The sequence below is a fragment of the Xanthomonas sp. WHRI 1810A genome, from assembly GCF_040202885.1.
GTDB lineage: Bacteria > Pseudomonadota > Gammaproteobacteria > Pseudomonadales > Pseudomonadaceae > Aquipseudomonas.
Genome location: NZ_JBEGED010000028.1, coordinates 1 through 51,732, shown reverse-complemented (window position 1 = coordinate 51,732; position 51,732 = coordinate 1). Strand labels below are relative to the sequence as shown.

Genomic DNA, 51,732 nt, shown 5'->3' with positions numbered 1-51,732 from the left:
CACGGAGCGTCGCCGGAGTGAGGGAACCCGACGAAGTCGGGCCAAACCGGGAGCAGGGCCTTTTTGGTTACTTTTTTCTGGGCCGGCAATCCGGGCTCTTGAAAAAAGTGACCCGCTGTAAGAGCGGAACCGATATCAGCCACACCGCTAATAATGGATATGCACACGATCTAAGGGGTGTCAGACAAACCGCATCGGTCGAGCGCGACCCCGGAGCCTTCGTGCCTCGGCAGCTCCTACAGGGAATCGCGTGATCCGCCGTCATCACGAGCAAGCTCCCTCCCACAGCCACCCCTGCAGCGCAGCGATCATCAACGGCCAGCCATCCCCATCCCCCACATCCAGAACCCCATCGCCATCAACCCCCACGCCAGCACCGGATGAAACACCAGCCGCCAGGCCAGGGCGCGAGGATCGAAGCCGACGCCGTGAACGTAACCACCGCCCACCCCCCACATCACCAGCATCAACAGGTTGTGGCTGTAATGCCCCTGCGCATCCAGCATCGACGCCGGGTGGATCAACAGCACCAGACTCAGCGGGATCGCCATCAACAACGACACGCCCCGCGCAAACCCCTGCCAGCGCGGCACCGCCAGGGCCTCAGTCGTCATGGTGCCCCTCCTCGCCCAGGCTGTTGGAGGCCTCCAGCCACAACGCATTGATAATCCCGAAGCTGCAAGCCAGCAACACGCCGAGAATCCAGGCGAAATACCACATAACGTTCTCCTCAATACAAACCGTGGGGGTTGCTGTCGATGTGCGTGGTGGTGACCGTGCCCCACATTTTGGCGTAGCACCACAGCGTGTAGCACAGGATCAGCGGGATAAAGATCGTCGCCGCCACCAGCATGATGATCAGGGTCTTGTGGCTGGACACCGCGTCCCACACGGTCAGGCTGGACGCTGCATCAAGGCTCGACGGCATCACGAACGGGAACAGCGCAAAGCCTGCGGTACACAGGGTGCCGATGATTGCCAGGCTGCTGCCCAGAAACGCCAGCCGGCCCGACCGCCCCAACGTGCCGAGCAACGCCAGCAGACCGCCGGACACTCCCAGCAACGGCGCGATCAGCGTCAGCGGGTAGCGCGTGTAATTGCCCATCCAGCCGTGGTTGCCGGCGACCACGGTTTTGCCCAAGGGATTGAGCGCGCTACCGGCATCGAACGCCGACGTAATGACCAGACCCTGGATACCACCCACCGCCAGCCACACCCCGGCCCCGACAAAACTCAGCACAAACACCAGCCCCATCCCTAACGCGGCGGTGCGTGAACGTCGGCCGACGGCGCCGTCGGTGCGCATCATCAGCCAGGTGCCGCCATGCAGGCCGAGCATGCTCAGGCTGACCACCCCCGCCAGCAGGCCGAACGGGCTGAGCAGTTGCCAGAACGTGCCGTGATAACTGGAGCGCAGGGTGTCGTCGAACTGGAAGGGCACGCCGAGCAGCAAATTGCCGAACGCCACGCCGAAGACCAGCGACGGCACCAGTCCGCCGACGAACAACCCCCAGTCCCAACTCTGGCGCCAGCGGGTGTTGGCCAGTTTGCTGCGGTAATCGAAACCCACCGGCCGCACGAACAGCGCGAACAGCACCAGCAGCAGCGCCCAATAGAAGCCGGAAAACGCCGCCGCATAGACCAGCGGCCAGGCGGCGAACAACGCGCCACCGGCGGTGATGAGCCACACCTGATTGCCTTCCCAGTGGGGCGCGATGGTGTTGATCACCACCCGCCGCTCATTGTCGCTGCGGCCCACGAACGGCATCAGCATCGCGGCGCCCAGGTCAAAGCCGTCGGTCAGGGCGAAACCGATCAACAGCACACCCACCAGCACCCACCAGATCAGTTTCAGGCTCTCGTAATCAAACATGCTCGTTGCTCCTCAAGCCAGGATGGGGGACGGGATGCGCGCAGGTTCAGCCTCGCGCTCAAAGTGATAACGCCCGGTGTGCAGACTGCTCGGGCCCTGGCGGGTGAACTTAATCATCAGGTACATCTCGATCACCAGCAGCACGGTGTAGAACGCCACCAGCGCCAGCAACGAACCCCAGACATCGGCGCTGGACAGGCTCGACGCCGACAGATGCACGGGCAGCACTTCGCCGATGGACCACGGCTGACGGCCATGCTCGGCGACGTACCAGCCAGTCTGTGTGGCAATCCACGGCAACGGCAGGCTGTACAGCGCCCACTTGAGCAGCCAGGGTTTGCGGGTTTCGTTCTTGCGCGCCGAGGCCCAGAACGCGCAGATAAACAGCAGCAGCATGAGCATCCCGCTCAGGACCATCAGGCGGAAGGTCCAGAAAATCGACGCCACCCCCGGGATCGAATCCAGCGCCGCCTGCTTGATCTGCTGATCGTTGGCGTCCACCACGGTGTCGGTGTATTTCTTGAGCAGCAGCCCGTAACCCAAGTCTTTTTTCACGGCATTGAACGCAGCCAGGGTTTGCGGGCTTTTGTCCCCGCCGCGCAACTGGCCCAGCAGTCCGTAGGCCACCATGCCGTTACGGATGCGCCCCTGATGCTCGGCCACCAGGTCCTTGATCCCGGTGACCTGTTTGTCCACCGAGCGGGTGGCGATGATGCCCATCGCGTACGGGATCTTCACCGCGTAGTCGGTTCGCTGTTCGGCCTGATTGGGCAGGCCGAACAGGGTGAACGCCGCCGGCGCCGGTTCTGTTTCCCACTCGGCTTCGATGGCCGCGAGCTTGGTTTTCTGCACGTCGCCGATTTCGTAGCCGGACTCGTCACCGAGGATGATCACCGACAGGATCGAGGCCATGCCGAACGCCGAGGCGATGGCGAACGAGCGCCGGGCGAAGGCGACGTCCCGGCCCTTGAGCAGGTACCAGCTGGAAATCGCCAGCACGAAAATCGCCCCGGTGACGTAGCCCGAGGCCACGGTGTGCACGAACTTGACCTGCGCCACCGGGTTGAAGATCAGGTCGCTGAAGCTGGTCAGCTCCATGCGCATGGTGACGAAGTTGAATTCGGCGCCCACCGGGTTCTGCATCCAGCCGTTGGCGATCAGGATCCACAGCGCTGACAGGTTCGAGCCCAGCGCCACCAGCCAGGTCACGCTCAAATGCTGGACCTTCGACAAGCGCTCCCAGCCAAAAAAGAACAGGCCGATGAAGGTGGATTCGAGGAAGAACGCCATCATCCCTTCGATGGCCAGCGGCGCGCCGAAGATGTCGCCTACGTAATGGCTGTAATACGCCCAGTTGGTACCGAATTGAAACTCCATGGTCAGGCCGGTGGTCACACCTAGCGCGAAGTTGATGCCGAACAATTTGCCCCAGAACTGGGTCATGTCCTTGTAGACCTGCTTGCCGGTCATGACATAGACCGACTCCATGATCGCCAGCAGGAACGTCATCCCCAGCGTCAGCGGGATGAACAGAAAGTGGTACAGCGCGGTCATGGCGAATTGCAGCCGAGATAAGTCGACGACTGATTCCGAAATCATTTTGGGACCTTCTCAGAAGGAACGGGAGGTGTGCCCAGCAGGTGCTGGCCGACTTGAGCGCCGTCATCCTTGACGGCCACCGGAGCGTCGAACCAGACGCTGCGGATTCCCATGAGCAACACTAGCTTGATCAGCAGAATCACTGCGATTTCCCGGGCCAACGGTTTTTTCAGGAAATCGAAATGAGCGGGCATGTTCAATACTCGGCGGGAATGCCGGTATTTTTCCTACAGACCGGGTGCCGCCCCTTGATCCAGATCAAAGAACCGGCGCCGGGACAGGCGACAAAACACCACAGACGCGCACCGTCACCGGGCGGTGCTTCCATTCAATCGAACGCCGCAATCCGCCGACGAGCTGTCATACGAGTGGCTCAAGCCCGCGAGGGCCAGGCCGATAATGCAAGTGTGAGAAGCCGTCCGTCGTTAGTTGCCAACCCTGTCCGGGACGGCGCGGCGCGCGATTGCAGTCAATGAGATCGCTGTCCATGACACCGCCGCTGTCGCTTCGCCCCCTCGTCCGAGCCCTGCTCAGCATTGCGTTGCTGTGCCTGCTCGTGGCCCCGGCGCAGGCCGACGACGCGCCGTCGGCGATTCGCATCGTCACCGAGGAGTTGCCGCCCTACAACATGACCGTGGACGGCAAGCTCACCGGCATGAGCACCGAGGTGGTCCAGGCGATCCTCAAGCGGATCCACGTGCAGGCCACCGTCCAGTCCATGCCGTGGGCACGGGCTTATGACCTGGCGCTCAACGACGAAAACGTCCTGATTTATTCCATCACCCGCACGCCCGAGCGCGAGTCGCTGTTCAAGTGGGTCGGCCCCCTGGGGTTCTCGCGCTGGTACCTGTTCTCCTACGTCAATCATCCGGTGCAGTTGCAGCAGCTGGAGGACGCCAAGCGCTTCCAGACGGCGACCGTCAATGAGGACGTCGGCGAGCAGTACCTGGTGGGCAAGCAGTTCACCGTCGGCGTTCAGCTGCAGAGCAGCGTTCGGTACGAGCTCAATTACCAGAAGCTGCGGCTGGGGCACGTCGACCTGTGGATTTCCGATGAGCTCAATGCACGCTACCTGGCGCGAATGGCTGGCGACGACCCGGCCCGGGTGCTGATCCCGTCCCTGAGGCTGCCGGAGCTGGAGGACAGCGGCGGCTTCAGTATCGCGTTCAGCAGGCGAACGCCGGATGCAACCGTCCAGCTGTTTCAGCAGGGCCTTCAGGCGATCCATGACGACGGCACCTATGACGCCATTGTCCGGAAGTGGAACTGAGCATGCCCGTAGAGTCCGAAAAGCCGTCCGCCCCGATGACGGACACCCCGCTGCACAAGCGCTCACTGGGCCGCCGGCTGGTGGTCGCCACTTTGGCGTTCTGCCTGCTGTTTACCGTGGCGACGGTCGCCGTGCGCACCTGGTTTGCCTGGGACAGCAACGTCGCGATGATGACCGCCGAGCTGTCGCTGATCGATCAGGTGTTCCAGGGCACGCTGTCCAAGGCGGTCTGGGAAATGGACAGCGAAGCCCTTCAGGCCCAGGTCGACAGCGTGGCCCAGGCCGCGCCGGTGGGGCATGTGGCACTGACCATCATCCGCCCGGGCCGCGTACCGGAAGTCATTGAGCGGATCCGCCCTGGCCATGTCTATGAGGGGCGTGCGCCGATGTTGCAACGCGAACTGACGGTTGCGCCCTACCCCGGCGCCCATGAAAACGTCGGGGCGTTACGCATCGAGGGCGATGAAAGCCTGCTGTGGAAACGGCTCTGGCGGGAAGTGGCAATCATCGTGCTGACCCAGATCATTCAGTCGCTGGCCCTGGCCGGCTTGATCATGGGCATGTTCAACCGCTCGGTGACCCTGCACGTTCGGCACATCGCCCGGCACCTGAGCCAGCTGACACCGCAGAACCTCAGGCAGCACCTGACGCTGGAACGCCACTGCAACCACGGCGATGAACTGACCCTGCTCGAAGCCGGGGTCAACGATCTGCAGGACAAACTGGCCACGCACCTGGACCGTCAGGCGCTGGACGAAGTCACGCTGTCGGCCAGCCGCGACCACCTGGCCGAGCTGGTGGAGCAGCGCACGGCGGAGTTGCAGGCGGCCAACACCCGGCTGGAAACCCTGTCGCGCTTCGACCCGCTGACGGGCCTGGCCAACCGCAGGCACTTCGATGAGCTCAAGGAGCTGGAATTCAACCGGGCCCTGCGCCACCAGCAACCCCTGTCGGTGCTGATGTGCGACATCGACCACTTCAAACTCTATAACGACACCCACGGTCACGCGGCGGGCGATCAATGTCTGCGCGAGGTGGCGGCGCTCATGAGCGGCTTGTTCACCCGTTCCGGCGAGCTGGTGGCGCGCCTGGGCGGTGAGGAGTTCGCGGTCCTGCTGCCCGGCTTCGATGAACCCCAGGCCCACGCCGCCGCCGAGCACCTGCGCCAGGTGCTGGCCCGTCGGCAACTGCCCCACGGCGCGTCGCCGGTGTCGTCGTCGGTCACGATGAGCATTGGCATCGCCGAGCTGAACACGGCCACCATGGCTCGCTTCGACCAACTGTTGCAGAGCGCCGACAAAGCCTTGTACCGGGCCAAGCGCCAAGGCCGAAACCGGAGCGTCAGCTGACATGCGCACTTTCCCGAGGCACCCGATGACCCGTTCCGTGAGTCTTTTATGCGCGTCATGGCTGGCGGTGACCTGCACGCTCAGCCAGGCGCAACCACTGCAGGTGGTGACCGAGGATTCCTCCTACAGCTTCTTGAAAAATGGCAAGGTGGCCGGCGCTGCCAGCGACATCGTCGAACAGACCCTGGCCCTGGCGGGGATCACCGATTACCGGATGACCCTTTACCCGTGGGCCCGGGCCTACGACATGGCACGGCTGGAGGGTAACGTGCTGATCTACCCGATGCTGCGCAGCGCCGAACGCGAAGCGCTGTTCACCTGGGTCGGCGAGCTGGATCAGGTGACCCACAGTTTCTACAAGCTGCGCGAACGCACGGAGGTGCAGGTCGCGGCCCTGTCGGACGTGAAGGGCTACAGCGTCGGCGTGGTGCGCGGTGATTCGCGGCAGGAGTACCTCGAAAACAAAGGCTTTACCAGGATCGTGGTGTCACCCAACAACCTGGACAACCTGCGCAAGCTGATCAGCCGGCAAGTCGACCTGGTGCCTTTGCCGGAACGCGAAGCACGGGAACAGTGCGATGACCTGCACATCGCGTTCGCTGATCTGGAGGCGGTCTACACCCTGGACGCATTGTCCAAAGGCCTTTACATCGCCGTCAGCAAAAAGACCCCGGACGAGATCGTCGAGCGCATCCGCCAGGCGTTTGCCACCCTCAAGGCCAACGGCAGCGTGGACAAGGCGATGGCAGAACAGCCCCGCTGACGCTATTGCCGCATTGTAGGAGCCAACTTGTTGGCGAAGCGGCGGGTGGGGTGTGTCAGTGAATGCGCTTCGCGGGCAAGCGCGCTCCTACAGGGTGTGTGGCGTATGCAGGTTAATCATGGGCCTGGGACAACGGGCGGGCGACTTCTTCCAGGGATTTACGCTCGGAGGCCACGCCCCAGATGGCCTGGACCGACGCGGCGATGAGCATCAGCGCGCAGCCAATCAGGTAGCCAATGAACACGTTGCCGCGATCATGGCTGTCGATCAGTTCGCCGAACAGGGTCGGGCCGATAATCCCGCCCAGGCCGGTGCCGAACGCGTAGAACACGGCAATGGCCAGCGCGCGGATTTCCAGGGGAAAGGTCTCGGCCACGGTCAGGTACGCCGAACTGGCGGCGGCAGAGGCGAAGAAAAAGATTACCATCCAGGCAATCGCCTGCTGGGTCACCGTCAGTAATTCCTGCTGAAACAAGTAGCCGCTGATGGCCAGCAGCACACCGGAAATGGCGTAGGTCAGGCTGATCATCACCCGCCGGCCCACCACGTCGAACAACCGCCCCAGCAACAGCGGGCCGCAGAAATTGCCCAGCGCCAGCGGCAGGACGTACCAGCCAATGTGCGCGGACGGCACGTCGTAGAACTCGGTCAGCACCAGGGCGTAGGTGAAGAAGATCGCGTTGTAGAAAAAGGCCTGGGCGGTGAGCAAGGTCATGCCTACCAGCGCGCGCTGGCGGTAGGCGACAAACAGGGTCTGGAAGATTTCACCCAGCGGCGTGTGATCCCGGGCATGCAGGCGCAGGGGTTTGCCGGTGGGCGCTGGCAATTCATGGCCCTGATCGCGGAAGCGCTGTTCGATGTTCTCGACGATCTGCTTCGCCTCCTCCGTCTGGCCGTGGATCAGCAGCCAGCGCGGGCTTTCCGGCAGCCACAGGCGCATCACCAGAATCAGCAAACCCAACACCGCGCCGATGCCGAAACACAGGCGCCAGCCAAGGTCGCCGCCGATCCAGCCGGGGTCCAGCAGCACAATCGAGCCCACCGCCCCGATGGCCGCACCGATCCAGAACGTGCCGTTGATGGTCAGGTCGACCCAGCCGCGAAAACGCGCCGGGGTGAACTCCTGGATCGTCGAGTTGATGGCCGTGTATTCGCCGCCGATGCCCATGCCGGTGAGGAAGCGAAACAGCATGAAGCTCCACAGGCTGAAGGAAAACGCCGTGGCCGCGGTGGCGCTGACGTAGAGGATCAGGGTGATGAAGAACAGCTTGCGCCGCCCGAGACGGTCAGTCAGCCAGCCGAAGAACAGCGCGCCGAGCACCGCACCGAGGATGTAGGCGCCGCCGGCCAGGCCAATGTCGCTGTTGGTCAGGCGCAGCACGGGGCTGTCTTTCAGCGCCCCGGACACCGAGCCTGCCAGGGTCACTTCGAGCCCGTCGAGCAACCAGGTGATGCCCAAGGCAATCACCAGCAGGGTGTGAAACCGCCCCCAGGGCAATCGATCCAGCCGCGACGGCAGATCGGTTTCGAACACCTCGCCGCGAACATCGGCCTGCTCGGAAATGCTCGTGGTCGCCATGCCTTGATCCTCACCTGTGGCCGGAGGCGGCCTTTGGGTTGTGAGTTCCTCGGCGCTGGGGAGTTCAGAGCAGCTCTTGTGCGAGGGAGCTTGCTCGCGATGACGATGGCAAGGCAGATACATCTGCTTCGAATGTATTGGCCCCTCGCGAGCAAGCTCCCTCCCACAAGAGAAAAGGTGATCGGAGGCTCAACTCACCCAAAAATACATCAACGTCAGGTTGGCCGCCGAGATCAAGCCGAACAAACCCCAGGCCAGAACCTTGGTGGTGGTGCTGTTGGCAAACGGGCCCATCAGTTGTTTGTCGCTGGTGAAACGAATCAACGGCCACAGCGCGAACGGCAGTTGCAGGCTGAGGACCACCTGACTGAGCACCAACATCTTGCCCACCGCGCCGTCCCCGAACCAGATCACCCCGATGAACGCCGGGATCAACGCCAGGCCCCGGGTGATCAGCCGACGCTGCCAGCAGGGAATCTTCGCGTTGAGGAAACCTTCGAGCACCACCTGCCCGGCGATGGTGCCGGTAAAGGTCGAGCTTTGCCCGGCCGCCAGAAGCGCGACGCCGAACAACACACTGGCCAGGGTCCCGCCCACCAGCGGGTCCAGCAGGTGATAGGCGTCCTGGATTTCCACCACGCCGGTGTGCCCGGTGCCGTGAAAGGCCGCCGCTGCAAGGATCAGGATCGCCGCGTTGATGATCAGCGCCAGGCTCAGCGAGGCAATGGTGTCGACCCGGGCGTAGCGGATCGCGCTGGCTTTGTTCGCCTCGGTCTTGCCGTTGACCCGGGTCTGCACCACCGACGAGTGCAGGTACAGGTTATGGGGCATGACCGTGGCGCCGAGAATGCCGATGGCGATGTACAGCGGCTCCTGGTTACTGAGCACGTCCCACGACGGTTTCAGCCCGGCGAACACGTCAGGCCAGAACGGTTTGATCAGCATCAGCTCGATGAAAAAGCAGGTGGCGATGGTGGCGATCAAGCCGAGGATGATGGCTTCCAGACGGCGGAAATTGGCGCCCTGCAGCGCCAGCACGATGACCGTGTCGAAGGCGGTCAACGCCACGCCGGTGGTGATGGACACCCCCAGCAGCAGGTGAAACGCCAGCGCGGCGCCCAGCACTTCCGCCAGGTCAGTCGCCAGAATCGACAGCTCCGCCAGGATCCATTGCCCCTTGGCCACGTTGGGGCTGTAGCGCTGCGCCGACAACTGTGCAAGGTCCCGGCCGGTGGCGATGCCCAGCCGTGAACAGAGGTTTTGCAAGACCATGCCGGACAGGCTGGCCAGCACCACCACAAACAGCAGCGAGTAGCCAAAGCGCGAGCCGGCCTCGATCGCCGTGGCCCAGTTGCCCGGGTCCATGTAGCCGATGGAGATCAGCAGGCCGGGGCCGACAAACAGCATCATCTTGCGGGCGAACGAGGCGTTGGCCGGGATCGATACCGTGTCGGTCACCGCAGAGGGGCAAAACGGCGCGGTGGCGGTGGTAGGCAGTTTGTACTTCACGGGAATCCGGGGGTGGTGACGATGAGTCGGGGAGCTTAAACGCGCAGAAATGTTTTGTCTCGATTCGTTACTATGCGGTTCCTACGGATCTGGAATCTGCTCATGTCTGCCTCTGCTCAAACGGCCGCGAAGACGGCTAATGGCCCCGACGGGATTGACCCGCTGCGGGCTGCGCACATTTCCGCGCGCATTGATCGCCTGCCCGCTGTTGCCACACTCTGGAAACTGGTCGCGCTGCTGTCCATCGGTGGCTTTTTCGAGCTGTATGACCTGTTCCAGACCGCCTACATCAGCCCCGGCCTGATCCGCGATGGCCTGTTCGCCACCGGCAACCAGGGCGTGTTCGGGTTCTCCGACCAGGCGGCCTTCGCGTCGGCGACGTTCCTGGGGCTGTTTCTCGGCGCCAGCTGCCTGAGCCCCATCGCCGACCGCTACGGCCGGCGGGCGATTTTCACCTTCGCGCTGATCTGGTACACCGTCGCCACCGTGCTGATGGGGCTTCAGACCTCGGCGCTGGGCATCATCTGCATGCGCTTTCTGGTGGGCATCGGTCTGGGCATCGAACTGGTGACCATCGACGCCTACCTCTCGGAGCTGGTGCCCAAACGCATGCGCAGCTCGGCGTTTGCGTTTGCCTTCTTCGTGCAGTTTTTGTCGGTGCCGGCGGTGGCGCTGATGTCCTGGTGGCTGGTGCCGCAAGACCCGTTCGGCATTGCCGGCTGGCGGTTTGTGGTGCTGGCAAGCGCCGTGTTCGCGCTGTTCATCTGGTGGCTGCGCTCACGTTTGCCCGAATCGCCGCGCTGGCTGGCGCAACACGGCCGCTTCGAAGAAGCCGAGCGCATCATGGACGACCTCGAAGCCCGTTGCGTGGACGACCTGCAACGCAAGGAACCCGGCAAAATCCTCGACGAACCGGAAACCCATAACGTGGCGGTGGAAGGCAAAGGCCGGTTCGCCGACATCTGGCAGCCGCCGTATCGGCGTCGGGCGCTGATGCTGATTGTCTTCCACGTGTTCCAGGCCATCGGTTTCTTTGGCTTCGGCAACTGGCTGCCAGCGTTGCTGTCCGGCCAGGGCGTCAGCGTCACTCACAGCCTGGGCTACGCGTTCATCATCACCCTCGCCTACCCGCTGGGCCCGCTGTTGTTCGTCAAGTTCGCCAACCGGTTCGAGAACAAGTGGCAGATTGTCGGATCAGCCCTGGGCGCCATGATTTTCGGCACCCTGTTCGCCCAGCAGACGACCCCGGTGGGCCTGGTGTTCTGCGGGGTGATGATCACCTTTTGCAACGCCTGGCTGAGCTTCAGTTATCACTCGTACCAGAGCGAGCTGTTCCCCACCAACATCCGCGCCCGGGCGGTGGGTTTCTGCTATTCGTTCAGCCGGTTGTCGACGGTGTTCAGCAGCCTGTTGATCGGCTTCTTCCTCGACCACTTCGGCACGCCGGGGGTGCTGACGTTCATTGTGGTGAGCATGCTGATCGTGATGATCACCATCGCCACCTTCGGGCCGAGAACGCGGAACCTGGCGCTGGAAGATATTGCGCATTGAGGTAAAGGCGAGTTCGCACGTCTGATGATCGTTCCCACGCTCGTGGTAACAGCTGTTTGGACGCTCCGCGTCCTGTGACGCAGAGCGTCACGCAAGGCATTCCCACGCAGAGCGTGGGAACGATCAATGAGCCTAGGTGGGAGGGAGCTTGCTCGCGAAAGCGGTGGTGCGTCTGGTCATCCTTCTCAGCGAATCCCCAACCGCTTGGCCAGTCTGCTCAGGTTGGCGCGGTCGACGCCGAGCTCGCGGGCGACGTCTGCCCATTTGCCGTGGTGACGTTCCAGGGCTTCGCTGATCAGGATCGACTGGAAGGCATCCACTGCGTCTTTCAAGCCTTCGCCCGGTTGGACGGTGGGGGCATCGCCGGCGATGGCGAGGGTCGGTGCGGGGCTGGCGGTTGAGTCATCAAGGCCCAGCGCGGCAGCCTCGATGGTGAGGATGCTCGGGCGCTCCCGGTGACCGGACAACGCCTTCAACACCCCACGGCTAATCAAATGTTCAAGCTCGCGCACGTTGCCGGGCCATGAATACCCCACCAGCAACTTCTGCGCCTCGGGGCTGATCCGCAAACTGCGCAGCCCTATGCGCGCGCGGTTTTCTTCCAGAAAATAACCGGCCAGCAACAGCACATCACGGCCCCTCTCCCGCAGCGGCGGCACCCGCAGCGGGTACACGCTCAAGCGGTGGTAGAGGTCGGCACGAAAGCGCCCTTCCTTCACTTCTTGCGCCAGGTTGCGGTTGGTGGCGGCGATGATCCGCACGTCCACATGGTGCTCCTGATCAGAACCCACCCGCTGCAACTGTCCGCTCTGCAGCACACGCAGCAGCTTGGACTGCACCGCCAGCGGCAATTCGCCGACCTCGTCGAGGAAGATCGTGCCGCCGTCCGCCAGTTCGAACTTGCCGCTGCGGCCACTGACCGCGCCGGAAAACGCACCCTTCACGTGGCCGAACAATTCGCTTTCCACCAGCGACTCCGGCAAAGCCGCGCAGTTGAGGCTGATCAGCGGTTTGTGCGCCCGAGGGGAATTCAAATGGAGGGCTTCGGCGACCAGTTCCTTGCCGACCCCGGTCTCGCCGGTGATCAGCACGCTCAGCGGACTGTTGCCCACCAGCTCAATCTCTTGCATCAGCTGCTTGTGCACCGCGCTCTGGCCGATCAATTCCCGGGGGCCCCGCCCGCCGGCGGCGCGTTTGTAGGCTTCAGCCAACTGGCGCTGATCTTCAACGCTGCGCGACAGCTGATTGATCCGCTCACTGGCCGTGACCGTCGCCGCCGCCAGGCTGGCGAACGCTTGCAGGTTGTCCAGGTCCAGGCTGCCGAAGCGTGACGCATCGAGGGAATCGAGGGTGATCACCCCCCACGGCGTGTCCTGCACGTACAGCGGACAGCCCAGGCAATCGTGCACTTCCAGATGCCCGTGAAGGCCGTCCACCAGTCCGTCGTAGGGGTCCGGCAACTCGCTGTCGGCGCAGAAACGGGTCGGCCCCTGCTGTTCAAGAATGATCTTGAGCCGGGGATGCTCGTCGACCTTGAATCGCCGCCCCAGGGTGTCCGGGCTCAACCCCTCCACCGAAACCGGCACCAACACGTCGCCTTCAAGCTTGAGCAGCGCCACCGCATCGCACGGCAGCAATTGACGCAGGGACCGCAATAGCCGCCGGTAGCGTTCCTCGTCCGGCAGTTCGCGGGACAGGTCGGCCACCAGCGGCACCAACGCCAGGAGCAAGGGATTTGTCATAACAGCCTCAACGTCGGAGGGACCCAGCAGCAGGGGTATGAAATCGCGGTCATTATGACAGCAACCGTGCAGACGCAACCCACCCATCACGCCCCCCTGCTCGCCAAATAACGGGCATGGCCGCTTCGCCAAAAAAACGCCGCGAAGTTGTTTCTTCTTTGCTACGGCACCTGAGCAAAGTGCAACTTTAAACGCTCGGTTATTTCTGACGTCAGGCCCCCGTCGTTGTCAGCGACCCTGTTTAATATAAATGGAGTCCGCGAAAAACTGATCGTGGTTATAGTCGAGCCGACCCCCAAGGAGCACTCACTATGGCCAGAATTCAGGGACGAGTTCTTGAAACTTACCCGCCGCTGGTAGTTGATCTGGACGGCACTTTATTGCGTTCGGACTTGCTGATGGAAACAGCGATGGCGTTTATCAGAAGCCAGCCGCTCAAGGTCTACAAGTTGCTCGGCTGGTTGTTTCAAGGCAAGGCCGCGCTCAAGGAAGGCCTGGCGCTGGAGACCCAGATAGACGTCTCGGTGCTGCCCTACGACCCGCAGGTCATCGAGATGATCAAGGCAGAAAAGGCCAACGGCCGGATGATCGTCCTGGCCACCGCCAGCCATGTCAGCCTGGCGGAAAAGATTGCCGAACACCTTGATCTGTTCGATCTGGTATTGGCCTCTAATACCAACCGAAACTTGTCCGGCGATAACAAGCGCGACCTGTTAGTGGCCCACTACGGCGAGGGCGGCTTTGACTACCTGGGCAACTCCAAAGATGACGTGCCCATCTGGAAAGTGTCACGCCAGGCCTGGCTGATTAACCCTCATTCGGGTGTAGAACAACGTATTAAAGCGGTGCGCGAGATCGAGCCGGTGGTGCGTTCCAACACCGCCAGCCTGCGGGACTGGCGCAAAGCATTGCGCCTGCACCAGTGGCTGAAAAATGCCCTGGTCTTCGTGCCCCTGCTGGCCTCCCACCGCATCAGCCAGTTCGAACTGGTGCGCGACGGGGTGCTGGCGTTCCTTTTTTTCGGCCTGTGCGCCTCCAGCGTCTACATCCTCAACGACCTGCTGGACCTGTGCGACGACCGCCACCACAAGAGCAAATGCAACCGCCCGTTCGCCAGCGGCAAGCTGTCGATCAAGGCGGGACTGTTGCTGGTGCCAACGTTGCTGGCGGTGTCGTTCGGCGGCGCGCTGATGCTGTTGCCGTGGCAGTTCTCGGCGGTGATGGCCGCGTATTACTGCCTGACGCTGGGGTACTCGCTGAGCCTCAAACGCATGATGGCGGTGGACGTGATTGTGCTGGCGATGCTCTACACCGCCCGCATCATCGCCGGCGTCGCGGCGTTCAACCTGACGCTGACGTTCTGGATCCTGGCCTTCTCGATGTTCATGTTCCTGAGCCTGGCCATGGTCAAGCGCTACGCCGAACTGCGGGACGCCCGGGCCCGGGAGGTCAACACCATGGCCCGGGGGCGCGGCTACTACCCGGGCGACCTGGACATGATCGCGTCCCTGGGCGCGTCGTCCGGTTACCTGGCGGTCATGGTCCTGGCGCTGTACATCCAGGACGCCGCCACCACCGCGCTATACGGCACCCCGCACGTCATCTGGCTGGCGTGCCCGCTGTTGCTGTTCTGGGTGACGCGGGTGTGGATGCTCACCCATCGCGGCATGATGAACGATGACCCGGTGGTGTTCGCCATCCGCGACCGCTCCAGCCAGCTGATCGGCGCGGCGTTCATGATGATGTTCTGGATCGCCGCATGAGCGCGCCGTTGTATTCCTGGGGACGCTTCCCCCACACCCCGCAGCGCGGGCACCGTTGCGAGTGGCTGCAGGATCTGCCCGCCCATCTGGAGCGGGTGATCGACCGCTATCAGAGCAGCCTGCCGTTCGGCAACGGTCGCAGCTACGGCGACAGTTGCCTGGCCAGCAGCGATGAAGTGCTGCACATGAACGCACTGGACCGGGTGATCAGCGCCGACTGGCTGGCGGGGACGCTGCGGGTGGAAGCCGGCATCTCCCTGGCGGCGGTGCTGGCGGTGGCGATTCCCCAGGGCTGGTTCCTGCCGGTCACGCCCGGCACCCAGTTCGCGACCATCGGCGGCGCCATCGCCAACGATGTCCACGGCAAGAACCATCACGTGCGTGGCACCTTCGGCCGGCACGTGCGCAGCTTCGGCCTGCTGCGTCAGGGCCAGGCGCCGATGACCTGTTCAGCGACCGTCAACGTCCCGCTGTTCGCCGCGACCATTGGCGGCCTGGGCCTGACCGGGGTGATCGAATGGGCCGACATCCAGTTGATGCCGATCCGCGCCAGCCAGATCGACTTCACCGTGCAGCGCTTTGCCAATCTGGCGGAGTTCTTCGCCCTGTCCGCCGAACTGGACGCGCAGCATGAATACAGCGTCGCCTGGGTCGATTGCCTGGCCAAGGGCGCAGACAGCGGGCGCGGCGTGTTCATCGTCGGCGACCACGCCCAATACGGTTCGCTGGAGGTCGGCCAGCGCTCGAAGTTGAGCGTGCCGCTGACACCGCCGGTGTCCTTGATCAACCACCTGTCGTTGAGCGCGTTCAACAACGCTTATTGGCGCCTGCACCCCGCCCAACGCACCGGCAAACGCAGTCGCTACGAGCCTTTTTTCTACCCGCTGGACCGCGTGCTGCACTGGAACCGGATCTACGGCCGGCGCGGTTTTCAGCAGTACCAGTGCGTCATCCCCGACGCCAGTGCCGAGGTCGCCATGGGCGAACTGCTGGCCGCGATTGCCGACTCAGGCCAGGGCTCGTTTCTGGCCGTGCTCAAGCGCTGCGGCGACTTGCCGTCCCCCGGCCTGTTGTCGTTCCCGCTGCCCGGTACATCCCTGGCGCTGGATTTTCCTCAGAGCGAAACCCTGGAAAACGTTGTGTTCCCGCGGCTGGACGAGATTGTCCGGGCCGCCGGTGGCCGCTTGTACCCGGCCAAGGACGCTCACATGAGTGGCGCCGATTTTCGTCAGGCCTACCCCGCCTGGGAGCAATTGGAAGCGCTGCGCGATCCCGCCCTGATGTCCCGTTTCTGGAGACGCGTGGTGTTATGAAAGAGGTATCAAACCCGTTATGAAAAGAGTCCTGATCATCGGCGCTACCTCGGCCATCGCCAGTGCCTGCGCCCGTTTGTGGGCCACGCAAGGCAGTGATTTCTTCCTGGTGGCGCGCAACGTCGACAAGCTGCAACAGACCGCCGCCGACCTCAAGGGGCGTGGCGCGCGGCACGTTACTCTGCATGAAATGGACGCCAATGACGTGGCGGCGCACCCGCTGATGCTCAGCCGCTGCCTGACCGCGCTGGGCCAGATCGACATCGCCCTGATCGCCCACGGTACTCTGCCCGACCAGAAAGCCTGCGAAACCGACGTCGGCCTGGCGCTGCGCGAGTTTGCCAATAACGGCACCTCGGTCATTGCTCTGTTGACGGTGCTGGCGGTGCAATTCGAGACCCAGCGCTGCGGCAGCCTGGCGATCATTTCGTCGGTGGCGGCCGATCGCGGGCGGCCCTCCAATTACTTGTACGGCAGCGCCAAGGCGGCGGTCTCGACCTACTGCGAAGGCTTGCAGGCCAGGCTGTTCAAAGTCGGCGTGCACGTGACCACCATCAAACCGGGCTTTGTCGAAACGCCGATGACCAAGGGCCTGAACCTGCCGGCGGCCTTGCTGGCGCAACCGGCGCAGGTGGCACAACGCATCGTCACCGGGATCGCCAACAAGGTGCCGACCCTGTACGCCCCCGGTTTCTGGGCGCTGATCATGTGGGTCATCCGCTCGATTCCCCAGCCCGTGTTCAAGAGGCTCAACCTGTGAGCGAGTCCCTGCAACTCTCGGGCTGGCGCTTCCGCGCGGTGCTGCTGTCGGTAGTCGGCTCGGCGCTCGGCTATCTGGGCTTCTCGCTGTGGGGCGGCTGGCACGCGGTGGGCCTGGCGGTGGGTGAAGTCGGCCTGGTGGGGATCGTCATCGCGCTGCTCATGTCGTCGGTCAATTACGGCCTGCGTTTCGTGCGCTGGCAGGTGTACCTGAAGGTGCTAGGCCATCCGATGCCGTGGCGCCCGAGCCTGAACATTTACCTGGCCGGTTTTGCCCTGACCACCACCCCCGGCAAAGCCGGTGAAGCGCTGCGCGGTGTGCTGCTCAAGCGCTGGGGCGTGCCGTACCCGAAAAGCTTCGCGGCGTTTTTCAGCGAGCGGCTGTCGGACCTGTTCGCGGTGGTGCTGCTGACCCTGTTCGGCCTGTCGCTGTACCCCGAAGCGCTGCCGATGATCGTGGTCGGCGTCAGTCTGGTGCTGGTCGGTCTGCTGGTGCTGTCCCAGCGTCGCTTGCTGGAGCGACTGATGCTGATACTGCCCAACCGCGGCGGCAAGGTCGTCGGCCTGCTGCAGCACTTGATGCAGGTATTGCTGCAGGCCCAGCGCTGCCATCGCCTGGGCCTGATGCTGGGCCTGACCGCGCTCAGCGTGATCGCCTGGAGTGCCGAGGCCCTGGCCTTCCACTGGATTCTGCAGTGGATGGGCGCCGACATTCCCCTGACCTTCGCCGTCTTCGTCTACGCCCTGGCGATGCTGGCCGGCGCGGTGAGTTTCATGCCCGGCGGCCTGGGCGGCGCAGAAGCAGTGATGGTCGGGCTGCTGGTGTGGAAAGGCATGTCCAGCGCCGACGCCATCGCCGCCACCGTGCTGATTCGCCTGGCCACCCTGTGGTTTGCCGTGGCCATCGGCGCGGTCATGTTGCTCAGGCTCAGGGGCGAGACCCCGCTGCACAGTCAACCGGTTCAATAGCGTCACGCTCGCACTTTCACGCACGGAAAAGGGACAGGAGTAGCAGTCATGCTTGCAGGCACACGAGATCGGTCATCGACCCTCATTCCGCGGCTCTTGGTGATTGGCGCCATCGTCTGGAGTTTTGTGGCTTCCAGCGGGCCGATTCAATGGATGGACAATGGCGTGTTCCTCGCCGACGCCTCACAAGGCCGGTACTTCAGTGAATCCCTGGGGCCGCTGGATCATCCGCTCTATCAGTTTTTCATCACAGCGGTGTTCGACCTGTTCGGCCCGCAGTTGCTGAGCCTGCTCAACTCGTTCCTGCTGATCCCCCTGGCGTGGGTCATCTTCCGCCTGGGCACCAGCGTCGGTGCCAGCCGTCGCCAGGCATTGCTGGCCATTGGCGTGGCGGTGTTGTCCCACGCGGTGTTCTGGGTCTCGACCAAAGCCGAGGTGTACCTGCTGCACACGCTGCTGGTGATGGCCGCGTACATGGTGCATTTCGACACCCGTTTCAGGCTGCGCACCCTGCAGCGGCTGTTCATCATCGGGGCGTTCACCGGCCTGGCGGCGGCGATCCATCAACTGACGTTCATCGTGCTGCTGCCGCTGTACGCGCAACTGGTGTGGCAATACCGCTGGCGCGCGCTGATGACCCTTCCCGGTGCGGCCCTGGGGTTTGCCGTGACCTTTCCGGCGATCCTTCAGGACATGGAAGCCGGGCGCAGCCTGCTGGAGATCGGTCATCGCTACCTGATCGGCATCCCTGACCGCACGGCCGAGCTGACGTGGGAAGGTTCGCTGTTTCGCTTCGACGACATGTGGCACGAGAAAAACTCGGTGGTGCTGCTGATGCTGTCTCTGATCGGCCCTCAGCTCCTGGGGCTGGTGCTGTTTCCCAAGCGTTCGGCGCTGCGACTGTTGTGGGCGGCGGCGATGCTCAATTTTGTGTTCGCGGTGTCGTACAACGTCACCGACCGCTTCACGTTTTTTCTGCCGGGGGTCGTGCTGCTGAGTCTGCTGGGGGTGATCCGCTTGCAGGCGGTGCTGTCCTGGCTCGGTGCCGTCCGGTTGATGCCGGCCTCGGTGCTGTGTTCGCCGGTGGCGATCCTGCTGGTGTATTCGGTGTACGCCCACCACATCATCGAACTGCCCACCCACACCGAAAAACTGCCGTTTCGCGATGACATTCACTACTTCATGGTGCCCTACCTGCCGGATCGTTCCGCCGAAGCCTTCGTGCGCAGTTACGAACAAGCCGCACCGGAAGGCGCCCTGATCATCTCCGACTGGACCCCCAACGGCGCCCTGCGCTCGGCCCAGGCCAGCGGCCACCTGAAAAACCGCACCTTCGAGCTGTGCGAAGAAGTCCAGGACATCAGCGCCTACCTGCAAGGCCCGGGCGCCTACCTGGCCCGCACCAGTTACTGCGGCGTGATTGCCAATCGGTATCAGCTGGATGTATTGCCGGTGGGGTTCGCGGTGAAGGTGAAGGAGCAGTTGTAGCGAGAACGGAATTGCAGCGCGAAGCCCCGCTTTTGTAGGCTGCCGAGCCCGTGCGACGCTGCGATTGCGGTATATCAGACACACCGCATCGCAGCCTCGCACGGGCTCGTCAGCTCCTACAGGGATCGGGGGTGATCTCGGGTTTGGCGAAGAGGACCGTTACGAGGCACGCATTCGTTTACGGCTTTGCCGGTGAGGCGCTGTCTTGCCTGTACGTGTGGTCAGGGTCGATGACCAGACGCTCGACCTGGGCAGCCAACTCAGCGCTGTGATAAAGGTCTAGGCACTTCAACAAATCGAAACGAACGCCCTTCACTTCCGACTCCACAATCGGATTGTGATAATCCCTGGTCAGGTAATCATCCACTAATTCACGGATAGCAAACGGGGCTTGCTCCAAATCATAAGAGCTCCAGTCCCTCAACGCGCTCACACTACTTCCGGCGTCCTTGACGACATCCGCGTCATGTTTGTAAGCAGTGGTGATACATGTTGCCAGCGCCATATCCTTGTAGTTTTGCGCGTAGGTACGTGCCCCTGCCTGCGGGGAATTGCCCCAATCACCCTTCGCTTCGCAAACCGAAACACAGGAAAACGCCACTGTAATGCCCAATGCAATTATTGACAGGTAAATCACGGCAGACTCCAGAAGTATGCGCGATCGGTACGATAACTTGCCTCTGGCTCGTTGAAGTAGCACTGATCGTAGCAAATGCGGCCATCAAACAACGTTGCATGGCCTTGGGCATCCGACCAGCCTGACACTTCGAACAGGATCACGCCCTTTTTGTCTGCGAACTTTCCACCGTCTGGAGGGGGGTAGCTGACGACCTCAGGTTTGCCCCACTGCCTTTGTAAAAAATCGATGAGATTTTTCACCCGGAAGAAATATTGACGTTTGTCCGCTCCTGAGACTGTCTGGCCAAGGACGGGCGGAATAACCAAACCAGCCTGATTCAATATGTAGCTCATGCGAACGGCACAGGTGTTAGTCCAGCGCTGGTTAGGGACGGGGTTATTAATATTCACTGCGACATAGCCGCCGATCATGCGTGAAACCCTGGCGCTGGAGTCGGCAGGGTCGTAAATCCGCCGAGAGGCTGCCCAGGCGATAGCAAAAGAAGGTCGTGTCATCTGTCTTCCCTGATAACGAGTTCTGAAAGCGGGCGACCCTATCAGCATTTAGGACAGATCCACGGCGCTAGGAAAAATCAGGATCCGTCCTATGCCGAATGTGGAATTACTCCTACATGAATGCGACTGACGCAGAGCCTGAGGACGGTCATCTATCGGGTGCGGACGCAAAACCCGTGGGAGCGGACCTGTCCGCAGCTGCTGGGACTGCTGCTGTTTCCCAAGCGTTCGGCCTTGCGCCTGCTGTGAGCGGCGGCGATGCTCAACTTCGTGTTTGCGGTGTCGTACAACGTGACTGATTGCTTCACGTTTTTCCTTCCCGGGGGTCGTGCTGCTGAGTCTGCTGGGGGTGATCCGCTTGCAGGCGGTGCTGTCTCGACTCGGTGCTATTGCGGCGTGATTGCCAATCGGTATCAGCTCGATGCGTTGCCGGTGGGGTATGCGGTGAAGGCGAAGGAGCAGTTGTAGGAAGATATTGATAACGCGCTGAACGCTGTGAATGATCGTGCCCACGCTCCGCGTGGGTATGCAGCCCCGGACGCTCCGCGTCCTTGACGCGGAGCGTCATTCGCAGCGCTACCACGCAGAGCGTGGGAGCGATCAACACGCAATGTATGGGGCCCATTATCGAATCGCGAGCAAGCTCCCTCCCACAACAACTGCGCCAGGCGGTGACTTCAGATGCCCTGAGCGAATCCAGCCTTGGGCCGCTCAGCTTTTCTTCAGCGCCTCTTCCTTGTGCATCGCCAGATGCCCGGTCTTGTCGCTTTTGACTTCGTACTGCGGGTGTTCTTTGGACGCATGGCGCTGCTTGCCCATGAACTCGACATCGCTGGTGTGGATTCTGGTCACCTTGCCTGTGATGTGGCCGACTTCGGAGTTCCAGGTGACGTGGTCGCCGACTTTGAAGGGGTGGGTCATGGGTGCTCCGTTTTAATGTCGGGACAGATTTTTTGAAGCGGCATCGCACTCACGGCTGCCACTGCGTCTTGCGCCCATCAAGCTTGCGATCCAGAAAGCTCGCCGCGCTGATCAGTGCCAGGTGGCTCAAGGCCTGGGGTGTATTGCCCAGGTGATGACCGTGGGCGTCGAACTCTTCGGCGTACAGCCCCAGCGGATTGGCGTAGCGCAGCAACTGTTCGAACTCCAGGTGCGCCTGCTCCACCCTGCCCGCCCGGGCCAGGCATTCGACGTACCAGAACGAACACGCCACAAACGCGCCCTCGTCGCCCATCAACCCGTCGTCGTACACATCGTCGTTGCGGTAGCGGTAAACCATGCCGTCACGCACCAGCGTGCGTTCGATGGCGTCCAGGGTCGACAGCCAGCGCGGATCGCTGGCGCCGACAAAGCGCACCAGCGGCATCAGCAACATAGAGGCGTCGAGGTTTTTGCTTTCGGTGTGCTGCACGAAATGGCCGCGCTCTTCGTCCCAGAAATTCGTCCAGATGTCGTCGTGAATCGCCTGGCGCTCTTTGTCCCAGCGAGCAAAGGGCGCCGGCAGCGAACGCTTGGCGGACAAGCGCAAGGCCCGATCCAGTGCCACCCAGCACATCAGCCGCGAGTGCAGGAAATGCTTGTCGTCGCCGCGCATTTCCCAGATGCCCACGTCCTTGCTGCGCCAGCTCTCGCACAATTCGTTGGTCAGCCGGGTGACGTGTTTCCAGCCTTCGTGGGAAATGGCTTCGCCGTATTTATTGGACAGGTACACCGCGTCCAGCAGCTCGCCGTAGATGTCCAGCTGGGTCTGTTTGTACGCCTCGTTACCGATACGCACCGGCGTGGCGCCGCCGTGACCGGCGAGGTGATCCAGGTGTTCTTCGGGCAGTTCTTCCTGGCCGTCGAGGGAATACAGAATCCCGAGCTTGTTGGCGTCTTCACAGCAGTCGCCCATGCGTTCACGGACCCAGTGCATGAAATCATTGGCTTCGTCGGTGTAGCCCAGGCGCATGAAGGCGTAGACGGTGAACGACGCATCGCGGATCCAGGTGTAGCGGTAGTCCCAGTTGCGCTCGCCGCCGGACTCTTCCGGCAGACCAAATGTCGCGGCCGCGATGATGCCGCCGTGCCTGCGCGAGGTCAGCAGCTTGAGCGCCAATGCAGAGCGGTTGACCATTTCACGCCATCGCCCGCGGTATTCCGACTGCCGGCTCCAGCCACGCCAGTACTTCAGGGTGTCTTTGAGGTAGCGATCACACTGGCTGGCGCGGACTGACTCATCGTCGGCACCGCCGAGAACGAACTCGATCATCGCGTCCTGCTCCATCTGGAACTCGGCCGCCGCAGCGTGCTCATCCAGACGCAGCGCCGTGGTCGCCGACAGGCGCATCGTCGGCTGGCCGGGTGCTTCGAACAACACGTCCTCGCCGTCCATGCGGGCGGTGGTGTCGGCGCGGCTGTAGTCATGGCGAACGCGGCAGACCATGCGCACAGTACAACGCCCATGGCGCACGTGAATCCGGCGCGACAGGCGCGGCAGGTCGTCCACATTGTTGGCAATCGGCATCAGGTCAGTGACCTCGACCACTGCGTCTTCGGCGATCCAGCGGGTCATCAGCACGTTGGTTTCGGGCAGGTACAGCTGCTGGCGGCGCGCGTCGGGCAGGTCCGGCGACAATTGGAAAATCCCGGCATCGGGGGTGTCGAGCAACGCGGTGAAAATCGACGGACTGTCGAAGTCCGGCCAGCAGCAGAAGTCGATGCTGCCGGTGTCCGCCACCAAGGCGGCGCTGCGCATGTCGCCGATGATGCCGTGATTCTCGATCGGGTTCTGCAGTTCGTCACGGGGTGACATCTGGTGCTGTTGCTCGTGCTCAACCATTGTTTCGGAACTCCGGATACAGGCTCATGCCACCATCGATGAACAGCGTAGTGCCATGCACGTAATCGGAGGCGTCGGAGGCCAGCCAGACCACAGCGTTGGCAACGTCTTCGGCTTCGCCCACTCGCCCGTACGGGATCAATTCAAGAAGCTTTTTCTCGGCATCGCCTTCGGTGGCCTTGGTGTTGATGGCGGTGCGAATGGCGCCCGGTGCGATGCTGTTGACGCGAATACGCTGCTCGCCGACTTCCTGGGCAATGCTGCGCATCAACAGGTCGATACCGCCCTTGGACGCGGCGTAATTGACGTGTCCGGCCCAAGGAATCAGCTGGTGCACCGAACTCATGTGGATCACCTTGCCCAGCGCCCGGGAAATGTCCGGACGGATCTGTTGTTTGCCAAACTGACGCAGGGCGGCACGCACGCAGAGAAACTGCCCGGTAAGGTTGACCTCGATCACCGTGTTCCAGTCATCCAGGGTCATGTCGGCAATCGCGGCATCTTTCTGCAGCCCGGAATTGGCCAGCAGGATGTCCAGCCGGCCAAAGGCTTCAAGGGTCTGGACGAACAGTTTTTCGACGTCGGCTTCTTTGGACACATCGGCGCCCACGGCAATCGCCTGGCCGCCCTGATCGCGGATCTGCTGCGCGAGTTTTTCCGCAGGCTCGGCGTGGGAGTTGTAGTTGATCACCACCGCCGCCCCGGCGTCGGCCAGGCCCTTGGCCGATGCTGCCCCCAGCCCTGAACTGCCGCCGGTGACCAACGCCACCTGGCCCTTTAATGAAATGAGCATGAATCGAGCCTCCTGTGAGCGTTTTAATGCTGACCGAAGGCTGTCGATGTAAGTTCAGTGCCGGTCATTGTAGGAGCTGACGAGCCGCCGAAGGCTGCGATTGCGGTGTGTCAGATGTACCAGATCGCAGCCTTCGGCAGCTCGTCAGCTCCTACAGGGTCAGCGTCGGGCCCATGAAATCTCGGTCATCTCCACCACCGCGCTAGACGCCAACCAACCGCGCTCCATAAACTGTCCCCCATCATTTCGTAACAACGGGTGACCAGATGTGGGGTATGGGGACGGTGACCGATGAATCGAAATGAACTGCGCAAGGCCGACATCAACCTGATGGTGGTGTTCGAGACCTTGATGCTGGAGCGTAACGTGACCCGCGCCGCGGAAAAGCTGTTCCTCGGCCAGCCCACCATCAGTGCCGCGCTCAACCGGCTGCGGGCGCTGTTCAATGACCCGTTGTTCATCCGCGTCGGTCATCGCATGGAACCCACGGCCCGGGCCCATGAGCTGATTCATCACCTGTCACCGGCGCTGGATGCCATGTCGGTGGCCCTGAGCCTGAGCCGGGATTTCGACCCGGCCAGCAGCGACATGACCTTCCGCCTCGGGGTCTCCGACGACGTCGAATACAGCCTGCTGCCGCCGCTGCTGCGCGCCATCCGCGAGGAAGCACCCGGCATCGTGGTGGTGATCAAGCAGGTCAACTACTGGAATATCTCGGAGTTGCTGATGTCCGGCGAGGTCACCGTCGGCGTGTGCCTGACCCGCGACTTGCCGGCCAATGCCAAGCGCAAGCAGCTGCGCAACATGCAGCCGATGGTGGTGCAGGCGCGCAAGCCGTCCCAGCCCATGACCCTGGACGAATACTGCTCACGCCCGCATGTGGTGGTGTCGTACGTGGCCAACATCAGCACGTTTGCGGATGAGTGGCTGGAGGCCATCGGCCGCAAGCGGCACACGGTGCTGTCGGTGCCGCAGTACAGCACCCTGCCCGCCTTGATGGCCGATACCGATCTGCTGTGCAACCTGCCGGATCACCTGACCACGGCCATGACCAACGCCGGCCTGCTGTACGGCGAACCGCTGCCGTTCGTATCGCCCATGCTGGACCTGTCCATGGTCTGGCTCAGCGTCATGGACACCGACCCGGCTGAGCGCTGGCTGCGCAAGAAGCTGGAGCTGTTCATGGGGGACCCGCACGCGATCCCCGCGATCAACCCGCCGGCTTGAACCAAAGGCTCAGCCGAAACGACCGGTGATGTAGTCCTCAGTCTGGGTCTTGGACGGCTTGGTGAAGATGGTGTCGGTGTCGCCGTGTTCGATCAGTTCACCCATGAACATGAACGCGGTGTAGTCCGAGCAACGTGCCGCCTGTTGCATGTTGTGGGTCACGATGATCACCGTGAACTGCTCTTTGAGCTCGGTGATCAACTGCTCGATACGGCCGGTGGAGATCGGGTCCAGGGCTGAGGTCGGTTCGTCCAGCAGCAGCACTTGCGGGCGCAGCGCGATGGTGCGTGCAATGCACAGACGCTGTTGCTGACCACCGGACAGGCTCTGCGCGCTCTGCTTGAGCTTGTCTTTGACTTCGTCCCACAACGCCGCACCGCGCAATGCCTGCTCCACACGCTCTTCCATCTCGCGACGCGACAGCTTCTCGTGGTGACGCACGGCGTAGGCGATGTTCTCGAAAATTGACATCGGAAACGGCACCGGCTTCTGGAACACCATGCCCACGTTGCTGCGCAGGCGGTTCATCGAATAGCTCGGGGCCAGGATGTTTTCGCCGTTGAGGAGCACTTCGCCGCGCGCTTCCTGCTTGGGGTACATCGAATAGATCCGGTTGAACACCCGCAGCAGCGTTGACTTGCCGCAGCCCGAGGGACCGATGATCGCAGTGATGCGCTTCTCGGGGATGTTCATGTCGATGGACTTGAGCGACTTGTTGTCGCCATAGAAAAACTCGAGGCCGCGCACCTGGATCTTGGTTTTTTCATCGGCAAGGGAAAGGTTATTCATCAGGACGACCTATTACGCAAAAGAATTAAACGGGAGCTCAGGCTCAGGACCAGAACGAACATCGTCAGGATCAGCGCGCCGGCCCAGGCCAGAGAGTGCCAGTCATCGAACGGGCTCATGGCGTACTGGAAGATCACCACGGGAACGCTGGCGATTGGTTTGAGGATGTCACTGCTCCAGAACTGGTTGCCGAAGGCGGTGAACAGCAGCGGCGCGGTTTCGCCGGTGATACGCGCCAGCGCCAGCAACACACCGGTGACCACGCCGGCCTTGGCCGCGCGCAGCACGATTTGCAGGGTCAGCTTCCATTGCGGCACGCCCAGGGCCAGCGCGGCTTCACGCATGGTGGACGGTTGCAGCTGGAGCATTTCATCGGTGGTGCGCACCACCACCGGGATCACCAGCAGCGCCAGGGCAAGGGCACCGGCCAGGGCAGAGAAACCGACCTGGTGGTTGGTCACGGCGCTCAGCGGCAGGATCACCGCGGTGTAGACGAACAGGCCCAGCACGATCGACGGCGCCGAGAGCAGGATGTCGTTGATGAAACGCACGGCATTGCCAAGCTTGGTGTGACGGGCGAACTCGGCCAGCCAGATGCCGGCCATCAAGCCGATGGGCGTGCCGATCAGCAAGCCAATGCCGGACATCAGGAAGCTGCCGTAAAAGGCGTTGGCCAGACCGCCTTCGGAACCGGGCGGTGGGGTCATTTCAGTGAACAGCCGCGTGTTCAGCGCCTGAAAGCCGTTGACCACGGTGGTCAGCAGAATCCACACCAGCCACAACAGCCCGAACGCGGTCGCGCCGCAGCTCAACACCATGGCGATCATGTTTTTTATGCTGCGAACCCGGTACAGGTTCTCGTTTTCGACCTTGCTCATACTCCCTCCTTGCGCGACAGCCGAGACAACATCAGACGCGCCAGCGCCAGCACGATGAACGTCACCACAAAAAGCAGGAAGCCCAGGGCAATCAGTGCCGAACGGTGCAGGTCGGTGTAGGCCTCACTGAACTCGTTGGCAATCACCGAGGCAATCGAGCTGCTGGGCATCATCAAAGATGCAGAGAACTGGTGCGCGTTGCCGAGGACGAAGGTCACGGCCATGGTCTCGCCCAAGGCACGGCCCAAACCCAGGAAAATCCCGCCGACCACCGCCGAGCGGGTGTAGGGCAGGACGATGTCCCAGACCACTTCCCAGGTCGTGCCGCCCAGTGCGTAGGCGGACTCTTTGAGCGCCACCGGCACGCTGCGAAACACTTCCTGCATCACCGAGGTAATGAACGGCGTGATCATGATCGCCAGCACGATGCCGGCGGTCAGCATGCCGATCCCCAGCGGCGGGCCCTGGAAGATCGGGCCAATCAGCGGCAAGGCGCCGAGGTTGTCGTTGATCCAGGGCGCCATGTTTTCCGCCATGAACGGGCCGAACACAAACAGGCCCCACATGCCGTAGATGATCGAAGGAATGCCCGCCAGCAGCTCGACCGCAGAGGCGATCGGCATGCGCAACCACGGTGGCGCGACTTCAGTCAGGAAGATCGCGATGCCGAAGCTCACCGGAACGGCGATCAGCAGCGCGAGAAAGGAGGTCACCAGGGTGCCGTAGATCGGGACCAACGCGCCAAATTTGCCGTTGACCACGTCCCATTCGGAACTGGTGAGAAATTCGAAACCAAAGGTCTTGAACGCCAGGGCACCGCCCCACAGCGTCGAGCCGGCAATACTTGCCAGCAAAACCAGCACCAACAAAGCCGCGCCCAGCATCGTGCGCCGGAACCAGGCGTCATGACGATGATCGCGGGCTGCGCGTTTTTCGCTCTCGGATTCGACATCCGGAATGACAGCGGACATGTATTGGGTGTTTTCAGTCATGGTAGGTCCACTCGCAAAGAAACCCTGTCACCGAGCAGCGATGACAGGGGTAAGACTCAGAAGCGTTGAGTTACTTGGTGAACTCGGTTTTCCAGTAGTCTTCGATCTTGCTGACCAGCGATTTCGGCAGTGCTACATATTCCAGGGCTTCAGCCTGGGACTGACCTTTTTCCAGGGACCATTTGAAGAAATCGAAAGCAGCAGCGCTTTTCTCGGCGTTCTTCGGTTGCTTGTACATGATGATCCAGGTGGTCGCGGTGATCGGCCATGCAGCGTCGCCCGGGGCGTTGGTCATGATCAGGTTGAAGTCTTTGGCGCTGGCCCAATCGGCGGTGTCAGCGGCAGCAGCAAAGGCTTTGGCATCAGGCGTGATGAACTTGCCTGCGGCGTTTTTCAGCTGGGAGTAAGAGATTTTGTTCTGAGTAGCGTAGGAGTACTCAACGTAACCGATCGAACCTTTGATCTGTTTTACGTAGGCAGCCACACCTTCGTTACCCTTGCCGCCCACGCCCACTGGCCATTGAACAGCTGAACCGGTACCTGGACCGGATTTCCACGCGTCGCTGACTTTGGCCAGGTAGCTGGTGAAGTTGAACGAAGTACCCGAACCGTCCGAACGGTGAACCACGGTGATCGCGGTAGCCGGCAGCTTGAGGTCAGGGTTGAGGGCGACCAGTTTCGGGTCGTTCCAGGTTTTGACAGTGCCCTGGAAGATGTCAGCCAGCGTCTGGCCGTCGAGCTTCAGTTTGCCGGATTCGATGCCTTCCACGTTGTAGATCGGCACGATACCGCCGATGACGCTTGGGAACTGACCCAGGCCGCCGGCTTTGAGGTCTTCAGCGGACATCGGGGCGTCGGAAGCGCCGAAGTCTACAGTCGCTGCCTTGATCTGAGCGATACCGCCGCCCGAACCGATCGACTGGTAGTTGACGCGGTTGTCAGCGGTCTTGCTGTATTCCTGCGACCACTTGGAGATCACCGGGAACACAAAACTTGAACCTGCACCAGTGACGTCAACAGCGTGTGCCATCCCGCTCAAGCACATTGAAGCCAGAAGGAGTGACAGGCGTTTTTTAGTCAGCAGAATCACGGCAGTACCTCAACAAGAGAATTGGGTGTGTGTGGTCACTCTTCATGACCCGAGGCAGATTTAAAACTGGAAACATTTCAGTCTGATGACAGTCTCTCGACAGCAGCCGATTTTCGCGCCGATATGTAGGCCTTCTCTTACAGCCTGTTAACGCAAAACCCCCGGTTTCATTGACGAAAACGGGGGTTGTCTAGTTTTGGCGAATTTTGGTGTCAATGGGCCACGTTTGATCCTTCAGGCGCCATTTGGACCTGTTGGAGCGAGGCTTGCCCGCGAAGTTGACGACTCGGTGGGCCTGATACACCAAGGCGCTCCCTTCGCGGGCAAGCCTCGCTCCAACGCCATCCGACGCCAACCATGGGCATGTTTCTACTTCGCGACCGCTTCTTTCGGCTCATGTGTTGCAAAGTTTTGCGGCGCCGGCTTAAGGTCGGCCACGAAGGGTTTTTCCGGCTTCATGGTGAAGGTCAGCAGCACCCCGCACGCCATGATGCCGATGGACACCAGGAACGTGATGTTCCAGTTGCCGGTCTGGTCGATCAGGTAACCGGCCAGCACAGGGCTGACGATGGCGGCGGTGAAACCGGTGCCGCTCATGATGCCGCTGGCCGTGCCGGAGCGGTCGTAGGCGATGTCCATCGGGATCGCCCACATCGGGCCGATGGTCATTTCGTTGAAGAACATCGCAGCGCCCAGGCACAACAACGCGTACATCGGCTCGTGCAGGACCAGCACCGGAATCAGCGACAGACCGGTCAGCGCCATGCAGGTCGCCACCATGTAGCTGCGGGCGACGCGCAGGTTGCCGGTACGCCGCAGCAGGCGATCACTGATCATGCCGCCCACCAGATCCCCCACTACCCCGGCAAAGAACACGCCGGAGGTGAAGATCACCGCGCTTTTGATGTTCAGGTTGAAGTTGTGCATGAAGTAAAGCGGCATCCAGCTGAGCATCAGCCAGAGAATCCAGTTGTAGCAGAAGTACACGCTGGACACCGGCAGCATGCGTTTGTACAGCCGCGCCCAGGTGCCAGGCACATCCTTGGGATGAATCTTCGGGGCCGGCAGCGTGCTCAGTTCGGCTTCAGTGATGCGCGGATGATCGGCGGGCTTTTCGGTGTAGGTCACCACCCACAGCACCAGCCAGCCAAAACTCAAGGCGCCCAACAGATAGAACGCAAAGCGCCAGTCGTAGGCGCTCATCATGGCCATCACCAGCACCGGCGCAACCGCATTACCCAGCCGCGCGGCCGAGTGGGTGATGCCCTGGGCCATGCCGCGCTTGTCCTTGGGAATCCACGAGGCCATGGCGCTGGTGGCCGCCGGGAAGGTGGCACCCTCCCCCAGGCCCAGCAGCAGACGCGCCAGAATCAACGACACGAAACCGCCGGCCATGCCGGTCAAGGCCGTGGCGATGGACCAGATGAAGGCGCAGGCGATCAGCGTGCGTTTGGCGCCGTAACGGTCACTGACCCAGCCGCCGATGAACTGAAAGATCACGTAGGGATAGGCGAACGCCGAAAAGATAAAACCCAATTGCGTGTTGCTCAGGCCCAGTTCGGTGCTGAACTGGCTGGCGGCCGTACTGATGTTGACCCGGTCGACGTAGGTAATGAAGTACATCAGGCACAGCATCACCAGCACGGTGGTGGTGGCCTTGAGTTTGAGCCGTTTCATGGTTGCGATCCTCAGTGTCTTTTTTGTAGTTGTTCACTAATGCGCTCGTGTGTGGCGGGGGTTACAGGTCCAGAATCGCGCCCTCGCGTCGCAGGTCGGCAATCTGTTGCGCGTCAAAGCCGTACTCTTCGAGGATCTCCACCGTGTGTTCGCCCAGCAGCGGCGACGGCCGGCTGACCTGCTTCGGGGTTTCGGAGAAACGGATCGGCAAGGCAATGCTGCGGGCGGTGCCGGTCACCGGGTGGTGAGTCTCGACGACCATCTCGCGCTCGAGGATCTGCGGGTGCTCCACCGCCTGGGAAATGTCCAGCACCGCACCCACCGGCAAGCCCGCCGCGTCCAGCCGTTTGACCCAGTTGTCGGTGGTGTCGTGGGACAGGCATTCGGTGATGAGCGCGACCAGTGCCTCGCGGTTGTTCATGCGCTGTACGTTGCTGGCAAAGCGTGGGTCGTCGCTGATGTGCGGCGCCTCCAGCACCTGCAGCAGGCGCTCGTAGTTACCCTGGTTGGCCGCGCCGATATTGATCCAGCCGTCCTGGGTGCGGAACGCCTGATACGGGGTGCTGGTGGAGTTGGCCGAGCCCAGCTTCGGCAGGATCACCCCTTCGGCGAAGTAGTTGGCGGCCGGCCAGTACATCTGCTGAAACCCGGCTTCCAGCAACGAGGTGTCGACCACCTGGCCCTGCCCGGTCTTCTGTTTATGGGCGTAGGCCGCCGCGATCCCCAGCGCCGCGAGAATCCCGGCGTTGATGTCGGCAATCGGCGAACCGGCCTTGATCGGGTCCTGTCCTGGCTCACCGGTGGCGCTCATCATCCCCGACAAGCCCTGAGCGATCAGGTCGAAACCGCCTTTGTCCGCGTAGGGCCCGGTGCGGCCATAACCGGACACCGAGCAATAAATCAGGCCGGGGTTGAGCAGCTTCAGGCTGTCGTAGCCCAGACCGAGTTTCTCCATGGTGCCTTTGCGGTAGTTCTCGGTGACCACGTCCGCGTCGGCCAGCATGCGCCGCAACACATCCTTGCCACCCTCGGTCTTGAGGTTGAGGGCGATGTCGCGTTTGTTGCGGTTGAGGATCATGAACGACGCGGATTCGCCGTGTTCGAGCACCGGCGCGAAGCGACGGCAATCGTCGCCACCGTCCATTTTCTCGACCTTGATCACGTCGGCGCCCATGTCTGCCAGCATCATCCCGCAGATGGGGCCGGACATGATGTGGGACAGCTCGATGACTTTCATGCCTTGCAGTGGACCGGCCATGTTATTTGCCTCCAAAAACAGGGGTGCGTTTGGCCAGGAAGGCCTGGTATCCGGTCTGGAAATCCTCGGTCCCGAAACAGTCGAACGCCTCGTCGTATTCCTCGGCGGTCAACGGCGTCGGGTCGGTGCTGCGCTGCACGAACTTCTTGTGCCAGCGCGCCACCAGCGGCGCCCCTGCAGCAATGCCCCGCGCACTCTCCAGCGCCTGCTGCTCAACGTCGGTGTCAGGGACCACCCGGCTGACGATCCTTTTTTGCAGCGCTTCCGCCGCACCAAACACTCGCCCTTCCAGCAACATTTCCAGGGTCACGTCGGGACCGGCAATGCGCATCAGCCCGGCCATTTCATCGTGGGACATGGCCAGCCCCAGCTTGTTGACCGGCACGCCGAAGCGGCTGGATTCGCCGCAAATGCGGATGTCACACAGGGACGCGATACCCAGCCCGCCGCCCACGCAGATACCGTGGATCATCGCCACCAGCGGGTGCCGGCAACGAGCGATCGCCCGCAGTGCGCCGTGCATCACCGGGCCGTACACCCGGGCCTGCTCGACATTGCTGCGATGGCTTTCAAATTCGGAAATGTCATTGCCAGGGCCGAAGGCGCGGGTGCCGGCACCGCGAATGACGACGCAGCGAATCGTGTCGTCGGCGTCCAGCCCACTGATGGTCTCGTCGAGCAGCTGCCACATGGGCAGGGTCGTGGCATTGAGTTTTTCGAGACGGTTGAGGATGACGGTGACGATCGCACCGTCGCGCTCCACCAGCACCGGGGGCGCAGCGGCGGGACGCTGGACAGGGTCTTTTTCCAGAGCGTTGACGTGGGTATTCATAAGGGACCTTTATTGTTATCGAAACGGGTATTTGGGATACCGTTTCGTTGATTTGGTATCCCAAATATAGACACCGCGTGTAATGGCGCAAGGGGTTTCTTTCAGATTTATGTCGCTGCTGACGAATGACATCCCCTGATTGCTTCCCCGAAAACAGGGAAAACCGAGGGTAAGCGGCGGATTTGAGGGGGCGCGTAGATAATTTGGCCGATCGGCCGGATAATCGTGCAGGTGCACAGGCGCTGTAGCCGCCTGAACCACAAAAAGGATCTGGGATACCTATGGAGAAAGAACCGATGTCAGACAGCAGTGCTTCCGCGAACATCAACGAAGCCGCTTATGCGGCCCTGCGCGAGCGTATCGTCAGTGGCGAGTTGCAGCCCGGCGCGCCATTGTCAGAGCGCGCGTTGTGCGAAGCGCTGGAAGTGTCCCGCACGCCGCTGCGCGAAGCCATCAAGATGCTGGCCCGCGAAGGCCTCGTGGAGATCTCCGCCACGCGCCGTGCAAAGGTCGCGAGCGTGTCGCTGGCCGAAGCGGCGAACATGCTGACCTTGCTTGCCGCCCTGGAGGGACTGTCCGGAGAGCAGGCCTGCCAGAAGATTTCCGGCTCCGACATCGCCGAGCTGGAAACCCTGCAAGCCGCCATGCGCCTGAGTTACGAGCAGAACGACCTGGCGGGGTACTTCGAGTTGAATCAGGCCATCCACCTGAAAATCCTGGCGGTGGCGGACAACCGGGTGCTCTCGGAGATGTTCAACAACCTCAATGCCCGCCTGCGCCATGTGCGTAGACGCCTGACGCCGACGCCGGGGCGCTGGCTGCAGGCGGTCACCGAACACGAACAAATGCTGGTCTATCTGAAAAAAGGCGACAGCAAGAAATTGCGGACACTGATGGAAGATCACCTGCGCAATAAGGTCGATGTGTTTCTGGCCACAATGCTTGAGCATGGCATCGTCAGCGTGCAGCGCTCGGCCTAGCCGCCGGGGTGACAACCCCACGGGGCATGACCGTCTGTCGGGTCAAAGGGCACCTCTTCATGGGCCCGAATGACCAATATGTATCTACGACAACAATGGAGTCACCCCATGATTAAGCAAAAATTGACTGCCCTGACGCTTGCCGGTCTGCTCGCTGCAGCTGCGGGCTCTGCATTTGCTGGCTCCACTGGCCCGACTGACCCAGTTGACAACAACAGCGCGCCTAAAACCAGCACCCGCAGCCTCGGCCAAAACGCAGACGGCACTACACCAGGGAATACGTCTACCCCTGGCACCAAAGGCATGAATAACAGCGGCACCGGCACGCCTCCGCCGTCCGGCGGCATGACCAATGGCAGCGGCATGGGCGGTAATGGTGGCGGCGGCGAAGGCGGCGCCGGCGCTGGCGGTTCAGGCGGCGGTAGCAAGTAAGCAACACCCGCTACAGCCACAACGGGCCCACGAAGCGACAGCGCCATGCGTTGCTTCGGGGCCCGTTTTTTTATGCCCGGTCGAACGTGCTTGGCGCTGCTGTCCTCGATAGCGAACCCGGCGGTGGCGTCGGTTTGCAGGAGAACGGATTTACGCCGCGTTGAGCACGCGTGACAACGTTGCCTTGACCGAATCGATCCCCGCAAGCAACGCCTGCTCGATCTCAGCCATGGTGATGATGGCCGGGGACTTGCCGGCTGCAGTATTCACCACCAGCGCCAGGCAGGCGTATTCCAGCTCAAGCTCACGGGCCAACGCCGCTTCCGGCATCCCGGTCATGCCGACGATGTCGCAGCCATCGCGCTCCAGCCGCAGAATCTCAGCCACGGTTTCCAGACGCGGGCCTTGGGTGCAGCCATAGACACCGAAATCACTGAACGCACACCCTTCAGCGGTGAGCGCATCAATCAGGCGCGCACGCAGCGGCGCGCTATACGGGTGACTGAAATCGATGTGAGTGACCTGTTCGAGATCGTCAGCGAAGAACGTGTGGTCCCGGCCACTGGTGTAGTCCACCAGATCATGGGGGACACAGAAATGTCCGGTGCCCATGTCAGGATGGATTCCGCCCACTGCGTTGACCGCCAGCACCGCTTGCGCGCCGGCCTGTTTCAACGCCCACAGGTTGGCCCGGTAATTCACCTTGTGCGGCGGGATACGATGGGGCTGGCCGTGGCGCGCCAAGAACATCACTTCACGACCGGCGTACTCCCCGACCTGAATCTCCCCGGACGGCAGCCCATACGGCGTGTTCATCGCGAGTGACTGGCGGATTGTCAGCCCGTCAAGTTGGGTCAGCCCGGTGCCGCCGATAATCGCGTAAACAGTCATGGGGAATCCTTTAATCGATCAATTGAGCCGCACGCAACGCTGCCAGCGCCGACAGCCAGCGTGGATGCTGCCGGTATTCAGTGGTCGCCCAGGCCTGTCCGCGCATTTTCGCGATGCGTGCCGCAGGTTTGATGTTCAGGCGCTGGGCCGCGCTCAGGGCCAGTTCCGCCGCGCCGCGGTCATTGCACACCAGCCCCATGTCGCAACCGGCGGTCAACGCCGCTTCGATCCGGCTCGCCGCATCGCCCACCACATGGGCACCGGCCATGGACAGATCGTCGCTGAAAATCACCCCGTCAAAACCCAGTTCGCCGCGCAGGATGTCCTGCAACCAGCGCCGGGAGAAACCGGCGGGCTGTGCATCGACCTGAGGATAGATAACGTGGGCCGGCATGACCGCGGCCAGTTGTTTGCTCAATCGCGCAAACGGCACCAGGTCGTTGGCACGAATGGATTCAAGGCTGCGCTCATCGGTGGGGATGGCGACGTGGGAGTCCGCCTCGGCCCAGCCGTGTCCAGGGAAATGCTTGCCGGTGGCGGCCATCCCGGCGGCGTTCATGCCCCGGATGAACGCGCCGGCCAGCAGCGCCGCGCGCTCCGGATCGCCTTCGAACGCGCGGGTGCCCACCACGGCGCTGCGCTGGTAATCCAGGTCCAGCACCGGGGCAAAGCTCAGGTCCAGACCGACTGCCAGCACTTCGGTCGCCATCAGCCAGCCGCACGCTTCGGCCAGTGATTCGGCGTTGGGCTTGCCAGCGATGGCGCGCATGGCGGGCAGACGCACGAACCCTTGGCGCAAACGCTGAACCCGACCGCCCTCCTGGTCCACGGCCAGCAGCAAGTCCGGGCGAATCGCGCGAATGGCTGCGCTGAGCTCACGCACCTGACGGGGGCTTTCGATGTTACGGGCAAAAATAATCAGGCCGCCCACTTCGGGCTGACGCAGAAACTGACGGTCTTCGGAGGTCAGCCAGGTACCGGCGACGTCCACCATCAGGGAGCCTTGCAGGCCAGAACTCATATGAAGATCCTTCAACAACCCATGCACATGGCGGGCATGGTGCTTGATCGACGAAGGCGACGCAAATGCGCTGCCATCCTGCGTCGATCAGACTTTGGCGGGGGCTTGGCTTTTAATGCGCGGCCTGAGCTGCGCGCTGATCATCGTGGCGTCGGTGACACCGGTTTCCGCGCGCATGCCCGCGGCCAGGAACGGCACCATCAGGCGCATCACCTGCTCGATGGAGGTGTTGACCCCGAAATCGGTTTCGGCGATGGCACGCAGGGCCTTGATCCCCGACATGCTGAACGCGGCGGCGCCGAGCATGAAGTGCACGCGCCAGAACAATTCAATGGGGGGAATTTGCGGCGCCGCTTCGTTCACCAGCAACATATAGCGGCGGAACACCTTGCCGTACATGTCTTCCAGGTAACGACGCAGGTGCCCCTGGCTCTGGCTGAACGCCAGGCCCAGCAGGCGCATGAAAATCGACAGGTCGTTGCCGCTGCGGGGCTGGACGACCAGCGCCTGCTCGACGAGGATCTCTAGCAGTTCTTCAAGGGTGGGCTTGTGATCGAGTTTGGCCTGACGCCGCTCCAGCTCGCGATCGAGACTGATGCAGAACGGGCCGAGGAAGCGCGAAAAGACCGCCTGGATCAACGCTTTCTTGGAGCCAAAATGGTAGTTGACTGCCGCTAGATTGACCGAGGCCTTGCTGGTGATCAGCCTGAGTGACGTTTCGGCAAAACCTTTTTCCGCAAACAACTGCTCTGCAGCATCAAGAATACGTTCAACTGTTTCCGACTGGGCCATGGTTCTCTGCCTGACAAACAACTGTTTGAAACATACGTTTCAGTCAACGCACTGTCAAGCCTGCGCGTTCGTTTTCTGGCTGCCCGGTCACGGCCATTTAATCACATTGCAGGCCCTGATATCCGGCGCGATCACAACCTCTGGCGTCGCGGGAATACAACCGGCTGGCGCATGGATTGAAAACGGCGATTGCCAAGATCAATCCACTGTATATAATCCCAGCCACTGTATAAAAAGACAGAGCGAGCCCCATGATCAAACTCACGTCACGCCAAGCCGAAATCCTCGATTTCATCAAACGCTGCCTGGAAGACAATGGCTATCCGCCGACCCGTGCGGAAATCGCTCAGGAACTGGGCTTCAAGTCGCCCAACGCCGCGGAAGAACACCTGAAAGCCCTGGCCCGCAAAGGCGCCATCGAAATGACCCCGGGCGCTTCCCGTGGCATACGCATCCCCGGTTTCGAAGCCAAGGCCGACGACAGTGGCCTGCCGATCATTGGTCGAGTCGCCGCCGGCGCCCCCATCCTCGCGCAGCAGCACATCGAAGAATCCCTGAGCATCAACCCTGCCTTCTTTCACCCCAGCGCTGATTACCTGCTTCGGGTCCACGGCATGAGCATGAAGGACGTCGGCATTCTCGACGGTGATCTGCTGGCCGTGCACACCACCCGCGAGGCCCGCAATGGCCAGATCGTCGTGGCGCGCATCGGCGATGAAGTGACGGTCAAGCGATTCAAGCGTGAAGGCAGCAGAGTCTGGCTGATCGCCGAAAACCCGGACTTTGCACCGATTGAAGTGAACCTGAAAGACCAGGACCTGGTTATCGAAGGGTTAAGCGTCGGCGTCATTCGCCGCTAAAGGAGAACGTTCATGCAGTTCCCACAGACACAGCAGCACGCGCAATTGCCCTTGTTCGAAGCCTTCATGGCGCAGCCTCTGGCACCGATCCTCAGTGTACCGATGCTGGAAGACGCCATTGAGGCGCCGTGGAATACCGAGCCGGAAGCCTTCAGTGAATTGTCATTGCGTGGCGCCGCCGGGAACTGCCTGAACCTTCTGGCGTCTATCCTCCGAGAACTCAGCCAGGACAAGGATGCGCGCTGGCTGACCTTGATCGCACCGCCCGCCAGTGTGACCCAGGCCTGGCTGCGGGATGCCGGTCTGAACCGGGAACGCATTCTTCTGCTGCAACCACGGGGCACGCAGAGCGCGCAGGAGCTGACGCGAGAAGCGTTGCGACTCGGGCGCAGTCATACCGTGGTGAGCTGGATCAACCCGATCAGCAGTAGCGCGCGTCAACAACTGGTTGCCGCCGCCCGGATCGGGGATGCACAAAGCCTGAACATACGCCTCGGTTAACAGGCGCCGGACGACCGGATTCAAGGTGTGCAAGGCTTCTCAAGGGCGAGAAGCCGAACGTCATATGCTCTGCACGAGCCGTGTGAAATCAGTGAAGCACTCGCGGTCCGTCGTCTTTTTCCAGCTCGCCTTCGGCAAGGCGTCCGGCCATCTGTACCCCGACACTCAACATCGCCTTGGCAACTTCAACATGTTGGCCCTGCAGGAAAGCCTTGGCATCATCCGAAAAGTTCAGGGTGACCAAAGACCCTTCGTCCTCGGCACGGCGCAACTCGATACGGCCATCAGGCAGTTCGACAATTTCCAGAAAAGACGTTGGCATTAACACAGTTCTCCACGAAAGGCCGGCATTGTACCAGCCTGATGCCTTAGCCCCTAGTCCATCGATCACCCGGCATCAGCACTCGCTGAGGCCTTCCCTGAAGCGTATCGCCAGGCCTTTGAGCTGCTGACGCCAGTGTTCCATTTCTTCGCGCGTCAGCTCAGGCTCAACCTGTTCTTCTGCACCCACCGAAATGATCAGCGGCTGGGTAACGTCGCCTTTGGGCTTTCTGGGCGCACGGGGCGGCTGAAACAGCGCGTTGTACGACGCCAGCAACTGCGCCAGCCAGGTTTCCCGTTGCTGGGCGAGTTCCACCAGCTCTGCCATTTCGGGTATCGCAATGGCCTCCAACACTTGTGGCGTGAGCAGGGCCTCAGCCCGAGGCGCGTTGGCCTGCGGCAGCCGATAGTAGCCTGCAATCTCGTGGCACAAGCCCAGCAACGCGCCGTAGAGGTGAAACACCGCCGACTCGCGCTCAGCCTGCTCCAGCCCTTGAGCATTCATCGCCGTGCTGATCTTTGCCTTGGCCATGGCTTCGAGTGCCAGCCCCGCGAAAAAAAGCTTTTGATTGGTACGGGTATACAGTTCGTGCGCCATGACAATGACCTCCAGCAATAACCATCAAGAACCGGCACGGACGGGGCAGTAGCCCGGATAAGAAAATCCCCCGGCGAACCGAGGGACACTTTTAACGCAAACCGCCAGCGCCTGCCAGTCGATCAGACGCTCGCCATCAGCGCTTGTCTTCGACTTTCCATGCCTTGCCGTCGTAGAAGGCGCGCCAGCCGGTAGGCTTGCCTTCAACTTCGGTCTGCACGTATTGCTCCTTGGACTTGCGGCTGAAGCGAATCACGCTCGGACGGCCATCCGGGTCCTTCTTCGGCGCATCGCACAGGAAGTGATACTTGGGATCGATCTCGTCCTTGTGCGGCGCGATTTCCATGACCAGGGGCGCACGGGTCTCACGGTTTTTCGGGAACTGACTGGCGGCCAGGAACAGCCCCGAGGCGCCGTCACGCAAGATGTAAGTGTCATCCACCTTGTCGCACTTGAGCTCCGGCATTTTCACCGGGTCCATCTTCGGCGGTGCGGCTTCCCCGTTCTTCAGCAGCTTGCGCGTGTTCTTGCAGTTGGTGCAGCCGAAGAACTTGCCGAAACGGCCGGTCTTGAGCTGCATCTCGCCGCCACACTTGTCGCATTCAACGCTCGGGCCTTCATAGCCCTTGATCCGGTATTTGCCTTCTTCGATCTCGTAGCCCACGCAATCAGGGCTGTTGCCGCAGATGTGCAGCTTGTGCGTTTCATCCAGCAGATAGGCGTCCATCGCCGTGCTGCAGACCGGGCAGCGATGCTTGCCGCGCAGCACGCGGGATTCGGATTCGCCCTCGTCGTCATCGGCAATTTCATCGCCGGGCGTCAGGTTGACCGTGGCCTTGCAGCGCTCTTTTGGCGGCAGGCTGTACCCTGAGCAACCGAGGAACACGCCGGTGGAGGCCGTACGAATCTGCATCGGACGACCGCACACCTTGCACGGGATGTCTGTCATCACCGGCTGGTTGGCGCGCATCCCGCTGTCGGGCGCTTCAGCCACTTCCAGCTTTTTCTTGAAATCGCCGTAGAACTCGTCGAGTACGTTTTTCCAGTCACGGCCACCCTTGGCCACGTCGTCGAGGTTCTCTTCCATGCCGGCGGTGAAGCCGTAGTCCATCAGGTTCGAGAAGCTCTCGGACAAACGTTCGGTGACAATGTCGCCCATCTTTTCCGAGTAGAAGCGGCGGTTGTGCAGCGCCACGTAGCCACGGTCCTGAATGGTCGAAATGATCGCAGCGTAGGTCGACGGGCGACCGATACCGCGTTTTTCCATTTCCTTGACCAGGCTCGCTTCGGAATAGCGTGCAGGCGGCTTGGTGAAGTGCTGGGTCGGATCAAGCTTGATCAGCTTCATCTTGTCGCCCTGCGCCATATCCGGCAGGACGTCGTCATCACCCGGCTTGGCCATCTGCGGCATGACGCGGGTGTAACCGTCGAACTTGAGGATACGGCCCTTGGCGCGCAACTCGAATTCACCGGCCGCCACGCTGACGGTAGTCGACAGGTATTGCGCAGGCGGCATCTGGCAAGCCACGAACTGGCGCCAGATCAACTCGTAGAGCCGCTCGGCGTCACGCTCCATGCCCGTCAATTTGCTCGGGTGCGTATTGACGTCTGAAGGACGAATCGCTTCGTGAGCCTCCTGAGCGCCTTCCTTGCTGCTGTACACCAGCGGCGATTCCGGCAGGTACTTCTTGCCGAACTCGGTTTCAATGTAGGTGCGGGCCATGGCCACGGCATCGGCCGACAGGTTGGTCGAGTCCGTACGCATGTAGGTGATGTAGCCGGCTTCGTACAAGCGCTGGGCCATCATCATGGTTTTCTTCACGCCGAAGCCCAGGCGGTTGCTACCGGCCTGCTGCAACGTGGAGGTAATGAACGGCGCGGACGGCTTGCTGCTGGTGGGCTTGTCTTCGCGCTTGACGATGGCGTAATCCGCCACCTTGAGCTTTTCAAGCGCCGCCATGGCGTGGGTTTCGTTCAAAGGCTTGAACGCTTCACCCTTTTCACGGGCTACTTCAAAGCGCACGTTGGCGCCTTTGGTCGTGCCCAGGTCAGCGTGGACTTCCCAGTATTCCTCGGGGTTGAACGCGCGGATTTCCCGCTCACGTTCCACCACCAGCTTCACGGCGACCGACTGAACGCGGCCGGCGGACAGGCCACGGGCGATTTTCTGCCACAGCAGCGGCGAGACCATGTAACCGACGACGCGGTCAAGGAAGCGGCGTGCCTGCTGCGCATTGACCCGATCGATGTCCAGCTCGCCCGGTTTGGAGAAGGCTTCCTGAATCGCTTTCTTGGTGATCTCGTTGAACACCACGCGCTTGTAGCGAGTGTCGTCACCGCCAATGGCTTCGCGCAGGTGCCAGGCAATGGCTTCCCCCTCGCGGTCCAAGTCCGTTGCGAGGTAGATGGTGTCGGCGTCTTTGGCCAGACGACGCAGCTCCTCGATCACCTTCTCCTTGCCGGGAAGGATTTCGTACTTGGCTTTCCAGCCGTGGTCGGGATCGACGCCCATGCGGGCGACCAACTGGCGCTTGGCCTTTTCCTTGGGCGACAGCGCGGGGGCTTCACCGGCAACAGCCTTGCCGCGCTTGGCGGCAGGCTCTTTGCTGGCGCTAGCCGAACCGCTGGTGGGCAGGTCTCGGATATGGCCGATACTCGACTTCACCACGTACTGGTTGCCCAAATACTTGTTGATGGTCTTGGCCTTAGCCGGGGATTCCACAATGACCAGCGATTTGCCCATGGATCGGAAAATTCCTGAATGCTAGAAAAGGACGTTGGAGCCGTCGAGGCCCCGCTATATATAGTGGCTACAAGGTGAGGTCAAGCTCAGCCTGTTTCAACCGCCAGACTCACGACCGGGTAAAACGGTCAGGTTCGGCCTGGACCAAAGCAAAGCGCGGCACGTGCTCGCCGTCAACCTCGACGGATTCAAGAAACATGGTCAACGGCCGGACCCAGAGGCCGAATTCGCCGTACAGCGCTTGATAGAACACCACTTCTTCCTCGGTCTCCGAATGCCTGGCAACGCCGAAAACCCGGTACTCGGGACCTTTGTAGTGACGGTAAAGACCCGGTTGCAATGTCATGGTGCGGCCCTCGCGGTTGCAGCGAAAAAAAATGCCAAAAAAACTTTTTCCGAAAAAAACAAAAGCCGGGGCACCTGGCCCCGGCTTGCCACATCACACCGATTAAACGCGTTCGAAAACCGTGGTGATGCCCTGCCCCAGACCAATGCACATGGTGGCAACACCCAGGGTGCCGCCTTTTTGCTTCATGACATTGAGCAAGGTGCCGGAGATTCGCGCGCCAGAACATCCAAATGGATGGCCCAAGGCGATTGCGCCGCCGTGCAGGTTAACCTTCTCTTCCATCTTGTCGAGCACTTTCAAATCTTTCAGCACAGGCAGCGCTTGCGCGGCGAAGGCTTCATTGAGTTCGAAGTAGTCGATATCGCCGACCGTCAGGCCTGCTCGCTTGAGTGCTTTCTGGGTAGCCGGAACCGGTCCGTAGCCCATGATCGCAGGATCGACACCCGCCACCGCCATCGAGCGGATAACCGCCAGCGGCTGGATGCCGAGGTCCATGGCACGTTGCCCGGACATCACGATCATGCACGAAGCACCGTCGGTGATCTGCGACGACGTGCCGGCGGTCACGGTGCCACCTTTCGGGTTGAACGCCGGTTTCAGCGCGGCCAAGCTTTCAAGCGTGGTTTCTGGACGAATGGTCTCGTCGTAGTCGAACATCTTCAGGAAACCGTGCTCGTCATACCCTTGCATCGGGATGATTTCGTCCTTGAAGTTGCCTTCGACGGTGGCCTGTTGTGCCAGCCGGTGCGAGCGTACGCCGAACGCGTCCTGCTGCTCGCGGGTCACGCCGTGCATCTTGCCGAGCATTTCCGCGGTCAGGCCCATCATGCCCGACGCCTTGGCCGCGTACAGCGACATGTGCGGGTTCGGGTCAACGCCGTGCATCATGCCGACGTGGCCCATGTGCTCGACACCGCCGATGACGAACACATCGCCGTTGCCGGTCATGATCGCTTGCGCGGCGGTGTGCAAGGCGCTCATGGATGAACCGCACAAACGGCTGACCGTCTGGGCCGCCGAGGTGTGCGGGATCTGCGTCATCAGCGACGCCATGCGCGCGATGTTCCAGCCCTGCTCCAGGGTCTGGTTGACGCAGCCCCAGATCACGTCTTCGACTTCTGCCGGGTCAACGTTGGGGTTGCGGTCCAGCAATTTGCTGATCAGGTGCGCCGACATGTCTTCAGCGCGGGTGTTGCGGTGCATGCCACCCTTGGAGCGGCCCATCGGGGTGCGACCGAAGTCGACAATCACGACGTCTCTGGGATTCAAGCTCATATTTTCACCTACTCGTTGGGCACTTAGCCGAAGAAGCTCTGGCCGTTCCTGGCCATTTCGCGCAGCTTCGCAGTGGGGTGGTACAGCGCGCCCAGATCAGCGTATTGGTCAGCCAGGGCCACAAATTGCGCGACACCGACCGAGTCGATGTAACGCAGCGCACCGCCACGGAAGGGAGGGAAACCGATGCCGTAGATCAGGCCCATGTCGGCCTCGGCGGCGGTGTCGACGATGCCGTCTTCCAGGCAACGAACGGTTTCCAGGCACAACGGGATCATCATCCAGTTGATGATGTCCTCGTCGCTGACTTCACGTTGTTCGTAGACGATCGGCTTGAGCACTTCGAGCACCGAAGCATCGACCACCTTCTTCGGCTTGCCCTTCTTGTCGGTCTCGTAGACGTAGAAACCCTTGCCATTCTTCTGGCCCAGCCGGTTGGCGTCATACAGCACGTCGATGGCCGAGCGACGCTCGTCCTTCATACGGTCGGGAAAGCCCTCGGCCATGACATCGCGCCCGTGGTGGCCGGTGTCGATGCCGACCACGTCCATCAGGTACGCCGGGCCCATGGGCCAGCCGAACTTTTCCATGACCTTGTCGATGTGCACGAAGTCGACGCCGGCACTGATCAGCCGGGCGAAACCGCCGAAGTACGGGAACAGCACGCGGTTGACCAGGAAGCCCGGGCAGTCGTTGACCACGATCGGGTTCTTGCCCATTTTCTTGGCGTAGGCAACGGTGGTGGCCACGGCGGCTTCGCTGGACTTCTCACCGCGGATGACTTCAACCAGCGGCATCATGTGCACGGGGTTGAAAAAGTGCATGCCGACGAAGTTTTCCGGACGCTTGAGCGCCTTGGCCAGCAGGCTGATGGAGATCGTCGAGGTGTTGGAGGCCAGAATCGTGTCGGCGCCCACTTGTGCTTCGACTTCGGCCAGGACCGCTTGCTTGACCTTTGGATTTTCGACCACGGCTTCGACCACCAGATCGACATTGCCGAAATCGCCGTAGGACAGCGTAGGACGAATCGCATTAAGCGCTTCAGCCATCTTGTCTGCCGTCAGACGGCCTTTTTCAACGCGCTTGCCGAGCAGCTTGGACGCCTCGCCCAGACCCAGCTGAATGGCCTCTTCGCGGATGTCTTTCATCAGGATCGGCGTGCCTTTGACCGCCGACTGATAGGCAATGCCGCCGCCCATGATGCCCGCGCCGAGCACGGCCGCCTGCTTAACGTCGGTGGCGACTGCGTCGTAGATTTTCGCTTTCTTTTTCAGTTCCTGATCATTGAGGAACAGACCGATCAGGCTGGCTGCAGCAGAGGTCTTCGCCAGTTTGACGAAGCCGGCCGCTTCCACTTCGAGGGCTTTGTCCCGCCCGAAGTTGGCCGCTTTCTGGATGGTCTTGATCGCTTCGACCGGGGCCGGGTAGTTCGGGCCCGCTTGACCTGCGACGAAACCTTTGGCGGTCTCGAAGGCCATCATCTGTTCAATGGCGTTGAGCTTGAGTTTTTCCAGCTTGGGCTGACGTCTGGCCTTGAAATCGAACTCACCGGAGATGGCGCGCTTGATCAGGTCCAGCGCCGCCTCGTGCAGCTTTTCTGACGCGACGACGGCATCGACCGCGCCCACTTTCAGTGCATCTTCAGCGCGGTTATCCTTGCCCGAGGCGATCCACTCCACCGCGTTGTCGACGCCGATCAGGCGCGGCAGGCGGACGGTGCCGCCGAAACCCGGGTACAGACCCAGCTTCACTTCAGGCAAGCCGATCTTCGCGGTGCTGGACATGATGCGGAAGTCCGCCGCCAGGCACATCTCCAGACCGCCACCCAAGGCGATGCCATTGATGGCCACAAGCGTGGGTACGCCCAGGTCTTCAAAATCGCTGAAGATCCGGTTCGCTTGCAGGTTGCCGGCGACCAGTTCGGCGTCGGGCAGCTTGAAGTTTTCGACGAATTCGGTGATATCGGCGCCGACGATGAACACGTCTTTGCCGCTGCTGACGATGACGCCCTTGATCGATGCATCGGACTTGATGGCATCAACGGCGTGGCGAAGCTCATTGAGGGTGAGGCGGTTGAACTTGTTGACGGACTCACCCTTGAGGTCGAACTTCAGTTCGACGATGCCACTTTCAAGAGCAGTAACCGTGATGGCTTTACCTTCGTAAATCATCCACTGATCTCCACGATACGGGCTGAACACTACGCATCGGACGCTGATTCGGGTGAAAGGCCCGGCGCAATCGCCGATACACACCACCAAACACCAGGCACCCCGTCGACACGACTCGAGCGTCTGTCAGAGCGTTCCTACGGCAAACACTCAATTCATACGCCCGTTTGATTTGGGTGCGCCTACCTTCATCCATATTCCGGCAATTGTCAATTGAGCAAGCAGCGGGCATAACGGGCAAATTCGAGTACGCGGCGAGCGCCGTGCGCGCGGCTTTAATGAACCCCCTGACGTTAAACACGCGAGATGACCGGCTGACCTTCGTGGGGACCGCTTCAATATTAAATGAAGGAAAATAAGTGAATCAGGCGCAGACAAACGCACCAATAAAGTCTACATTCAGCGCACTGCGCATCAAGACGGGTCATTTTCAACGCTGACCTTGCACAAGGTGCACGGGCTTTTCCGGCATTGCACCGCAAAGCACCCAGAATTATCGGCCTGCCTGGCCAACCCCGGCCCGATGTTGTTATCGGGCTTTTTAATGCCCAAAATTCAGCGAAGCCGGTCAGGCAAGCGCCTTGAGTACTGCTGTAATACGCTGCAACACAAGCGGCTCGCCCTTCTCTCCCCAATACAACGCGATCAGCTGTTTGCCCGCCTCTACTTTGTAGGTGTCGGCAGGGAGTGTCTGGAACTGCGCCATCAATCGGGCGTCTTCGCAGGGTTCGCGCCACTGATTGAGCCATACGCCCGGCGCCGTTTGAAAGTAGACCCAACTGTCCGGCTTGGACGATCGACGCGGACGATGGTACTGCGCACAAGGGCTTGGCGGCTCTGTTGGCAGCCAGTGAGGCCATTCCTGCGGCATCAATTGCATCGCAAGACCCATGCGTCTGGCTTCCATCCGCAACGCCATTCTGCCACTCTGCTGCCGCGACGGACGCAGCCAGACCAGCGGACTGAGAACGATGGCCAGGATTGACACCACGATCCAGGCGGTCATTTGCCAGCCCCTTGCATGAAACCGTCGCTGTCGCAGACACATTGGCGTGCCATGAGGCGCGTGAAAAGAGCCATAATCAAAACCATCGCAAACCTCTGAAGGAACATCCCATGTCCTATAAACACATTTTGGTTGCCGTGGACCTCACCGAAGAGTGCGATCCGGTCATCAAACGGGCCATGGCCCTCGCTCTCGCCAGCGACGCCAAGTTGTCACTGGTCCATATCGTCGAGCCCATGGCCATGGCGTTCGGCGGCGATGTCCCGATGGACCTGTCGCAGCTGCAGCAGCAACAGTTCGACCAGGCCAAGGAAAAGCTCGCAGCCCTTAAAGCCAAATACCCTGATGTGAAGGCTGGCGACAGCCACCTGACCTACGGCCAGCCGCGCCAGGAAATCCATCAGCTTGCCAAGGACTACCACTGCGACCTGATCGTGGTTGGCAGTCATGGCCGCCACGGTTTGTCATTGCTGCTGGGCTCCACCGCCAACGACGTGCTGCACGGTGCGCCCTGCGACGTGTTGGCCGTGCGCCTGATCAAGCGCGCCGAGTAACACTGCTCTACCGCACCCCTGAAGCACCAGTAAAAAGCCCGAGCCCTTGAAAGGGGGCTCGGGCTTTTTTGCATCAGGCCAACGGATCAGTCGTCCAGTTCGGCCCAACGCTCCAGCAGGCCATCCAGCTCACCTTGAAGGCTCTCCATCTGCGCGATAACCGCAGTGGTTTGCTCTGCAGGCTGCTGATAGAAAGCAGGCGCGGCCATTTCAGCAGTCAGCACGGCCATCTTCGATTCAACACTGTCGATCTGACCCGGCAACGCTTCAAGCTCACGTTGCAGCTTGTAGCTGAGCTTTTTCTTGGCCACCGGCATCTCCGCCGCCGCAACCGGCTCGGCGGCCACCACGGCGGTGGCCAGTTCAGATTTCCCGGATTTGCTGTCGGTGACGCCCAACAAGCGCGGCGAACCGCCCTGACGCAACCAGTCCTGATACCCGCCGACAAACTCGCGGACCTTGCCTTCGCCTTCGAACACCAGGGTACTGGTGACGACGTTGTCCAGGAATGCCCGGTCGTGGCTGACCATCAGCACCGTGCCCTTGAAGGTCAACAGCACTTCTTCCAGCAGCTCGAGGGTCTCGACGTCCAGATCGTTGGTCGGCTCATCGAGGACCAGCAGGTTGGCCGGCTTGCTGAACAGCTTGGCGAGCAGCAGACGCGCACGCTCGCCGCCCGACAATGCTTTGACCGGCGTGCGTGCACGCTGCGGGCTGAACAGGAAGTCGCCGAGATAACTCAGGACATGGCGGCTCTGGCCGTCGATATCGATGAAGTCGCGACCTTCGGCCACGTTGTCGATCACGGTCTTTTCCAGGTCCAGCTGGTGACGCAACTGGTCGAAGTAAGCGACGTCCAGACGGGTGCCGACCTCGACGCTGCCGCTGGTGGGCTGCAGGTTATCGAGCATCAGCTTGAGCAGCGTGGTCTTGCCGGTGCCGTTGGCGCCCAACAGACCGATACGGTCTTCGCGCTGCAGGACCATGGAAAAGTCCTTGATCAGCATCGGGCCGCCCGGGTGAGCGAAGCTGACGTTTTCCAGCACCATCACCTGCTTGCCGGATTTATCGGCGGTGTCCAGCTGAATGTTGGCCTTGCCGGTGCGCTCGCGACGTTCGCTGCGCTCGACGCGCAATTCTTTCAGGGCACGGACGCGGCCTTCGTTCCGGGTGCGGCGGGCCTTGATGCCCTGCCGGATCCAGACCTCTTCCTGGGCCAGGCGCTTGTCGAACAGCGCGTTGGCGGTTTCTTCCGCGGCCAGCGTGGCTTCCTTGTGCACCAGGAAGCTGGCGTAGTCGCCGTCCCAGTCGATCAGGCCGCCGCGGTCCAGTTCCAGGATGCGGGTGGCCAGGTTCTGCAGGAAGGACCGGTCGTGAGTGATGAACAACACGGCGCCCTGGAAATCCTTGAGCGCTTCTTCCAGCCAGGCAATCGCACCGATGTCCAGGTGGTTGGTGGGCTCGTCGAGCAGCAGCAAATCGGGTTCGGACACCAGCGCCTGCGCCAGCAGCACACGGCGACGCCAGCCGCCGGACAATTCGGCGAGGGTTTTCTCGGCAGGCAACTGAAGACGGCTCAAGGTGCTGTCGACCAGTTGCTGCAAGCGCCAGCCGTCACGGGCTTCGAGGTCTTGCTGGACATGCATCAGCTTGTCCAGATCCTCGGCGGTGACGATGTTCTGGCTCAGGTGGTGGTATTCGGCGAGCAAGGCGCCCACGCCGTCCAGGCCTTCGGCGACGACGTCGAACACTGTCCGGTCGTCGGCCAATGGCAATTCCTGGGGCAATTCGCCGATTTTAAGCCCCGGCGCGCGCCAGACACTGCCGTCATCGGGCTTCTGCACGCCTCTGACCAGCTTCAGCATGCTGGACTTGCCGGTACCGTTACGGCCGATGATGCAGACCCGCTCGCCACGGCCGATCTGCCACGACACCTTGTCTAATAGCGGCATGGCGCCGAACGCAAGGGACACATCGCTGAATTTGAGCAGGGTCATGAGCTTCTCCAAAAACCGGGCGCGCATTCTAACTGAGATACCCGCGACATTGGGCATTGGATGACAGAACGTCGCACCCTTGATCAAATACCTTCTTTTATAGGCACTGAATGTTTCTATCCGTGATCATCGGCGCCGCGGTGCTTCAATCGGCGCAGGCAAACGGCTAAGCTGGCCACACTTTTCACGATTCATCTGCTCGGAAGTCTCATGCGCAGTCGTTTGTTCAGTCTTTTGTCCTGCCTGCTTCTGTCGGCGACCGCCGCCCAGTCCGTCCAAGCGGTCGACCTCTCCCAGCAACGTCAATATTACGATGAAGCCAAGCGTGCGCTGGCCAAGGGCGACGCGGGCCCTTATCGCATGTACGCCGCGGCGCTGGCCGATTACCCGCTTGAACCCTATCTGGCGTACGACGAACTGACCGCCCGCCTCAATTCCGCGAGCAATGCGGAAGTCGAGAAGTTCTTTGCCGAAGACGGCGACCTGCCCCAGGCCAATTACATGAAGCTGCGCTGGTTGCGGTTGCTGGCGTCCCGTGGCGATTGGCAGCCGTTCGTCCAGTACTACGACCCCAAGCTCAATTTTGTCGAACTGGACTGCCTGTACGGCCAATACCAGTTGAGCCACAACCTGCGCGCCGAAGGCTACGCCAACGCTGAAAAGCTGTGGATGACCGGCAAGACCCTGCCCACCGCCTGCGATGCGTTCTTTGCGCAATGGGCCGTGGAAGGCCAGCTCACGGAACAGAAACGCTGGCAGCGCGCCAAGCTCGCCGCCCAGGCCCGCAACTACGCGCTGGCCAATCAGTTGGTCAACAGTCTGACCACCCTCGCCCCGCAAGGCCGATTGCTGATTGCCGTCGCGCAGAAGCCGGAGATGATCAACAACCGGTCGCAGTTCGTACCGGCCGACGAGGCGATGTCCGACGTCGTCGGCCTCGGTCTGCGTCGCCTGGCCAAGCAGGATCCGCAGCAGGCGCTGGTCCTGCTGGACGCCTACGCACCCGCGCTGCGTTTCTCTCATGAAGAGCAGGTGCAGATCGCCAAGGAGATCGGCCTGACCCTGGCCCGCAGCTACGACGGTCGCGCCCTGGAAGTCATGACCAAGTACGACCCCGATCTGCGGGACGACACGGTGACCGAATGGCGCCTGCGCCTGCTGCTGCGTCTGGCACGCTGGAACGACGCCTACGAGCTGACCCGCCGCCTGCCGCAGACCCTGGCCACCACCAACCGCTGGCGCTACTGGGAAGCCCGCACTCTGGAACTGTCGCAGCCCAACAGCCCGCTGCTGCCGGCGCTGTACAAAGGCGTGGCCAAGGAGCGTGATTTCTATGGCTTCCTGGCGGCCGATCGCACACAAACCCCGTATCAACTCAATAACAAGCCGCTGGTGCTGAGCACGGCAACGATGAACAAGGTGCGCAACACCCCGGGCGTGCGTCGGGCGCTGGAGTTTTACCAGCGCGGGCAGATCGTCGACGGTCGCCGCGAGTGGTATCACGTCACCCGCCGCTTCACCCGCGACGAAATGGTCGCCCAGGCGCGGCTGGCGTACGACATGAAGTGGTATTTCCCGGCGATTCGCACCATCAGCCAGGCGCAATACTGGGACGATCTGGACATCCGGTTCCCCATGGCCCACCGCGAAACCCTGGTCCGGGAAGCGCAGGTGCGCGGCCTGCATTCGAGCTGGGTGTTCGCCATCACGCGCCAGGAAAGCGCGTTCATGGACGACGCACGTTCAGGTGTCGGCGCCAGCGGCCTGATGCAGTTGATGCCCGCCACGGCCAAGGAAACGGCGCGCAAGTTCAGCATTCCCCTGTCGTCGCCCGCCCAGGTGCTGGACCCGGACAAGAACATCCAGCTCGGCGCGGCGTACCTGAGTCAGGTGCACAGCCAGTTCAACGGCAACCGTGTGCTGGCGTCAGCGGCGTACAACGCAGGGCCCGGTCGTGTACGGCAGTGGCTGCGCGGCGCGAACCATCTGGCGTTCGATGTGTGGGTGGAAAGCATCCCGTTCGACGAGACCCGCCAGTACGTGCAGAACGTGCTGTCGTATGCCGTGATCTACGGCCAGAAGCTCAATGCACCGCAGCCGCTGGTGGATTGGCATGAGCGGTTTTTTGATGACCTTTGATGTGAAAAACCGCTTTTGTAGGAGCTGACGAGCCCGTGCGAGGCTGCGATTGCGGTGTGTCAGACAGACCGCATCGCAGCCTCG

General features: G+C 61.6%; 48 protein-coding genes. 17 read left to right on the top strand and 31 right to left on the bottom strand.

All coding sequences use genetic code 11. The features are described from left to right. The coding region (locus ABQX22_RS25825) for a hypothetical protein (protein ID WP_349802701.1) at positions 1–254 on the top strand (254 nt) is incomplete at its 5' end. 57 nt (positions 255–311) lie between these two features. Here the strand turns inward: ABQX22_RS25825 and ABQX22_RS25820 are convergent. The 5 genes from ABQX22_RS25820 to cydP are packed head-to-tail and all read right to left on the bottom strand — an operon-like array spanning position 312 to position 3,666. Next, the gene (locus ABQX22_RS25820) at positions 312–614 is read right to left on the bottom strand and encodes a cyd operon YbgE family protein (RefSeq protein ID WP_349802700.1); all 303 of its coding nucleotides are present in this window, start codon (positions 612–614) and stop codon (positions 312–314) included. Continuing rightward, positions 604–720 carry a cytochrome bd-I oxidase subunit CydX gene (gene cydX / locus ABQX22_RS25815; RefSeq protein WP_349802699.1) on the bottom strand — a complete coding sequence of 39 codons (117 nt, stop codon included), beginning with the start codon at positions 718–720 and terminating at the stop codon, positions 604–606. Before cydX ends, ABQX22_RS25820 begins: the two co-directional genes overlap by 11 nt. A 10-nt stretch (positions 721–730) precedes the next feature. Next, a complete protein-coding gene (cydB, locus tag ABQX22_RS25810) occupies positions 731–1,873 on the bottom strand; it encodes a cytochrome d ubiquinol oxidase subunit II (protein ID WP_349802698.1) in 1,143 nt (380 codons plus the stop codon). Positions 1,874–1,885: 12 nt separating this feature from the next. Then, positions 1,886–3,472: a cytochrome ubiquinol oxidase subunit I gene (locus tag ABQX22_RS25805; protein ID WP_349802697.1), complete on the bottom strand. Its 1,587-nt coding sequence runs from the start codon at positions 3,470–3,472 to the stop codon at positions 1,886–1,888. Then, a complete protein-coding gene (cydP, locus tag ABQX22_RS25800; RefSeq protein ID WP_349802696.1) occupies positions 3,469–3,666 on the bottom strand; it encodes a cytochrome oxidase putative small subunit CydP in 198 nt (65 codons plus the stop codon). Before cydP ends, ABQX22_RS25805 begins: the two co-directional genes overlap by 4 nt. Positions 3,667–3,959: 293 nt before the next feature. Here cydP and ABQX22_RS25795 point away from each other — a divergent pair, with 293 nt between their 5' ends. The 3 genes from ABQX22_RS25795 to ABQX22_RS25785 are packed head-to-tail and all read left to right on the top strand — an operon-like array spanning position 3,960 to position 6,854. Beyond that, entirely contained in the window at positions 3,960–4,742 is a 783-nt protein-coding gene (locus tag ABQX22_RS25795) for a substrate-binding periplasmic protein (protein WP_349802695.1), read from the top strand. A gap of 2 nt (positions 4,743–4,744) precedes the next feature. Beyond that, positions 4,745–6,091: a GGDEF domain-containing protein gene (locus tag ABQX22_RS25790; RefSeq protein WP_349802694.1), complete on the top strand. Its 1,347-nt coding sequence runs from the start codon at positions 4,745–4,747 to the stop codon at positions 6,089–6,091. 25 nt (positions 6,092–6,116) lie between these two features. Next, entirely contained in the window at positions 6,117–6,854 is a 738-nt protein-coding gene (locus ABQX22_RS25785; protein ID WP_349802693.1) for a substrate-binding periplasmic protein, read from the top strand. Between the two features lie 112 nt (positions 6,855–6,966). Here ABQX22_RS25785 and ABQX22_RS25780 read toward each other — a convergent pair whose 3' ends face one another. Beyond that, positions 6,967–8,433 (bottom strand): MFS transporter, encoded by a 1,467-nt coding sequence (locus ABQX22_RS25780; RefSeq protein WP_349802692.1) that lies wholly within the window; start codon positions 8,431–8,433, stop codon positions 6,967–6,969. Between the two features lie 189 nt (positions 8,434–8,622). After that, positions 8,623–9,942 carry an Nramp family divalent metal transporter gene (locus tag ABQX22_RS25775; protein WP_349802691.1) on the bottom strand — a complete coding sequence of 440 codons (1,320 nt, stop codon included), beginning with the start codon at positions 9,940–9,942 and terminating at the stop codon, positions 8,623–8,625. A 102-nt stretch (positions 9,943–10,044) separates the two neighbouring features. Between ABQX22_RS25775 and ABQX22_RS25770 the strand changes: the two genes are divergently transcribed. Beyond that, on the top strand, positions 10,045–11,493 hold the full coding sequence (locus ABQX22_RS25770; RefSeq protein WP_349802690.1) for an MFS transporter: 1,449 nt from the start codon (positions 10,045–10,047) through the stop codon (positions 11,491–11,493). Positions 11,494–11,678: 185 nt separating this feature from the next. Here ABQX22_RS25770 and norR read toward each other — a convergent pair whose 3' ends face one another. Further along, positions 11,679–13,235 (bottom strand): nitric oxide reductase transcriptional regulator NorR, encoded by a 1,557-nt coding sequence (norR, locus tag ABQX22_RS25765; protein ID WP_349802689.1) that lies wholly within the window; start codon positions 13,233–13,235, stop codon positions 11,679–11,681. 311 nt (positions 13,236–13,546) lie between these two features. Here norR and ABQX22_RS25760 point away from each other — a divergent pair, with 311 nt between their 5' ends. The 5 genes from ABQX22_RS25760 to ABQX22_RS25740 are packed head-to-tail and all read left to right on the top strand — an operon-like array spanning position 13,547 to position 19,527. Continuing rightward, positions 13,547–14,998: a UbiA family prenyltransferase gene (locus tag ABQX22_RS25760; RefSeq protein ID WP_349802688.1), complete on the top strand. Its 1,452-nt coding sequence runs from the start codon at positions 13,547–13,549 to the stop codon at positions 14,996–14,998. Beyond that, positions 14,995–16,311, top strand: a complete 1,317-nt coding sequence (locus ABQX22_RS25755; protein ID WP_349802687.1) for an FAD-binding oxidoreductase — start codon at positions 14,995–14,997, stop codon at positions 16,309–16,311. The genes ABQX22_RS25760 and ABQX22_RS25755 overlap by 4 nt, the downstream gene beginning before the upstream one ends. 19 nt (positions 16,312–16,330) lie before the next feature. Next, entirely contained in the window at positions 16,331–17,071 is a 741-nt protein-coding gene (locus ABQX22_RS25750) for an SDR family oxidoreductase (RefSeq protein ID WP_349802686.1), read from the top strand. Continuing rightward, the gene (locus ABQX22_RS25745; RefSeq protein WP_349802685.1) at positions 17,068–18,039 is read left to right on the top strand and encodes a lysylphosphatidylglycerol synthase transmembrane domain-containing protein; all 972 of its coding nucleotides are present in this window, start codon (positions 17,068–17,070) and stop codon (positions 18,037–18,039) included. The genes ABQX22_RS25750 and ABQX22_RS25745 overlap by 4 nt, the downstream gene beginning before the upstream one ends. Before the next feature lie 48 nt (positions 18,040–18,087). Beyond that, complete coding sequence (locus ABQX22_RS25740; RefSeq protein ID WP_349802684.1) at positions 18,088–19,527, top strand: hypothetical protein; 1,440 nt, start codon at positions 18,088–18,090, stop codon at positions 19,525–19,527. Positions 19,528–19,705: 178 nt separating this feature from the next. Here ABQX22_RS25740 and ABQX22_RS25735 read toward each other — a convergent pair whose 3' ends face one another. The 5 genes from ABQX22_RS25735 to ABQX22_RS25715 all read right to left on the bottom strand — a co-directional run bounded on the left by ABQX22_RS25735 (position 19,706) and on the right by ABQX22_RS25715 (position 24,275). Beyond that, complete coding sequence (locus tag ABQX22_RS25735; RefSeq protein WP_349802683.1) at positions 19,706–20,164, bottom strand: type VI secretion system amidase immunity protein Tai4; 459 nt, start codon at positions 20,162–20,164, stop codon at positions 19,706–19,708. After that, positions 20,161–20,661, bottom strand: coding sequence for a type VI secretion system amidase effector protein Tae4 (locus tag ABQX22_RS25730; RefSeq protein WP_349802682.1), 501 nt, complete (start codon positions 20,659–20,661; stop codon positions 20,161–20,163). The genes ABQX22_RS25735 and ABQX22_RS25730 overlap by 4 nt, the downstream gene beginning before the upstream one ends. A gap of 711 nt (positions 20,662–21,372) precedes the next feature. Further along, positions 21,373–21,582 (bottom strand): DUF2945 domain-containing protein, encoded by a 210-nt coding sequence (locus ABQX22_RS25725; RefSeq protein ID WP_349802681.1) that lies wholly within the window; start codon positions 21,580–21,582, stop codon positions 21,373–21,375. Between the two features lie 49 nt (positions 21,583–21,631). Then, positions 21,632–23,482 carry a glycoside hydrolase family 15 protein gene (locus ABQX22_RS25720; protein ID WP_349802680.1) on the bottom strand — a complete coding sequence of 617 codons (1,851 nt, stop codon included), beginning with the start codon at positions 23,480–23,482 and terminating at the stop codon, positions 21,632–21,634. Continuing rightward, positions 23,475–24,275 carry an SDR family oxidoreductase gene (locus ABQX22_RS25715; protein WP_349802679.1) on the bottom strand — a complete coding sequence of 267 codons (801 nt, stop codon included), beginning with the start codon at positions 24,273–24,275 and terminating at the stop codon, positions 23,475–23,477. The genes ABQX22_RS25720 and ABQX22_RS25715 overlap by 8 nt, the downstream gene beginning before the upstream one ends. Positions 24,276–24,566: 291 nt before the next feature. Here ABQX22_RS25715 and ABQX22_RS25710 point away from each other — a divergent pair, with 291 nt between their 5' ends. Beyond that, positions 24,567–25,502 (top strand): LysR family transcriptional regulator, encoded by a 936-nt coding sequence (locus ABQX22_RS25710; protein ID WP_349802678.1) that lies wholly within the window; start codon positions 24,567–24,569, stop codon positions 25,500–25,502. 9 nt (positions 25,503–25,511) lie between these two features. On the opposite strand, the gene pstB is transcribed toward ABQX22_RS25710, so the two are convergent. The 7 genes from pstB to ABQX22_RS25675 all read right to left on the bottom strand — a co-directional run bounded on the left by pstB (position 25,512) and on the right by ABQX22_RS25675 (position 33,018). Next, positions 25,512–26,291 carry a phosphate ABC transporter ATP-binding protein PstB gene (gene pstB, locus ABQX22_RS25705; RefSeq protein WP_349802677.1) on the bottom strand — a complete coding sequence of 260 codons (780 nt, stop codon included), beginning with the start codon at positions 26,289–26,291 and terminating at the stop codon, positions 25,512–25,514. Next, the gene (pstA, locus tag ABQX22_RS25700) at positions 26,291–27,169 is read right to left on the bottom strand and encodes a phosphate ABC transporter permease PstA (RefSeq protein WP_349802676.1); all 879 of its coding nucleotides are present in this window, start codon (positions 27,167–27,169) and stop codon (positions 26,291–26,293) included. The genes pstB and pstA overlap by 1 nt, the downstream gene beginning before the upstream one ends. Beyond that, entirely contained in the window at positions 27,166–28,140 is a 975-nt protein-coding gene (gene pstC / locus ABQX22_RS25695; RefSeq protein ID WP_349802704.1) for a phosphate ABC transporter permease subunit PstC, read from the bottom strand. Before pstC ends, pstA begins: the two co-directional genes overlap by 4 nt. A gap of 91 nt (positions 28,141–28,231) precedes the next feature. Further along, positions 28,232–29,206: a phosphate ABC transporter substrate-binding protein PstS gene (pstS, locus tag ABQX22_RS25690; protein WP_349802702.1), complete on the bottom strand. Its 975-nt coding sequence runs from the start codon at positions 29,204–29,206 to the stop codon at positions 28,232–28,234. 414 nt (positions 29,207–29,620) lie between these two features. Continuing rightward, positions 29,621–30,928 carry an MFS transporter gene (locus tag ABQX22_RS25685; protein ID WP_349802675.1) on the bottom strand — a complete coding sequence of 436 codons (1,308 nt, stop codon included), beginning with the start codon at positions 30,926–30,928 and terminating at the stop codon, positions 29,621–29,623. 61 nt (positions 30,929–30,989) lie between these two features. Next, a complete protein-coding gene (locus ABQX22_RS25680; RefSeq protein ID WP_349802674.1) occupies positions 30,990–32,186 on the bottom strand; it encodes a CaiB/BaiF CoA transferase family protein in 1,197 nt (398 codons plus the stop codon). A 1-nt stretch (position 32,187) separates the two neighbouring features. Further along, positions 32,188–33,018, bottom strand: a complete 831-nt coding sequence (locus ABQX22_RS25675; RefSeq protein ID WP_349802673.1) for an enoyl-CoA hydratase/isomerase family protein — start codon at positions 33,016–33,018, stop codon at positions 32,188–32,190. A 296-nt stretch (positions 33,019–33,314) separates the two neighbouring features. Between ABQX22_RS25675 and ABQX22_RS25670 the strand changes: the two genes are divergently transcribed. Both ABQX22_RS25670 and ABQX22_RS25665 read left to right on the top strand, forming a co-directional pair. Beyond that, a complete protein-coding gene (locus ABQX22_RS25670; protein WP_349802672.1) occupies positions 33,315–33,998 on the top strand; it encodes a GntR family transcriptional regulator in 684 nt (227 codons plus the stop codon). Positions 33,999–34,106: 108 nt separating this feature from the next. Next, a complete protein-coding gene (locus ABQX22_RS25665; RefSeq protein WP_349802671.1) occupies positions 34,107–34,430 on the top strand; it encodes a hypothetical protein in 324 nt (107 codons plus the stop codon). Positions 34,431–34,580: 150 nt separating this feature from the next. On the opposite strand, the gene ABQX22_RS25660 is transcribed toward ABQX22_RS25665, so the two are convergent. From ABQX22_RS25660 to psrA, 3 genes are all read right to left on the bottom strand, one after another. Further along, entirely contained in the window at positions 34,581–35,321 is a 741-nt protein-coding gene (locus ABQX22_RS25660; protein ID WP_349802670.1) for an S-methyl-5'-thioinosine phosphorylase, read from the bottom strand. Positions 35,322–35,331: 10 nt separating this feature from the next. Further along, positions 35,332–36,342, bottom strand: coding sequence for a beta-N-acetylhexosaminidase (gene nagZ / locus ABQX22_RS25655; protein WP_349802669.1), 1,011 nt, complete (start codon positions 36,340–36,342; stop codon positions 35,332–35,334). Between the two features lie 87 nt (positions 36,343–36,429). Continuing rightward, positions 36,430–37,134 (bottom strand): transcriptional regulator PsrA, encoded by a 705-nt coding sequence (psrA, locus tag ABQX22_RS25650; RefSeq protein WP_349802668.1) that lies wholly within the window; start codon positions 37,132–37,134, stop codon positions 36,430–36,432. 251 nt (positions 37,135–37,385) lie between these two features. On the opposite strand from psrA, the gene lexA reads away from it, so the two are divergent. Both lexA and sulA read left to right on the top strand, forming a co-directional pair. Continuing rightward, positions 37,386–37,994 carry a transcriptional repressor LexA gene (gene lexA / locus ABQX22_RS25645; protein WP_349802667.1) on the top strand — a complete coding sequence of 203 codons (609 nt, stop codon included), beginning with the start codon at positions 37,386–37,388 and terminating at the stop codon, positions 37,992–37,994. Between the two features lie 12 nt (positions 37,995–38,006). Continuing rightward, positions 38,007–38,495, top strand: a complete 489-nt coding sequence (sulA, locus tag ABQX22_RS25640) for an SOS-induced cell division inhibitor SulA (RefSeq protein ID WP_349802666.1) — start codon at positions 38,007–38,009, stop codon at positions 38,493–38,495. A gap of 88 nt (positions 38,496–38,583) precedes the next feature. On the opposite strand, the gene ABQX22_RS25635 is transcribed toward sulA, so the two are convergent. The 7 genes from ABQX22_RS25635 to ABQX22_RS25605 all read right to left on the bottom strand — a co-directional run bounded on the left by ABQX22_RS25635 (position 38,584) and on the right by ABQX22_RS25605 (position 46,958). Next, positions 38,584–38,817, bottom strand: a complete 234-nt coding sequence (locus ABQX22_RS25635) for a hypothetical protein (RefSeq protein ID WP_349802665.1) — start codon at positions 38,815–38,817, stop codon at positions 38,584–38,586. 75 nt (positions 38,818–38,892) lie between these two features. After that, positions 38,893–39,414, bottom strand: coding sequence for a DUF6586 family protein (locus tag ABQX22_RS25630; RefSeq protein WP_349802664.1), 522 nt, complete (start codon positions 39,412–39,414; stop codon positions 38,893–38,895). Positions 39,415–39,550: 136 nt separating this feature from the next. Next, the gene (topA, locus tag ABQX22_RS25625; protein ID WP_349802663.1) at positions 39,551–42,157 is read right to left on the bottom strand and encodes a type I DNA topoisomerase; all 2,607 of its coding nucleotides are present in this window, start codon (positions 42,155–42,157) and stop codon (positions 39,551–39,553) included. Between the two features lie 109 nt (positions 42,158–42,266). Further along, positions 42,267–42,503: a DUF1653 domain-containing protein gene (locus tag ABQX22_RS25620; RefSeq protein ID WP_349802662.1), complete on the bottom strand. Its 237-nt coding sequence runs from the start codon at positions 42,501–42,503 to the stop codon at positions 42,267–42,269. Between the two features lie 102 nt (positions 42,504–42,605). Continuing rightward, complete coding sequence (gene fadA / locus ABQX22_RS25615) at positions 42,606–43,781, bottom strand: acetyl-CoA C-acyltransferase FadA (RefSeq protein ID WP_349802661.1); 1,176 nt, start codon at positions 43,779–43,781, stop codon at positions 42,606–42,608. 23 nt (positions 43,782–43,804) lie between these two features. Then, the gene (gene fadB / locus ABQX22_RS25610) at positions 43,805–45,952 is read right to left on the bottom strand and encodes a fatty acid oxidation complex subunit alpha FadB (RefSeq protein ID WP_349802660.1); all 2,148 of its coding nucleotides are present in this window, start codon (positions 45,950–45,952) and stop codon (positions 43,805–43,807) included. Positions 45,953–46,520: 568 nt separating this feature from the next. Beyond that, positions 46,521–46,958 carry a hypothetical protein gene (locus ABQX22_RS25605; protein ID WP_349802659.1) on the bottom strand — a complete coding sequence of 146 codons (438 nt, stop codon included), beginning with the start codon at positions 46,956–46,958 and terminating at the stop codon, positions 46,521–46,523. A gap of 110 nt (positions 46,959–47,068) precedes the next feature. On the opposite strand from ABQX22_RS25605, the gene ABQX22_RS25600 reads away from it, so the two are divergent. Continuing rightward, positions 47,069–47,512: a universal stress protein gene (locus ABQX22_RS25600; protein ID WP_349802658.1), complete on the top strand. Its 444-nt coding sequence runs from the start codon at positions 47,069–47,071 to the stop codon at positions 47,510–47,512. An 86-nt stretch (positions 47,513–47,598) separates the two neighbouring features. Here the strand turns inward: ABQX22_RS25600 and ABQX22_RS25595 are convergent, their stop codons facing one another. After that, the gene (locus ABQX22_RS25595) at positions 47,599–49,509 is read right to left on the bottom strand and encodes an ATP-binding cassette domain-containing protein (RefSeq protein WP_349802657.1); all 1,911 of its coding nucleotides are present in this window, start codon (positions 49,507–49,509) and stop codon (positions 47,599–47,601) included. Positions 49,510–49,719: 210 nt separating this feature from the next. On the opposite strand from ABQX22_RS25595, the gene ABQX22_RS25590 reads away from it, so the two are divergent. After that, positions 49,720–51,648 (top strand): transglycosylase SLT domain-containing protein, encoded by a 1,929-nt coding sequence (locus ABQX22_RS25590; protein WP_349802656.1) that lies wholly within the window; start codon positions 49,720–49,722, stop codon positions 51,646–51,648. Positions 51,649–51,732: the final 84 nt, after the last annotated feature.

Excerpts from the sequence above, each read along its gene's own strand:
- ABQX22_RS25820 (WP_349802700.1), bottom strand. The coding sequence starts at position 614 with ATGACGACTGAGGCCCTGGCGGTGCCGCGCTGGCAGGGGTTTGCGCGG.
- psrA (WP_349802668.1), bottom strand. The coding sequence starts at position 37,134 with ATGGCCCAGTCGGAAACAGTTGAACGTATTCTTGATGCTGCAGAGCAG.
- ABQX22_RS25635 (WP_349802665.1), bottom strand. The coding sequence starts at position 38,817 with ATGCCAACGTCTTTTCTGGAAATTGTCGAACTGCCTGATGGCCGTATC.
- fadB (WP_349802660.1), bottom strand. The coding sequence starts at position 45,952 with ATGATTTACGAAGGTAAAGCCATCACGGTTACTGCTCTTGAAAGTGGC.
- ABQX22_RS25760 (WP_349802688.1), top strand. The coding sequence starts at position 13,547 with ATGGCCAGAATTCAGGGACGAGTTCTTGAAACTTACCCGCCGCTGGTA.
- ABQX22_RS25725 (WP_349802681.1), bottom strand. The coding sequence starts at position 21,582 with ATGACCCACCCCTTCAAAGTCGGCGACCACGTCACCTGGAACTCCGAA.
- ABQX22_RS25785 (WP_349802693.1), top strand. The coding sequence starts at position 6,117 with ATGACCCGTTCCGTGAGTCTTTTATGCGCGTCATGGCTGGCGGTGACC.
- ABQX22_RS25730 (WP_349802682.1), bottom strand. The coding sequence starts at position 20,661 with ATGACACGACCTTCTTTTGCTATCGCCTGGGCAGCCTCTCGGCGGATT.
- ABQX22_RS25665 (WP_349802671.1), top strand. The coding sequence starts at position 34,107 with ATGATTAAGCAAAAATTGACTGCCCTGACGCTTGCCGGTCTGCTCGCT.
- ABQX22_RS25620 (WP_349802662.1), bottom strand. The coding sequence starts at position 42,503 with ATGACATTGCAACCGGGTCTTTACCGTCACTACAAAGGTCCCGAGTAC.
- sulA (WP_349802666.1), top strand. The coding sequence starts at position 38,007 with ATGCAGTTCCCACAGACACAGCAGCACGCGCAATTGCCCTTGTTCGAA.
- lexA (WP_349802667.1), top strand. The coding sequence starts at position 37,386 with ATGATCAAACTCACGTCACGCCAAGCCGAAATCCTCGATTTCATCAAA.
- ABQX22_RS25755 (WP_349802687.1), top strand. The coding sequence starts at position 14,995 with ATGAGCGCGCCGTTGTATTCCTGGGGACGCTTCCCCCACACCCCGCAG.
- ABQX22_RS25740 (WP_349802684.1), top strand. The coding sequence starts at position 18,088 with ATGCTTGCAGGCACACGAGATCGGTCATCGACCCTCATTCCGCGGCTC.
- ABQX22_RS25675 (WP_349802673.1), bottom strand. The coding sequence starts at position 33,018 with ATGAATACCCACGTCAACGCTCTGGAAAAAGACCCTGTCCAGCGTCCC.
- ABQX22_RS25780 (WP_349802692.1), bottom strand. The coding sequence starts at position 8,433 with ATGGCGACCACGAGCATTTCCGAGCAGGCCGATGTTCGCGGCGAGGTG.
- ABQX22_RS25805 (WP_349802697.1), bottom strand. The coding sequence starts at position 3,472 with ATGATTTCGGAATCAGTCGTCGACTTATCTCGGCTGCAATTCGCCATG.
- cydX (WP_349802699.1), bottom strand. The coding sequence starts at position 720 with ATGTGGTATTTCGCCTGGATTCTCGGCGTGTTGCTGGCTTGCAGCTTC.
- pstA (WP_349802676.1), bottom strand. The coding sequence starts at position 27,169 with ATGAGCAAGGTCGAAAACGAGAACCTGTACCGGGTTCGCAGCATAAAA.
- ABQX22_RS25750 (WP_349802686.1), top strand. The coding sequence starts at position 16,331 with ATGAAAAGAGTCCTGATCATCGGCGCTACCTCGGCCATCGCCAGTGCC.
- ABQX22_RS25770 (WP_349802690.1), top strand. The coding sequence starts at position 10,045 with ATGTCTGCCTCTGCTCAAACGGCCGCGAAGACGGCTAATGGCCCCGAC.
- cydP (WP_349802696.1), bottom strand. The coding sequence starts at position 3,666 with ATGCCCGCTCATTTCGATTTCCTGAAAAAACCGTTGGCCCGGGAAATC.
- ABQX22_RS25795 (WP_349802695.1), top strand. The coding sequence starts at position 3,960 with ATGACACCGCCGCTGTCGCTTCGCCCCCTCGTCCGAGCCCTGCTCAGC.
- ABQX22_RS25660 (WP_349802670.1), bottom strand. The coding sequence starts at position 35,321 with ATGACTGTTTACGCGATTATCGGCGGCACCGGGCTGACCCAACTTGAC.
- fadA (WP_349802661.1), bottom strand. The coding sequence starts at position 43,781 with ATGAGCTTGAATCCCAGAGACGTCGTGATTGTCGACTTCGGTCGCACC.
- ABQX22_RS25600 (WP_349802658.1), top strand. The coding sequence starts at position 47,069 with ATGTCCTATAAACACATTTTGGTTGCCGTGGACCTCACCGAAGAGTGC.
- ABQX22_RS25595 (WP_349802657.1), bottom strand. The coding sequence starts at position 49,509 with ATGACCCTGCTCAAATTCAGCGATGTGTCCCTTGCGTTCGGCGCCATG.
- ABQX22_RS25720 (WP_349802680.1), bottom strand. The coding sequence starts at position 23,482 with ATGGTTGAGCACGAGCAACAGCACCAGATGTCACCCCGTGACGAACTG.
- ABQX22_RS25710 (WP_349802678.1), top strand. The coding sequence starts at position 24,567 with ATGAATCGAAATGAACTGCGCAAGGCCGACATCAACCTGATGGTGGTG.
- cydB (WP_349802698.1), bottom strand. The coding sequence starts at position 1,873 with ATGTTTGATTACGAGAGCCTGAAACTGATCTGGTGGGTGCTGGTGGGT.
- topA (WP_349802663.1), bottom strand. The coding sequence starts at position 42,157 with ATGGGCAAATCGCTGGTCATTGTGGAATCCCCGGCTAAGGCCAAGACC.
- ABQX22_RS25685 (WP_349802675.1), bottom strand. The coding sequence starts at position 30,928 with ATGAAACGGCTCAAACTCAAGGCCACCACCACCGTGCTGGTGATGCTG.
- norR (WP_349802689.1), bottom strand. The coding sequence starts at position 13,235 with ATGACAAATCCCTTGCTCCTGGCGTTGGTGCCGCTGGTGGCCGACCTG.
- ABQX22_RS25790 (WP_349802694.1), top strand. The coding sequence starts at position 4,745 with ATGCCCGTAGAGTCCGAAAAGCCGTCCGCCCCGATGACGGACACCCCG.
- pstB (WP_349802677.1), bottom strand. The coding sequence starts at position 26,291 with ATGAATAACCTTTCCCTTGCCGATGAAAAAACCAAGATCCAGGTGCGC.
- ABQX22_RS25630 (WP_349802664.1), bottom strand. The coding sequence starts at position 39,414 with ATGGCGCACGAACTGTATACCCGTACCAATCAAAAGCTTTTTTTCGCG.
- ABQX22_RS25715 (WP_349802679.1), bottom strand. The coding sequence starts at position 24,275 with ATGCTCATTTCATTAAAGGGCCAGGTGGCGTTGGTCACCGGCGGCAGT.
- pstS (WP_349802702.1), bottom strand. The coding sequence starts at position 29,206 with ATGTGCTTGAGCGGGATGGCACACGCTGTTGACGTCACTGGTGCAGGT.
- ABQX22_RS25670 (WP_349802672.1), top strand. The coding sequence starts at position 33,315 with ATGTCAGACAGCAGTGCTTCCGCGAACATCAACGAAGCCGCTTATGCG.
- ABQX22_RS25605 (WP_349802659.1), bottom strand. The coding sequence starts at position 46,958 with ATGACCGCCTGGATCGTGGTGTCAATCCTGGCCATCGTTCTCAGTCCG.
- pstC (WP_349802704.1), bottom strand. The coding sequence starts at position 28,140 with ATGTCCGCTGTCATTCCGGATGTCGAATCCGAGAGCGAAAAACGCGCA.
- ABQX22_RS25590 (WP_349802656.1), top strand. The coding sequence starts at position 49,720 with ATGCGCAGTCGTTTGTTCAGTCTTTTGTCCTGCCTGCTTCTGTCGGCG.
- ABQX22_RS25680 (WP_349802674.1), bottom strand. The coding sequence starts at position 32,186 with ATGGCCGGTCCACTGCAAGGCATGAAAGTCATCGAGCTGTCCCACATC.
- nagZ (WP_349802669.1), bottom strand. The coding sequence starts at position 36,342 with ATGAGTTCTGGCCTGCAAGGCTCCCTGATGGTGGACGTCGCCGGTACC.